The organism is Psychrobacter sp. TAE2020 (assembly GCF_018919485.1).
Taxonomy (GTDB): Bacteria; Pseudomonadota; Gammaproteobacteria; order Pseudomonadales; family Moraxellaceae; genus Psychrobacter.
The window spans coordinates 1,900,591-1,958,261 of sequence record NZ_JAHLMU010000001.1 but is presented as its reverse complement, the minus strand read 5'-3'; the positions used below and the strand labels follow the sequence as shown (position 1 = coordinate 1,958,261).

48 protein-coding genes and 1 riboswitch (1 of these 49 running past the window's edge) are annotated in these 57,671 nt (G+C 41.7%); of the genes, 39 read left to right on the top strand and 9 right to left on the bottom strand.

Going from position 1 to position 57,671, the window contains the following annotated elements; translation table 11 throughout:
• Nucleotides 1–213: 213 nt before the first annotated feature.
• A riboswitch (TPP riboswitch) is annotated at nucleotides 214–336 on the bottom strand.
• A gap of 408 nt (nucleotides 337–744) precedes the next feature.
• The 5 genes from pstS to phoU all read left to right on the top strand — a co-directional run bounded on the left by pstS (nucleotide 745) and on the right by phoU (nucleotide 5,936).
• On the top strand, nucleotides 745–1,893 hold the full coding sequence (gene pstS, locus KPY62_RS07950) for a phosphate ABC transporter substrate-binding protein PstS (protein ID WP_216581523.1): 1,149 nt from the start codon (nucleotides 745–747) through the stop codon (nucleotides 1,891–1,893).
• A gap of 183 nt (nucleotides 1,894–2,076) precedes the next feature.
• On the top strand, nucleotides 2,077–3,033 hold the full coding sequence (gene pstC, locus KPY62_RS07945) for a phosphate ABC transporter permease subunit PstC (RefSeq protein ID WP_216581522.1): 957 nt from the start codon (nucleotides 2,077–2,079) through the stop codon (nucleotides 3,031–3,033).
• Between the two features lie 75 nt (nucleotides 3,034–3,108).
• The gene (pstA, locus tag KPY62_RS07940) at nucleotides 3,109–4,002 is read left to right on the top strand and encodes a phosphate ABC transporter permease PstA (RefSeq protein ID WP_216581521.1); all 894 of its coding nucleotides are present in this window, start codon (nucleotides 3,109–3,111) and stop codon (nucleotides 4,000–4,002) included.
• Between the two features lie 275 nt (nucleotides 4,003–4,277).
• Entirely contained in the window at nucleotides 4,278–5,057 is a 780-nt protein-coding gene (gene pstB, locus KPY62_RS07935) for a phosphate ABC transporter ATP-binding protein PstB (RefSeq protein ID WP_228730756.1), read from the top strand.
• 138 nt (nucleotides 5,058–5,195) lie between these two features.
• A complete protein-coding gene (gene phoU / locus KPY62_RS07930) occupies nucleotides 5,196–5,936 on the top strand; it encodes a phosphate signaling complex protein PhoU (RefSeq protein ID WP_228730624.1) in 741 nt (246 codons plus the stop codon).
• A 121-nt stretch (nucleotides 5,937–6,057) separates the two neighbouring features.
• Here the strand turns inward: phoU and KPY62_RS07925 are convergent, their stop codons facing one another.
• Together KPY62_RS07925 and argH are read right to left on the bottom strand one after the other, a co-directional pair.
• A complete protein-coding gene (locus KPY62_RS07925; RefSeq protein ID WP_201621571.1) occupies nucleotides 6,058–6,351 on the bottom strand; it encodes an oxidative damage protection protein in 294 nt (97 codons plus the stop codon).
• A 304-nt stretch (nucleotides 6,352–6,655) separates the two neighbouring features.
• Nucleotides 6,656–8,029, bottom strand: coding sequence for an argininosuccinate lyase (gene argH / locus KPY62_RS07920; RefSeq protein WP_216583250.1), 1,374 nt, complete (start codon nucleotides 8,027–8,029; stop codon nucleotides 6,656–6,658).
• A 227-nt stretch (nucleotides 8,030–8,256) separates the two neighbouring features.
• On the opposite strand from argH, the gene KPY62_RS07915 reads away from it, so the two are divergent.
• The 6 genes from KPY62_RS07915 (at nucleotide 8,257) to KPY62_RS07890 (ending at nucleotide 14,475) form a co-directional block, all read left to right on the top strand.
• Nucleotides 8,257–9,282 (top strand): histidine kinase, encoded by a 1,026-nt coding sequence (locus tag KPY62_RS07915; protein ID WP_228730623.1) that lies wholly within the window; start codon nucleotides 8,257–8,259, stop codon nucleotides 9,280–9,282.
• A 384-nt stretch (nucleotides 9,283–9,666) separates the two neighbouring features.
• Nucleotides 9,667–10,404: a LytR/AlgR family response regulator transcription factor gene (locus KPY62_RS07910; RefSeq protein WP_216581517.1), complete on the top strand. Its 738-nt coding sequence runs from the start codon at nucleotides 9,667–9,669 to the stop codon at nucleotides 10,402–10,404.
• Nucleotides 10,405–10,626: 222 nt separating this feature from the next.
• Nucleotides 10,627–11,640 (top strand): hydroxymethylbilane synthase, encoded by a 1,014-nt coding sequence (gene hemC, locus KPY62_RS07905; RefSeq protein WP_216581516.1) that lies wholly within the window; start codon nucleotides 10,627–10,629, stop codon nucleotides 11,638–11,640.
• Nucleotides 11,641–11,792: 152 nt separating this feature from the next.
• Nucleotides 11,793–12,863 carry a uroporphyrinogen-III synthase gene (locus KPY62_RS07900; RefSeq protein ID WP_216581515.1) on the top strand — a complete coding sequence of 357 codons (1,071 nt, stop codon included), beginning with the start codon at nucleotides 11,793–11,795 and terminating at the stop codon, nucleotides 12,861–12,863.
• Between the two features lie 46 nt (nucleotides 12,864–12,909).
• Entirely contained in the window at nucleotides 12,910–13,920 is a 1,011-nt protein-coding gene (locus KPY62_RS07895) for a hypothetical protein (protein WP_216581514.1), read from the top strand.
• 12 nt (nucleotides 13,921–13,932) lie between these two features.
• On the top strand, nucleotides 13,933–14,475 hold the full coding sequence (locus KPY62_RS07890) for an acyl-CoA thioesterase (protein ID WP_216581513.1): 543 nt from the start codon (nucleotides 13,933–13,935) through the stop codon (nucleotides 14,473–14,475).
• Between the two features lie 128 nt (nucleotides 14,476–14,603).
• Here the strand turns inward: KPY62_RS07890 and ribBA are convergent, their stop codons facing one another.
• Entirely contained in the window at nucleotides 14,604–15,716 is a 1,113-nt protein-coding gene (gene ribBA / locus KPY62_RS07885) for a bifunctional 3,4-dihydroxy-2-butanone-4-phosphate synthase/GTP cyclohydrolase II (protein ID WP_216581512.1), read from the bottom strand.
• A 336-nt stretch (nucleotides 15,717–16,052) separates the two neighbouring features.
• On the bottom strand, nucleotides 16,053–17,360 hold the full coding sequence (locus KPY62_RS07880) for a replication-associated recombination protein A (protein WP_216581511.1): 1,308 nt from the start codon (nucleotides 17,358–17,360) through the stop codon (nucleotides 16,053–16,055).
• A 302-nt stretch (nucleotides 17,361–17,662) separates the two neighbouring features.
• On the opposite strand from KPY62_RS07880, the gene KPY62_RS07875 reads away from it, so the two are divergent.
• Together KPY62_RS07875 and KPY62_RS07870 are read left to right on the top strand one after the other, a co-directional pair.
• Nucleotides 17,663–18,199, top strand: a complete 537-nt coding sequence (locus tag KPY62_RS07875) for a type IV secretion protein Rhs (RefSeq protein ID WP_228730622.1) — start codon at nucleotides 17,663–17,665, stop codon at nucleotides 18,197–18,199.
• A 195-nt stretch (nucleotides 18,200–18,394) separates the two neighbouring features.
• Nucleotides 18,395–19,282 (top strand): hypothetical protein, encoded by an 888-nt coding sequence (locus KPY62_RS07870; RefSeq protein WP_216581510.1) that lies wholly within the window; start codon nucleotides 18,395–18,397, stop codon nucleotides 19,280–19,282.
• A gap of 446 nt (nucleotides 19,283–19,728) precedes the next feature.
• Here KPY62_RS07870 and KPY62_RS07865 read toward each other — a convergent pair whose 3' ends face one another.
• The gene (locus KPY62_RS07865) at nucleotides 19,729–20,058 is read right to left on the bottom strand and encodes a hypothetical protein (RefSeq protein ID WP_216581509.1); all 330 of its coding nucleotides are present in this window, start codon (nucleotides 20,056–20,058) and stop codon (nucleotides 19,729–19,731) included.
• A gap of 461 nt (nucleotides 20,059–20,519) precedes the next feature.
• Nucleotides 20,520–21,815, bottom strand: a complete 1,296-nt coding sequence (gltA, locus tag KPY62_RS07860; protein ID WP_216581508.1) for a citrate synthase — start codon at nucleotides 21,813–21,815, stop codon at nucleotides 20,520–20,522.
• Nucleotides 21,816–22,833: 1,018 nt separating this feature from the next.
• On the opposite strand from gltA, the gene sdhC reads away from it, so the two are divergent.
• From sdhC to KPY62_RS07795, 13 genes are all read left to right on the top strand, one after another.
• Nucleotides 22,834–23,223, top strand: coding sequence for a succinate dehydrogenase, cytochrome b556 subunit (sdhC, locus tag KPY62_RS07855; RefSeq protein WP_201621585.1), 390 nt, complete (start codon nucleotides 22,834–22,836; stop codon nucleotides 23,221–23,223).
• A 20-nt stretch (nucleotides 23,224–23,243) separates the two neighbouring features.
• Entirely contained in the window at nucleotides 23,244–23,630 is a 387-nt protein-coding gene (sdhD, locus tag KPY62_RS07850; protein WP_324033937.1) for a succinate dehydrogenase, hydrophobic membrane anchor protein, read from the top strand.
• A 193-nt stretch (nucleotides 23,631–23,823) separates the two neighbouring features.
• Nucleotides 23,824–25,674, top strand: coding sequence for a succinate dehydrogenase flavoprotein subunit (sdhA, locus tag KPY62_RS07845; RefSeq protein ID WP_216581506.1), 1,851 nt, complete (start codon nucleotides 23,824–23,826; stop codon nucleotides 25,672–25,674).
• Nucleotides 25,675–25,855: 181 nt separating this feature from the next.
• Entirely contained in the window at nucleotides 25,856–26,566 is a 711-nt protein-coding gene (locus KPY62_RS07840; RefSeq protein WP_216581505.1) for a succinate dehydrogenase iron-sulfur subunit, read from the top strand.
• Between the two features lie 1,033 nt (nucleotides 26,567–27,599).
• Nucleotides 27,600–30,467, top strand: coding sequence for a 2-oxoglutarate dehydrogenase E1 component (locus tag KPY62_RS07835; RefSeq protein ID WP_216581504.1), 2,868 nt, complete (start codon nucleotides 27,600–27,602; stop codon nucleotides 30,465–30,467).
• Nucleotides 30,468–30,764: 297 nt separating this feature from the next.
• A complete protein-coding gene (odhB, locus tag KPY62_RS07830) occupies nucleotides 30,765–32,003 on the top strand; it encodes a 2-oxoglutarate dehydrogenase complex dihydrolipoyllysine-residue succinyltransferase (RefSeq protein WP_216581503.1) in 1,239 nt (412 codons plus the stop codon).
• A gap of 236 nt (nucleotides 32,004–32,239) precedes the next feature.
• Entirely contained in the window at nucleotides 32,240–33,688 is a 1,449-nt protein-coding gene (gene lpdA, locus KPY62_RS07825; RefSeq protein WP_201621591.1) for a dihydrolipoyl dehydrogenase, read from the top strand.
• A 159-nt stretch (nucleotides 33,689–33,847) separates the two neighbouring features.
• On the top strand, nucleotides 33,848–35,014 hold the full coding sequence (sucC, locus tag KPY62_RS07820) for an ADP-forming succinate--CoA ligase subunit beta (RefSeq protein WP_216581502.1): 1,167 nt from the start codon (nucleotides 33,848–33,850) through the stop codon (nucleotides 35,012–35,014).
• 136 nt (nucleotides 35,015–35,150) lie between these two features.
• A complete protein-coding gene (sucD, locus tag KPY62_RS07815; RefSeq protein ID WP_216581501.1) occupies nucleotides 35,151–36,026 on the top strand; it encodes a succinate--CoA ligase subunit alpha in 876 nt (291 codons plus the stop codon).
• Nucleotides 36,027–36,149: 123 nt separating this feature from the next.
• The gene (gene galE / locus KPY62_RS07810) at nucleotides 36,150–37,241 is read left to right on the top strand and encodes a UDP-glucose 4-epimerase GalE (protein WP_216581500.1); all 1,092 of its coding nucleotides are present in this window, start codon (nucleotides 36,150–36,152) and stop codon (nucleotides 37,239–37,241) included.
• 163 nt (nucleotides 37,242–37,404) lie between these two features.
• The gene (locus KPY62_RS07805) at nucleotides 37,405–38,277 is read left to right on the top strand and encodes a UTP--glucose-1-phosphate uridylyltransferase (RefSeq protein ID WP_216581499.1); all 873 of its coding nucleotides are present in this window, start codon (nucleotides 37,405–37,407) and stop codon (nucleotides 38,275–38,277) included.
• Nucleotides 38,278–38,292: 15 nt separating this feature from the next.
• Complete coding sequence (pgi, locus tag KPY62_RS07800) at nucleotides 38,293–39,987, top strand: glucose-6-phosphate isomerase (protein WP_216581498.1); 1,695 nt, start codon at nucleotides 38,293–38,295, stop codon at nucleotides 39,985–39,987.
• Between the two features lie 337 nt (nucleotides 39,988–40,324).
• The gene (locus KPY62_RS07795; protein ID WP_216581497.1) at nucleotides 40,325–41,683 is read left to right on the top strand and encodes a UDP binding domain-containing protein; all 1,359 of its coding nucleotides are present in this window, start codon (nucleotides 40,325–40,327) and stop codon (nucleotides 41,681–41,683) included.
• A gap of 128 nt (nucleotides 41,684–41,811) precedes the next feature.
• On the opposite strand, the gene KPY62_RS07790 is transcribed toward KPY62_RS07795, so the two are convergent.
• The gene (locus KPY62_RS07790; protein ID WP_216583246.1) at nucleotides 41,812–43,326 is read right to left on the bottom strand and encodes a phosphomannomutase CpsG; all 1,515 of its coding nucleotides are present in this window, start codon (nucleotides 43,324–43,326) and stop codon (nucleotides 41,812–41,814) included.
• A 247-nt stretch (nucleotides 43,327–43,573) separates the two neighbouring features.
• On the opposite strand from KPY62_RS07790, the gene mazG reads away from it, so the two are divergent.
• The 8 genes from mazG (at nucleotide 43,574) to yjgA (ending at nucleotide 51,477) form a co-directional block, all read left to right on the top strand.
• Nucleotides 43,574–44,461, top strand: a complete 888-nt coding sequence (gene mazG / locus KPY62_RS07785; protein ID WP_216581496.1) for a nucleoside triphosphate pyrophosphohydrolase — start codon at nucleotides 43,574–43,576, stop codon at nucleotides 44,459–44,461.
• The gene (locus tag KPY62_RS07780) at nucleotides 44,451–44,843 is read left to right on the top strand and encodes a ComEA family DNA-binding protein (RefSeq protein WP_216581495.1); all 393 of its coding nucleotides are present in this window, start codon (nucleotides 44,451–44,453) and stop codon (nucleotides 44,841–44,843) included. The genes mazG and KPY62_RS07780 overlap by 11 nt, the downstream gene beginning before the upstream one ends.
• A 161-nt stretch (nucleotides 44,844–45,004) precedes the next feature.
• The gene (pcnB, locus tag KPY62_RS07775) at nucleotides 45,005–47,320 is read left to right on the top strand and encodes a polynucleotide adenylyltransferase PcnB (RefSeq protein ID WP_216581494.1); all 2,316 of its coding nucleotides are present in this window, start codon (nucleotides 45,005–45,007) and stop codon (nucleotides 47,318–47,320) included.
• Between the two features lie 44 nt (nucleotides 47,321–47,364).
• Entirely contained in the window at nucleotides 47,365–47,904 is a 540-nt protein-coding gene (gene folK / locus KPY62_RS07770) for a 2-amino-4-hydroxy-6-hydroxymethyldihydropteridine diphosphokinase (RefSeq protein ID WP_216583244.1), read from the top strand.
• Nucleotides 47,905–47,937: 33 nt separating this feature from the next.
• Nucleotides 47,938–48,738 (top strand): 3-methyl-2-oxobutanoate hydroxymethyltransferase, encoded by an 801-nt coding sequence (gene panB, locus KPY62_RS07765; RefSeq protein WP_216581493.1) that lies wholly within the window; start codon nucleotides 47,938–47,940, stop codon nucleotides 48,736–48,738.
• Nucleotides 48,739–48,799: 61 nt separating this feature from the next.
• Nucleotides 48,800–49,675 carry a pantoate--beta-alanine ligase gene (gene panC, locus KPY62_RS07760; protein ID WP_216581492.1) on the top strand — a complete coding sequence of 292 codons (876 nt, stop codon included), beginning with the start codon at nucleotides 48,800–48,802 and terminating at the stop codon, nucleotides 49,673–49,675.
• A 142-nt stretch (nucleotides 49,676–49,817) separates the two neighbouring features.
• On the top strand, nucleotides 49,818–50,771 hold the full coding sequence (rapZ, locus tag KPY62_RS07755) for an RNase adapter RapZ (RefSeq protein WP_216581491.1): 954 nt from the start codon (nucleotides 49,818–49,820) through the stop codon (nucleotides 50,769–50,771).
• 196 nt (nucleotides 50,772–50,967) lie between these two features.
• On the top strand, nucleotides 50,968–51,477 hold the full coding sequence (gene yjgA / locus KPY62_RS07750; RefSeq protein ID WP_201621604.1) for a ribosome biogenesis factor YjgA: 510 nt from the start codon (nucleotides 50,968–50,970) through the stop codon (nucleotides 51,475–51,477).
• A gap of 157 nt (nucleotides 51,478–51,634) precedes the next feature.
• Here the strand turns inward: yjgA and KPY62_RS07745 are convergent, their stop codons facing one another.
• A complete protein-coding gene (locus KPY62_RS07745; protein WP_216581490.1) occupies nucleotides 51,635–52,255 on the bottom strand; it encodes a thiol:disulfide interchange protein DsbA/DsbL in 621 nt (206 codons plus the stop codon).
• A gap of 393 nt (nucleotides 52,256–52,648) precedes the next feature.
• On the opposite strand from KPY62_RS07745, the gene ubiG reads away from it, so the two are divergent.
• The 5 genes from ubiG to KPY62_RS07720 all read left to right on the top strand — a co-directional run bounded on the left by ubiG (nucleotide 52,649) and on the right by KPY62_RS07720 (nucleotide 56,621).
• Complete coding sequence (gene ubiG, locus KPY62_RS07740) at nucleotides 52,649–53,521, top strand: bifunctional 2-polyprenyl-6-hydroxyphenol methylase/3-demethylubiquinol 3-O-methyltransferase UbiG (protein ID WP_216581489.1); 873 nt, start codon at nucleotides 52,649–52,651, stop codon at nucleotides 53,519–53,521.
• 80 nt (nucleotides 53,522–53,601) lie between these two features.
• Nucleotides 53,602–54,312: an HAD family hydrolase gene (locus KPY62_RS07735; protein WP_216581488.1), complete on the top strand. Its 711-nt coding sequence runs from the start codon at nucleotides 53,602–53,604 to the stop codon at nucleotides 54,310–54,312.
• 136 nt (nucleotides 54,313–54,448) lie between these two features.
• Entirely contained in the window at nucleotides 54,449–55,273 is an 825-nt protein-coding gene (locus KPY62_RS07730; RefSeq protein WP_228730621.1) for a YciK family oxidoreductase, read from the top strand.
• A gap of 153 nt (nucleotides 55,274–55,426) precedes the next feature.
• Nucleotides 55,427–56,221: a substrate-binding domain-containing protein gene (locus KPY62_RS07725; RefSeq protein WP_216581487.1), complete on the top strand. Its 795-nt coding sequence runs from the start codon at nucleotides 55,427–55,429 to the stop codon at nucleotides 56,219–56,221.
• A 133-nt stretch (nucleotides 56,222–56,354) separates the two neighbouring features.
• A complete protein-coding gene (locus KPY62_RS07720) occupies nucleotides 56,355–56,621 on the top strand; it encodes a DksA/TraR family C4-type zinc finger protein (protein WP_216581486.1) in 267 nt (88 codons plus the stop codon).
• Between the two features lie 109 nt (nucleotides 56,622–56,730).
• Here KPY62_RS07720 and KPY62_RS07715 read toward each other — a convergent pair whose 3' ends face one another.
• A protein-coding gene (locus tag KPY62_RS07715; protein WP_216581485.1) for a CobW family GTP-binding protein crosses the window boundary here: on the bottom strand, nucleotides 56,731–57,671 show its 3' portion. The gene runs 211 nt beyond the window's last position; only the last 941 of its 1,152 coding nucleotides appear in the window; the start codon falls outside the window, past its right edge; its stop codon occupies nucleotides 56,731–56,733.

Here is a 57,671-nt window from a genome sequence, read left to right as displayed (position 1 = left end):
ACACCGCCAGTAGCTGCGGAGTAAGCATTGGTCATAGCAACAAATTCAATCACAATTTTGAAAATCACGCCCTCATCGCTATTAATAGCGGATAAGCTAAAAAGGATTGGTGGACACTACTGATTATTAACGACAGCTCTACAGCATCAGTATTCTATAACTGAGCAGTAGACTGATAATAAACAGGCATTTCTGCGTGCCCTTTGTATGTATAACATAAGCTTGAGACTTCCCTGCGTCGGTACTAACCGCATCAGGTTCGGCGGGTGATCTCTCAGCGAATGTAGCATGACGGTTTATTATCCAGTCAACTACACCGCACCCCGAGTCTGTCAGTGTTGTAAATCACCTCGATACTAGCAAACTTCTCCCTTAACGGCTAATGCTATTTGTTCATATCACTAATATTAATAAATTTTAGCTCCCTAGCAAAGATTTTGAGCTGCAATCCTTTAGGTATTGAGCACAGTCATTGATAGCACAGGGTGATTGCTATAAATTTTCTAACCCGTTTAGCAATCCTAGAGTCAAACCAAGTAGAGGCTGCCAACTATTAGCACTAACTACCCTGAAATGCTTTCAAACTACTTTCCTGTTTATATCTGCTTACATTGTCATTGAACTGTCATAAAACCGTCATCGAACTGTCATTAAAGCTTGGCAAACTAGCTCACATCAATAGTTCACATCATTCGACATCAACAGTCGTTATTTATTTTATTGGTCAAACTTTAGGAGCATCACATGCGTTATTCAGTATTAGCAATAGCAGTTAGTTGTACCTTGATGCTTACTGCCTGTAATAAATCAACTGATAACGTTGAATCAGCCAAAGACAGCGCAGCGGTTACTACTACTGAAAAGACTGGCAGCGAAACTAAGCCAGCAGCAGCGGTAAGCGATAACATATCCATGAGCATCACTGGCGCTGGCGCCTCATTTCCACAGCCTATCTATGCCAAGTGGTCAGCCGACTATAACAGTGCTACAGGCGGACAAGTCAATTATCAGTCTATCGGTTCATCAGGCGGTATCAAGCAAATTACTGCTGGCACTGTTGATTTTGGCGCATCAGATGCCCCGTTGACGCCAGAAGAATTGGACGCAGCAGGGTTGATTCAGTTTCCGATGGTCATTGGTGGTGTAGTACCAGTGGTCAATATTAAAGGTATTGAGCCGGGCGCACTCAAGCTAGATGGCAAAGTATTGGCTGATATTTATTTAGGCAACATTAATAAATGGAATGACCCTGCCATCGTGCAATCAAATCCAGATTTAAAATTACCCGATAGCCCAATCACTACCGTATTTCGTTCAGATGGATCAGGTACGACTTTTAACTTTACTGATTATTTAGCCAAAGTATCGCCAGAGTGGCAGAGTAGTGTTGGCGTCGATAAGACTGTCAAGTGGCCAACCTCTGATCGCGGCGCTGCCGGCAAAGGTAATGAAGGCGTTGCCAGTTATGTGAGTCGTATGGCTAACTCTATTGGCTATGTTGAATATGCCTACGCTAAGCAAAATAACATGGCTCATGTAGCGCTTAAAAATGCAGCCGGTAATGTAGTGCAGCCTTCATCTGCAAGCTTTGCAGCAGCAGGGAATATCGATTGGTCACAGCAAGCAGGTTTTTATAAAGTGATAACCAACTCTGAAACTGCTGAAGCTTGGCCAATAGCGGCTGCTACTTTTATTTTGGTACATAAGCAGCCAAAGGATGCTAAGCAAGTGGCCGGTGTGCTGAACTTCTTTAACTGGGCGTATGACCAAGGTGATACTGCAGCAACTGAGCTTGACTATGTACCATTCTCTGACAAAGCTGTGGCCTTGTTTAAAGATAGCTGGAAACAAGTAGTCGGTACCGATGGTAAGCCTGTCTACACTGCACCCTAAGCTTGGATACTAGTCTTATCTGATAGTTATAGCTGATCAAATGGTTTTGCTCAGTTATAACTCAATTATAAGTAGCGATGTTTGTTGCTAATCGGCGCTTAAGGCGACATTGATAATAATAAATATAATAATTAAAACACAACAAACACCACATCATCTATCACAGCGATTATTGGGGCAGTTATGGCAGGGTCTAACTTGCAGACGCAATTGAATAAGCAAAAGCGTTTAGATGCGATATTTGTTAATACTACTAAAGCGGCGGCACTGTTTGTACTAGTAAGCTTAGGAGCGATCTTATTATCGTTAATTATTGGCGCTTGGCCGAGTATGCAAGCGTTTGGACTAGACTTTTATACTAGTAATAACTGGGATCCAGTGGCTAATGAGTACGGGGCACTAGCTCCTATCTATGGCACGATAGTTACCTCAGTCATGGCGTTAGTCATCGCTGTGCCAGTGAGTTTTGGTATCGCTATATTCTTAACCGAACTTTGTCCTCCTATACTTAAAAAGCCATTAGGTATCGCCATTGAGTTGCTAGCTGGTATTCCCTCTATCATTTATGGTATGTGGGGTTTGTTCGTATTCGCTCCCTTCTTCGGCAATAATATCCAGCCTTGGTTTACCGAAAATTTAGGGAGTCTGCCAATCATAGGTCAGCTATTCGTTGGTGCTCCAATGGGCATTGGCTTGTTTACCGCCTCTTTAGTACTAGCCATCATGATCATTCCTTTTATTGCGGCTACTATGCGTGACGTATTTTCTGTAGTGCCAGCACTGCTGAAAGAATCAGCTTATGGCATGGGCGCCACTACTTGGGAAGTGATGTTTAAGATTATCCTCCCTTATACCAAGACTGGGGTAGTCGGTGGCGTGATCTTAGGGTTAGGACGAGCATTAGGCGAGACTATGGCAGTAACTTTCCTGATCGGTAATACCTTCAATATCAACTCTAGTATGTTTGCGTCAGGAGTATCTATTACTTCAGCCTTGGCCAACGAGTTTGCAGAGGCGTCCGATCCATTGCATCTATCATCTTTGTTACATTTAGGATTAATCTTATTCATGATTACTTTTGTAGTGCTATCGATTTCGCGCTTGATGTTACGTGGTATGGATAAACGTGCTGGACAATAAGCATTAATAATAGACTTTTATAACCATTTAATAGACTGGTTTTAAACTTGCTTCAATTAATAAGGAACTTGCAACATGCCAGCGTTATCGACTATTAATCCTACCAAAAATGCTGCTGCTGTCACTACTGATCGAGGCTTGTATCGTCGCCGACGCTTGTTGAACAAAGTAGGCTTAGGGTTTGCCGCTTCCGCCATGATATTTGGGCTGTTTTGGCTGACGTGGATTTTGATAACTTTAGGCGTTGAAGGGGTGCATGGCTTGCTTGAGATGCCAGTATTCACAGCTGATACACCGCCGCCGATGACTGATGGTGGCTTGCGTAATGCCATAGTTGGGTCAGTGATGATTGCTGGTTCTGGTCTGTTTATTGGGGCACCAATTGGGTTGCTGGCAGGAGTTTATTTAGCTGAATTCTCGCACGGTAATCGCTTGGGACAAGTCATACGTTTTTTGAATGATATTTTACTCTCTGCGCCATCAATTGTGATTGGTCTATTTATCTACGCATTATTAGTCAAAAACTATAGCTTTTCAGGCTGGGCTGGCGCTTTTGCCTTGGCGCTTATTGTTATACCAGTAGTAGTAAGAACTACCGAAAGCATGCTGCTATTAGTGCCTAACCAACTGCGTGAAGCTGCTTATGCGCTGGGCACACCGAAGTGGAAGTTAGTATTAGGCGTAACTATGAAAGCGGCGCGGGCAGGTCTAACTACTGGGGTATTGCTGGCTTTTGCCCGTATCACTGGTGAGACTGCGCCGCTATTATTTACCGCTTTAAACAACCAATATTTCAGTCTGGATATGGGTAAGGCGATGGGTAATATGCCCAATACTATTTATCAATTCGCTATGAGTCCTTATGATAATTGGCATGCTCTTGCTTGGGCCGCAGCGTTGCTTATTACCTTTACTGTGCTGACCTTGAACGTGGCAGCTCGCTATATAGGTGGCAAAGAATACAGCTAATTTGGCTGGTGCAACCAATGAGCTGTGGTAATCAATATCTTTAGCACGAGCTAGCAGCGAACTACTACTAGTAGTTACTATAATATTCATTGAAAATGACCCTTAATTAATAACTAATAATCGATATCCAGAATCAGTAATTAGCAATCAGGAGCTAGACCATGACTGACACTATTAAACGCTCTACTAAAAAGACTTCGCCAACTATCGTAGTGCCACGCCCTTTCGTTACTGCGCATAACACTGCTCCAGCAATCAGTAGCAATGCTAGCATCATGGCAGCCGTAGTAGAACCGCAAGCTCCTGCCAAAATTCAAATACGTGATCTTAACTTTTACTACGGTAGCTTTCGTGCGCTAAAAGACATCTCTATTGATATTCCAGAAAAGCAAGTTACCGCGTTTATTGGTCCTTCTGGCTGTGGTAAATCAACGCTACTGCGTACTTTTAACCGCATGTATGATTTGTACCCTAATATGCGCGCCGAAGGGGGAATCTATCTCGATGGTCACGATGTATTAGCAAAATCAATGGATGTTAATTTGCTACGTGCCAAGGTTGGCATGGTATTCCAAAAACCAACCCCCTTCCCAATGTCTATCTTTGACAATGTGGCCTTTGGGGTAAGACTGTACGAAAAAATGTCAAAAGCTGAGCTAGTAGATCGGGTTGAGTGGGCGCTTAGAAAAGCGGCATTATGGAACGAAGTAAAAGACAAGTTACAAGCTTCAGGCCTGTCACTATCTGGTGGTCAGCAGCAACGACTCTGTATAGCACGTGGGGTGGCGACTAAGCCTGAAGTCTTGTTACTCGATGAGCCAACCTCTGCGCTAGACCCTATATCGACAGGGGCTATTGAAGATTTGATAGAAGATCTAAAACAGGATTATACCATCGCTATCGTCACCCATAATATGCAGCAAGCGGCAAGAATTTCTGATCACACGGCTTATATGTACTTAGGAGATATGGTCGAAATGGGCAAAACCGATCAGATATTTACTAATCCTACTCAGCAAGCGACAGAAGATTATATTACTGGCCGTTATGGCTAACCGCTGACAACCATTGCTGTTAATAAAAGCTTTTATCGACACCGCTTTTATTAACGTAGCTATTTATTAAAACCGCTCTCCATAAATACTATTCTTTATTAAAAAGACCACTTACTGAGAATAATTATGCCTAATCAGATGTCCCATACCTCCAAAAGTTTTGACCAAGACTTGAGCGCAAGCACCGATTTGTTTTTAGAGATGGGGATGCTGGCTAGCAATCAAGTAGCGCAAGCGATGCAAGCTTTGTTAGAGAGTGATATGTTGTTAGCGCGGCAAGTAGTTGAGAAGGACAGTGCCATTAATCAGTTAGAAGTGCAGATTGATGAGCATATATTATTACTAGTTGCTAAGAGGCAGCCAGCCGCGCGCGATTTACGTTATGTGATGGCAGTGAGTAAAGGGGTTGTTGACATAGAGCGTATTGGCGATGAAGCGGTAAAAATTGCCCATATGGCGCAGCAAATTGCCAAGGTTAATAGTCATACTTATTGCTACCATGAAGTCCAGCATTTGAGTAACCAAGTAAGAGTCATGCTCAGTAATGCACTGAGGTCATTTGAATACTTACAGGCAGATAGCGCTTTTGAGGTCATGCGTAGTGACAATGAAGTGGACTTTGAATATCAGTCTGCTATTCGCGCCTTGATGACTTATGTCATGGCAGATGCTAGCCAAATTAGTCAAGTAATCAATTTGATGTGGGTATTGCGTGCGCTGGAACGTATTGGGGATCATGCACGCAATATTGCTGAATTAGTGATTTACATTAGTAGTGGCACTGATGTGCGCCATAGCGACTTTGCCACTGTGCAACAAGCGGTTGCTGATGCTGGTAAAGCGGACAACGATAAAGACAGTGCTGCTAATAATTGCTAATATAGGCTGGCTACTAGCAGTAAATAATATTAGCAGCACAAAGCACTAGCGGTTTGGTTGCCTATAAAATACCAATAAGTAGAGGCTTTGCTAGCTCGCTGTTAAATCTTCATAAGTCTGTTTATTTGGTTTCCGGCGTCCAACCTTGTGGGCGTTCATAATCTTGATTGTCCAAATATTTATCACGCTGCTCAGTCAAGAATTTCTTAGCTTCAGGATCCATCATACTTAAGTGGTTTTCGTTGATCAACATAGTTTGATGCTCAAGCCACTCTTTCCAAGCTTTGTCTGAAACAGTCTGTTGTAGCTCTTGACCCTTTTTATTAGGAAAGGGTGGGTGAGGCATTTTTGGCAAATCTTGCTGATATTTACGGCAAAATACAGTATTAGCTTGTGGGTTAAAGGTCTCGGTCATAAAGGACTCCTAGTTATTCAAAGGGATGTTTAAATAAGTGCTTGCATCAACGTTACTGAACTATGATAAAGGGCTTAGGGCGCTTAGCAAAGCCTATTCGAGTTATAAAATTTATCTGAGCTACACTGTACTGAATTTAGAGCTAGTAGTTGAGCACACAAATAAAAACACCTGCAATCGTAGCAGGTGTAATTAGTAATAGAGGGATACTTTTAATCAAGCCACTAGGCAAATGCCTAAGCGACTAGTTAAATAACTGAGCCACTAGGCAAATAACCAAGCCATTAAGCAAATAACTGAGCCATTAAGCAAAAACTTCTAGGCGTGTACGTCCGCGAGCAATGGCTTGCTTGACTTGATTAGGAGCCGTACCCCCTAAATGATCACGTGCCGCCAATGAACCTTCCAAAGTCAAGTATTCAAACACATCAGCACCGATAGCGGCACTAAACTGCTGTAACTGCCCTAAAGATAGATCACTCAAATCAACCCCTTCCTTAATACCCAAAGCTACGGCATTGCCAACTACTTCATGGGCATCACGGAATGCGACACCGTTGCGTACCAAATAATCCGCTAGATCAGTGGCAGTTGCATAACCTTTCATAGTAGCCGCGCGCATATTTTCTTTATTGGGGGTGATATTGGGCAGCATATCTCCAAAAGCTAGTAGCGAGCCGGTTAAGGTATCTACGCAATCAAATAGCGGCTCTTTATCTTCTTGGTTATCTTTGTTATAAGCTAACGGCTGACTCTTCATCAGGCTTAATAAAGTCATCAGCTGACCAAAGACGCGTGCTGCTTTACCACGTACTAATTCAGGCACATCAGGGTTCTTCTTTTGTGGCATGATAGATGAGCCAGTACAAAAGCGATCAGGAATCTGCACAAAATCAAATTGTGCTGACATCCACAAGATAATCTCTTCACTCATGCGTGACAAATGCATCATTAGAATAGAAGCTGCTGACGTGAATTCGATGGCGAAGTCACGATCGGATACCGCATCTAATGAATTCTGGCAGATGCCTTCAAAGCCGAGCAATTCTGCGGTAATAGTGCGATCAATCGGGAAGGTAGTACCAGCAAGGGCAGCGCTACCAAGGGGTAGTTGGTTGATACGACGACGGGCATCAACTAGGCGCTCGGTATCACGATAGAGCATTTCAAACCAGGCCATTACATGATGACCAAAGCTAACCGGCTGTGCGGTCTGTAAATGAGTAAAGCCTGGCATAATAGTGTCAGTATGCTGTTCAGCCAAATTAAGAAGACCAGTTTGTAAACGCACTAATAGCCCGATGATGTTATCAGTCTCTTCACGTAACCAAAGACGAATGTCAGTGGCAACTTGATCATTGCGACTGCGGCCAGTATGTAGTTTTTTACCAACTGCACCAATAATGTCGGTCAAGCGCGACTCAACATTCATATGCACGTCTTCAAGCTCAATAGACCAGTTAAACTCGCCCAGCTCAATCTCAGCCAATACTTGTTCTAGGCCATCAATAATAGTTGCTACTTCACTTTTAGTGAGAATGTCACACTCACCAAGCATAGTCGCATGCGCAATAGAGCCCTCGATATCATGGCGCGCAAAGCGTTGGTCAAAGCCTACGGAGGCGGTAAAGGCCGCAACGAAACTGTCTGTAGCTTCGCTAAAGCGCCCGCCCCACATTTGCTGACTGGGTGAGGGGCTATTTTTCTCAGGATGGTTAAGGTTAGAAACATCTGTGCTAGAATCAGATGAATGTTCATTTTGCTTAGGATGACTAAGGTTTGAAGAGTTGGCGTTCATATAGGTACAAGACAAATCAGAAGAATAAGGGCTCAAGTATAGCAAATGATGAGGTCGCCTTACTAGCTGAGCGTCTAGAGTTTTTTATTCCAAAGCTGATGGATATAATGGCACTTTGGCAATGGCTGCTGTGCATTGTTTTTTGGTCGTTATTTGTCACCATAATCAACCGTTATGAGCTGGTAGCTTGGTCAGATTTTTTAATTTCTTTTTCCAGTCGTATTTTGCAAAATATAATAGCTATTTTGCCTGCTCTATATCTTATCGATTATCTACGCCCAGTCATCAAGTATAGCAACCCTATAAAAGTCAGCTTTTATATTCTACTGTTGTTTTTTATGACGAATGGTATCGCAACATCTTTAGTCATGCTGATGATGATCTCTGTCGGCTGGCTTGAATATTTGCCGCAAGATTTTATCATTAACATTTTATTCAATATGTTGATTGGTGGCGGGTTTACTCTGGTGTTTTTACTATATTTTTTGCGCCGTCATTGTGAGCTTATGGCTTTAAAACAATCTTTTGAGTACAAGCTTAGCGTCCAAAACGATCTTATTAAGGCTCGTATTGCCCCCCATTTTTTCTTCAACACTATTAATTCTTTGATGACTCTCGTTGAGTCTGATCCACCACGTGCAGCGGATTTATTACAGCACATATCGGCCTTGTTTCGTGCCAGCTTTAATGGCGCACGTGAGATTAGCTTTGAAGAAGAGGTGGCGCTATGTGAGCATTATTTAGCTATTGAATCGAGTCGTCTTGCCGACAAACTAGTGGTTAGGTGGGACTTACCGGACGATGATACAATGTACGATATGATAATCACTGCCTTAACGCTACAAAACATAATTGAAAAAATGCTCCTGCATTTAGTAGAGATGACCACTGAGACCATTTTTATTGATATAAAAGTAATTTGGCAACAACACCGTGTAACCTTGACTGTCACTGCACAATTACCTAGTAAAACCTTGATGATAAGTTATCACTTGCGTCACCATGTTGATTTTCATGTTCAAGCTGAACGCTTAAAAACATATTTTGGTAAAAGTGCGTTTATAAAAAGTGAAGTAACTAGTAAACAGATCATCACCACCATCGATTATCCCTTACAAGACGTTGCGCTTTAATTTATATGCAGTCCATTTGCGAATGAGTTAACAAATTGGCATACATATTGCAGTATAATTACTGATACAAGTCATAACTATCATTGAAGCCTTTAGATTGAAAAACATAGTCTTACTTTATCGACTACCCCTATAGAAGAGGGTCTATATAATTATATATTTTTAATCTATATTAAACTAATGTTCATAATGTTTTCACTTATTTTATTAGAGGTTCAAGAGAGTAAGATGCGATTGTGTATTTAAATAACTGTTTTATAAAATGGTTCTATAAGTCTACATGCTAATGGGTAGAGTTAGATATACTTAGCGTACAAAATGAGCAAGCGCTATCTTATCAATACGAACTAAAACTGATTCAATAGGTAGTAATAAGGAGTTTGCATGAGGATTGTAGTTTGTGACGATGAGCCTTTAGCTCGTGAGCGTTTAGTCAGAATCGTACAAGAGTCAGGACATCAAGTAGTGGCTCAAGCTACGACTGGCAAAGAAGCTATTAACGCTGTAAAAGAACAGCAGCCCGATGTGATTCTTTTAGATATTCGTATGCCTGAAATGGATGGAGTAACTTGTGCCCAGGGGCTAAATAAACTGCAACATCCGCCAGCCATCATATTCGTTACCGCTTACGATCACTATGCCATCATTGCATTCAAAGCTAACGCTATCGGTTACTTGCTAAAACCTGCCAATAAAGATGAACTTTTAGAGGCGCTCAGTAAAGCTAAAAATTTGAATGCAGCGCAACTCAATGAAATTCGCAAACTTGAAGATCCTACGGCTCGACCTATTCGCGAACATATTGCGGCGCGTACCCATCGAGGTGTTGAGCTGATTAAGTTGCAAGACATATATTATTTTACTGCCGATCAAAAATACGTCAAAGTTCGTCATAAAGAGGGTGTTGTACTGATAGATGATACTCTAAAAGAGCTAGAACAAGAGTTTGGTGAACGTCTGTTTCGGGTCCATCGTAATGCTATTATTAATCTAAGCTTTCTAGATTATTTAGAGACCGTTGATTCTGGACAGTATCAAGTGCGTTTTAAGGGTATCGATGAAAACCTAGCGGTTAGTCGTCGCCACTTGCCAGCATTAAGAGAAAAAATTCAAAGCATGTAAACGTCGTTTTTTACCAACTTTAATCTACTAAAAAGTAAAAAACTTGATATTAATAGCGGTTGTTCCGCTATAAAGGCATTAAACAATCCTGTCGTATCATCAAACCCTTATTTATGTTTAAATAGGGGTATTTTTCTGTGCTACTGTATATTTTCCTATATATATTTTACATAACTCCCTGTTTTTTAACACTATATAGCACTTACTCTATTGAGGCCTATAATGAGTATTGTCCAGCCATTACCTTTAACTACTCTAAATATTGCTACTCGTCAAAGCCCGTTGGCTTTATGGCAAGCTGAGCATATACGTGATCGCTTATTGGCCTTATATCCTGAGATGACCATCAATTTACTAAAAATTGTCACGAAAGGTGACAAAATTTTGGATACGCCACTAGCGAAAATTGGTGGTAAAGGGTTGTTTGTCAAAGAGCTGGAACAAGCGTTATATGAAAACCAAGCAGATATCGCCGTACATTCTTTAAAAGATGTGCCTATGCAATTGCCAGAAGGGCTGATCTTGGGGGCTTACTGTAAACGTGCTTCACCAACAGATGCTTTTGTATCCAATACTTATCAAAATATAGATGAATTACCTCAAGGGGCGGTGGTTGGTACGGCAAGTTTGCGTCGTCAATGCCAGATTAAGGCGTACCGTCCAGATATACAAATCAAAAGCTTGCGTGGTAATGTAGGAACACGCCTAAGTAAGCTGGATGCTGGCGATTATGATGCTATTATATTGGCAACTAGTGGCCTACAGCGCATTGAGCTAGATGCCCGTATACGCAGTGAGCTAGATATTGATACTTGTCTGCCCGCTGTTGGGCAAGGCGCTTTAGCAATAGAATGCCGTGAGGAAGACGCTGCAGTATTGGCGTTACTAGCGCCACTAAATGATGACCAAGCACGCATTCGTCTGATCGCTGAGCGTGCTTTGAATAGACATTTAGAAGGGGGGTGTCAGGTACCTATAGCAGCTTTCGCTGTACTGCATGATCAGCATGCGACTGATCTGAATAATGATGATGAAGGGGATACTTTATGGTTGCGAGGACGAGTTGGACAACCGGATGGCAGCCAGTTGTTAAAATCTGAAAAGCGCACTACTTTAAGTGGCAGTCAAAGCGAAAAAGAAGCGCAGGCGAATCAGTTAGGTATTGAGGTGGCAAAGATGTTATTAGCCGAAGGTGCTGGCGTTATATTATCAGAGATTTATCATCCAGAGGCTTAATCACCCACGGGTCGCCATTGTGCAATCGTAACTATATATTTAGTATAAAACAGCTAGCTAGTGGGCACAGAATAGTCACTCACTATCAGCGTAAAATGGGTTATTGGTCATGGCATCTTAATAGTATGGTGCCTTAATAGTGTGGTGTCTTAATGGATAATCTATTAGCGCAAAAAATAGCGAAGCCGATGGTCATCAATACTCGACCAGTAGAGCGCGCCGCACCTTTGACTCAGTGTTTGCAAGCGGCAGGGTTTGAGGTTATTGATATGCCAATGCTAGCATTGCAAGTCAGAGCTATTAGTGCAACTGATGTGGGTATTATGCGTGCTTGGCTGGCAGGAGAGTATCAAGCTTTAGTGATTGTCAGCCCTACGGCGGCGGCGGCGGGCTTAGCTCTATGGCAATCACTTGTTGCCCAGCCAAAGCATAAAAAAGCCAATGAAAACCTAGCGCTTGATAGTAGTGGCAACTCACAAGATAGTGATTTGGTCAGCAGTACTGACCCTAGTTTGAGTACTAGGGTTATTTTGAATACTGGGATTAGTTTAGATAATGAAATTAATTTAAATCCTAACAATAGTCAGCTTAGTCAATTGACCGCACCCAGTGAGCTGATTGCGGTAGGAACGGCTACTGCTGAAGTACTACAACAAGCCCATCTTGCTATCAACAGTTATCAAGTACGCCAGCCTACTATTGCCAATAATGAAGGCATGTTGGCAATGCCAGAAATTGATAGTTTGCGCGCAGGTGACAAGCTGCTGGTGTGGCGTGGCTTAGGTGGTCGGCGGCTATTAGTACATACTTTACAAGCACGTGGAGTAACTATCGATAGTATCGCTTGGTACCAACGTGCTATACCCAATGAGGCGGCAGCGAACTATTTGCATTGGTGCCAGCAGTACTCATTATCGCAGCCAGCAAAACCGCTACTACCAGCCTCAGTAGAATACTCATCAAGAACTATAGTCATTATCAGCAGCGGTAGTGCATTTGAGCATTGGCAACAAGTGGTTAACCAAGCGCAGTTTTCTAGCCCAGATCTTGCTATCAATAGTGCTAAGCAATTAAATAGTGACATGCCCAGATTGACAGATTTTATTTATGTGGTTCTAGGTGTCCGCTTAGCTGCAATGGTGGCTGAGCAGCAGCTTGATTACTTACAAGTAGAGGATCTGTTACCGGCTACTATTGTTGCTGCCATTCAAAATGCTGATTGAAAGCTTACTCTAAGTAGTTATAAACTTATCATTTACGGTGCTACCCATGTCAACCGAATCTAAGCCATCATCCAAAATGCCAACTGCTGGACAGCAGCGGCAGCAGGCAAATATCTTATTGCTGCGTCTACAGTGGTTGATTATTCTATTATTAATCATCGCTTTAGCATGGTTATATGTCAGTCAGCAACGCTTCCAAAATCAAGTCAATGAGCGTTTTAAAAGTAAAGAGCTGGTGACTACTCGCTTAAATGAAATGGATGATCGCTTATTCGCCATCAGTCAGCAGGCGCTACCAACCCCTAGCACTCCCATCGGTAATCAGGCCCAAAATCAGCTGAGCTTATTGCGTATTCAACTGCAAGCTACTGATAGCTTGCTAGTTAATAATGACTATAAAGCAGCGATTGATTTACTGCGAGGCTTACAGTGGCAATTGTCACAGAATGCTAATGAGATTGCCCCGGCATTGACCGTAGTAATTAAACAAAGTCTTAGTGAAGATATTGAGCATTTGCAAGCGCAAAGTGCCCAGCCTAGCTCTTGGCAACTACAGAATCTAGCGATTCAAAATATCCAAGAATTTTTACACAGTTATGAGGGTGGTACTAGGCAAAATGCTAGCAATAGTACCAAGTCAGTAAATAATAATAAGGCAGTTCAAACACCGAGTAACTTATTAACGCGGCAACAGTTAACTATTCATGAAGTTATCATGACCCTCAATTTGGCCATTCAAGCCAGTAATATGCGCGAACAAGATCAGCTGGCAAATTATCTCTTGCAATCACGTACCCAACTGCAGACTCTAACCGGCAAGGTAGCTACTAGCCAACAATCAACAAAACTATCTTTACCCGCCATAGCGAAAACTAAATCAGCAGAAGATAACCCAGTAGACCTCTCAGAAACAGATGGTTTAGATAGTATGGTAACCCCGACTAATATCGCAGAAGTTATCGTCTGGCTTGATAAGCTACTGGCCAATGCGCCGACCCCGACCCCGCTAGTAACGGCGCAGATATTACAACAACCTAAAGGTCGAAATGATAAATAAAGTAGGTATTTTATGAGTAATAGCTCCATTGCCAATCCCAGTAATATTAGCCCTAATACCAATGATAGCAAGAGCACTGATTCAGCAACTTCGCTGCCAATTACTACTATTCACGCTAGCCCTGACAGCTTAGAAAATTATGCGGTAATCCATCAGCAGGCCGTACAGTGGGGCGAGATGGATGCCTTTAATCACCTCAATAATGTAGTCTATTATCGTTATGCAGAGTCGGCACGGATTGCCTACTTACAAACGCTAGGTATGTTTGATGGCAGTATGATTACCATGCTGGCGCAATCGAGTTGCCAGTATTTGCGGCCTGTAACTTATCCTGATACCTTATTACTAGGGGTGCGCTGCCAACGTTTGGGTAATACTAGTATCGTTATAGAATATGCTTACTATAGCTGTGAGCAACAAGTAATCGTTGCTAATGCGGAAGCGGTTATCGTTCGTCTAGACAGTTCAGGCAGCAAAAAACTGCCCTGGACAGCGGCTGAACGCCAAAGATTATTAGCACTAGAGCGAGAATTTGGTCATACGCCACAAGTATAAAACGTTGAAGGGTTTGCTAGATTAATTAGCCTGTCACAAGCTTGATAACAGCCGTTAATAAAAAAGGCACGCTAACTTTAGTTAACGTGCCTTTTTTGATATTTGTTAGACTTTAAAATTTTTAATGGCTAGTCGTGAGAAGGGGAATTAACAAAATCGACCACGTTTAATTCAAACCCTGATAAGGCATAGAATTTCATAGGCGAGGACAGTAAACGCATATCACGAACGCCTAAGTGACGTAAAATTTGAGCGCCAACTCCGATACTACGATAGGGCTGCTGAGTAATAGTTGATAACGACTTATTATCATCTGCTTTATCTAACGCTTCTCCTAAATCTATAGGCTGATGGCTACCAATCCAGACCAAAACGCCACGTTCAGAGGCACTGATCTCTTGTAGAGCTGATTGCACGCTCCAACCACTACGACCTGTTGTGTCATTCTTGGCTGCGAACAAATCGCGTAAGGGGTGAAAACCATGTACTCGTACTGTACTTACCCCAGCGCTCACATCGCCTTTGACTAGTGCTAGATGAGTCTCATCAGCCCCAAACTCGCGAAAACGGTGCAAAGTAAAAGTACCGTATTCAGTCTCAAAAGCACGAGTCTCTATCTCTTCTATGGTCTGCTCATTAGCAATACGATAGTTGATTAAGTCAGCGATAGTACCTATTTTTATATCATGCTCTTTGGCAAACACTTCCAGATCATCACGGCGTGCCATAGTACCATCAGGATTGATGATTTCGACGATAACGGCTGCTGGCTCAAGACCTGCTAAGCGTGCAAGATCACAGCCTGCTTCGGTATGGCCAGCGCGATGCAATACTCCACCGTTCTGCGCCATGATTGGAAAAATATGCCCAGGCTGAACAATATCCTCAGGTTTAGCTGATGAAGCGACGGCCGCTTGAATAGTACGCGCGCGATCTGCGGCAGAAATTCCAGTAGTTACCCCTTCAGCGGCCTCAATAGATACCGTAAAGTTGGTGCTGAATTTTGCCTCATTGCGATCTGACATTAAGGGTAGAGCGAGCTGCTGACAGCGCGCTTGCGACAAGGTCAGGCATACTAAGCCACGAGCGTGGGTAATCATAAAGTTGATGTCTTCTGGGCGCACGTGAGTAGCGGCCATAATAAGATCGCCTTCGTTTTCACGATCTTCATCATCCATTAATATAACCATCTTGCCAGCACGGATGTCTTCAATAATTTCAGGAACAGTATTTAAACTCATAAAAGTCTCTATATTTCGTTATTTATCAGTATTTAAAAAGTATAATTTAGTGGCTATGCAACTATTGTAACAGCTGCCTATATCAGCTGCTGTAAGCATTAATAAATAGTAGTCATTAGTCTTTTTTATTATTGGAGTGACGAGTTGTTATTGGCCTTGTTATAGGGAGAAGACTAAAGCTTAAAGATTTATTGACGGGGATAAAGTTATCTTAATAAATATTATTAGCATATTCTAGCTTTTTTCAGTAGCTGCTGCTGATCCATCGTTAGACCCTTAGGTTTACTATTTTAATCTTTTTCAGATATTACGCTTTGTAAGCGCTTAAGACTTAGTTCAGTCATTACTAGCAGCTTGGCTTTTTAGCCACTGTACGAACTGCTTGCTATGCTGCTCACGTTGGTTATCAGCGTACTCATAAAACTGGGTGTTTATTAGAGAATCAGGTAGATAAGATTGCGCATAGTAGTGATTGGGATAGTTATGTGGATAAGCATAGCCAACCCCATAGCCTTGATCACGCATCAGTTTAGTCACCCCATTACGCAGATGTAGCGGCACAGGCGAGGCATCAGTTTCAGCAAATTTCATTGCCTCATTGATAGCCTGATAAGTACTGTTACTTTTGGCACTAGTTGCTAGATATACCACCACTTGGCCTAAGATAATACGGGACTCAGGCATGCCAATAGACTGTACACTACGCAAGGCTGCATCGGCAAGGAGTAAGGCATTTGGATTCGCATTACCGATATCTTCGCTGGCTAAAATAACCAAACGCCGAGCGATAAAGTCAGCTGGTTCGCCAGCTACTAACATTCTTGCCATCCAATATAGCGCAGCGTCAGGGTCTGAGCCACGCACTGATTTAATCATCGCAGATATGATGTCATAGTGCTGCTCACCATTTTTATCGTAGCGTACTAGCGCCGTTTGCGCTACACGACCAACCAGTTGGTTGTCAATGATAATAGGGGCTTGTGACTCTTGAGTGCTAGCCGTATTATCAGCAGTTTGCACCGCTAGCTCCAACAGATTTAGTGCCTTACGAGCGTCGCCATGAGATAGCTGATTAATAAATTCTGACGCTTGCAAATCAATATTTAGCGACTTTAATATCTTGTCTGTATTGATAGCCCGCTGTAATACAACGGCAATTTGCACAGCGTTTAGTGGCTCTAAGCGATAAACTTGGCAGCGTGATAACAGTGCGTTGTTGACACTAAAAGAGGGGTTTTCTGTAGTTGCGCCGATTAAAGTAATATCGCCTGATTCTACGGCACCTAACAAGGCATCTTGCTGGGCTTTATTGAAGCGGTGAATCTCATCAATAAAAACTACTGGCGACTCAAAGCTTAATGAGTCCTTGGTATCTAATACTTCACGCAGCTGTTTGACCCCAGTAGTTAACGCTGATAAAGCGTGAAAGGGGCGGCCTACTGCATCGGCCAATAGCATCGCAATAGTAGTTTTTCCGATACCCGCTTCACCATGTAATATAATCGATGGCAGATGATTACGCTCAACCAAACGTCGCAAAGGTGCGCCGACTGCTAGTAGATGTTCTTGACCAACAATAGCTTCTAGCGTAGTCGGACGCATGCGCTGGGCAAGCGGTGTATCAGAATGAAAAGATGCAGACATAAGATTCTCATAGCTTATGGATAAAATAAAAAATTTGCCATTATTGGGGCCGTATAGACTTCTTTATCAACGGTAAGCCTAGCGGTTGTGTTGCCCACAGGCAAAGTAGCGCTTTGCTTACTAAGTCTTTAGGGCTAATGCTGAAATCGCTGGTAAAGGTTTGTAGCTATTAGATTGTCACTATAGCAACCATCAGCAATGAGGATTTATAAATTTTATACAATTCTTTAACCGATATTAGGGCATATTGAGTATTCACAAGTCAGCTGCTTTTGGGCTGCTAAATTAAAAAGGGGTTATCGATGGTTTCTCGTCATGCGTTTACCTTAGCGCTGAAGCAACAATGGCAAGCGTTTGAGGCTAAGCCACAATCGCGTTATTTAACCCCAAGCGAGATAGCTTTGGCTTATTCAATATTTGCCAACAGTTTAGATGTGTCTGAGATACAGCTTAAAACAGCATGGTGGGTATTCAAAAACTATGCCGTCAGTCCGAATGGCAATATCTATTTCCATCCGGCGGATTGGTGCCCTGACTTTAGTACAGTGTCTATTGGTAAGCAGAGCTGGCTAATTCATGAGCTAACACATGTCTGGCAATTGCAGCGTGGTTTAAAGGTAGTACGCGGTGCCGTTATCAACCGTCGTTATAATTATATATTACAAACCGGAAAGTCGTTTTTTAACTATGGTATCGAACAGCAAGCGCGCATAGTACAAGACTATTTTGTACGACGTCAGCTGGGACAGGACTGTAAAGAATTAGAGGACTGCATTCCATTTTTGCAAGTTAAAACCGATAATTCTAGTCAAGCTACCGACGACTCACTTACGGTTTAAATGCTCTCTTTAAGCTATGTTTTCGACTAGTATTTTTGATAAGCTTAGTTGAACGAATAACTTTAATTAGTTAAGGTAGTCAACAATTATACTTATTAAACAGATTTTTTTTGCTAAAAATGATTTCTTATTAAAATATAGTTTAGCTATTTATAGTCATTTAAAATTTTTAAACCGTCCATTAGGAGCGCCATTGTGATCTTTAAGTTATCAACACTGTTAACAGCTATGCTAACGGGGACACTATTATTGACCAGTTGTCAGCAGCAATCTGCATCAGTGATCGATGATAAAGATAGCCAAAATAGTGAGCAATTGGATGCTGAGGATAATAAAAAAGCGGTGCAAAGTGACTCTACTAAAGCACGTATCGAGCAATTCCAACCTTTATATGTTGCTGAGGTACTAAGTCTACAGCGTCGCTTGCAAGCAGAGTATGATGCCTTTGAAGCCGCTGATACCTCAGTTGATGAGACTAGCTTATTAAATACTGATATTGCTATTACTGATCCGCTTGCTACTGATGACCAAACCCCTACTGCTAGCAAAAATGAGCCAGTAATTCCATTAGCTCTCGACAGTAAAGCTGGTAATGATCCTAAAACTATAAAAACTGATACCAGCGCTAATACTGAAATAAATACTAGCACTGAGATAGGTGAACGTGATCTCGAAGTGCTAAAACTTATCAGCTTGGAGCCGCAACAGCCTAAAATACTGACAGAAGCTCAGATTATTAAACGCTATCAACAAGCTATGAAAGCATTGTATCAACCAGTAACGACTGAGCTCAACGCCCAAGAAATAGATACTTTGATCAATATAAGTACTCTGCTAGCGCAGTTGTTTGAGCATGAAGAGATTGCCCAACGAGTGAATGTAAAAAGCCCAGCACTGGCACGTTTGATTGTACAGTATCAAGTAGGTAAGCAAATAGAAGCCCAACAGGTTCTGGACATGCAGCAGATGAAAGTAACCCAACAACAAGAGTTTGAAGGGTTAATGTTAAAGTTTAATGAAACTATCAAAGGCTACGATGAGCAGATCGCTAAATATGAGCAGACTTTAAAAGATTTCAAGTAGTTAGTTTTAATATTGATTATTGAGTGCGCTAGTGGTTCAGGAAATATAGAAGTCCAAAACGATATTGCATCTATATAGCAGGATAAGACATTAAGCAAAATTATGCCGAAGTCATTAAAGGGTATGCATATCTGCTAACTAAGGTTAAATACTGTAGCAAATAAAGACCATAGCAAATAAAGATTAGCTAAAAATATGCATTGGGTATAACTATTTGGCAAAAGAAAGGTGTCACAAAAGGAAGGGATAGCAAGACTTGTGAAAATAGTGGAGAAATGAGCAGTGATGACTAATGAAGACTTCATAACTAACGATATAAAAACCCAATTTACAAACATAATACTGCTATAGAACAGGTATAAAAACAATAAAGCCCTAGAAAATAACTTATGGACTATAGTTCGGTTATTAATATACTATTTAATATCAAAATACTATCTATACTTTTATTCATTTTTTAAAAAATTAACAGAGTCATCATAATAAGTCATGTCAATTAATTGATTAGCATTTTTAGGTAATGTATTTGAAGATTGATCAGTAATATCTCTATCGCCAAAATTATAACTCATACCGAGAAGCTGCTTTTCACATTTGATACACTGATATTTATTACCCTTTATACCAATAGGAATTGCTATAGATTTACAAGGACAATTAACATTGTGCTCTTTTAAAAGCTTTACGTTTATAAGCATTGGGTCACTAATATCACTCTTATAATTTCCTTTGGGTTTATAACTGAATGCCGATCGAAGCCTTTTAGTGAAATCCATGAGAACCTTATTGAAACTGTTGTTTTACTTAAGTTTACTGTATGCTCTACAGACCCTGTAAATTAGACTACATCCTATACCTAATATGAGCTTAATGATAACAATTATTATGCCAATATCATTGTGAAGCTGCAGAATAATGATAATAATGAAACCCTAAAATCGCTTAGAAACACCACTTACTAACTCAGCATCAACAGTATTTATTACAATTAGTTACTCAATATACGGCTGTAAGTATTGCTAGCAAAGCTATATGCATTTTGCAGATTACAGGCAAGAGTATATTATTGAGGGTCAAATAAGTGCAGCTTTAAGCAGATAATGGTTATAGTCTTAGTCAAATAGATACTTAAATAAAAGTAATTAACAATATCATTGGTGCACATTACAGACCCAAAAAATCCCGCACATGGCGGGATTTTCTGACTGAACAATAGATTTAATAGAAAGTAATAGCCTTACTTACGATCTTTAACTTCTACGAAGTCACGATGAGTCTCACCAGTGTACAACTGACGCGGACGACCGATTTTGAACGGTGCGCTATGCATCTCAAGCCAATGACTGATCCAACCTGAAGTACGAGCTAATGAGAAAATAACTGTAAACATTGAAGTTGGAATACCAATGGCTTTTAGAATAATGCCAGAGTAAAAATCAACGTTTGGATACAAGTTACGCTCGATGAAGAACGGGTCTTCTAAAGCGATTTTTTCTAGAGCCATAGCCAATTCAAGCTTAGGATCGTTAATACCTAGTGCAGTAAGTACTTCATCACAAGTCTCTTTCAATACTTGTGCACGTGGATCAAAGTTCTTGTAGACACGATGACCAAAGCCCATTAGTTTCACTTCACGGCTTTTTACTTTTTCCATAAAGGCTGGGACGTTTTCTACTGTACCGATCTCATCCAGCATCTCTAGTACTGCTTCGTTAGCACCACCATGTGATGGGCCCCAAAGTGCAGCAATACCAGCAGCAATACAAGCATAAGGATTTGCGCCCGTTGAGCCGGCCAAACGTACGGTAGAAGTTGAAGCGTTTTGCTCATGATCAGCATGCAAAGTAAAGATTTTGTCCATGGCTTTGGCGATGATTGGATTAACCTTGAAATCAACGTCAGCAGGGGTAGCAAACATCATGTAAACGAAGTTTTCAGCATAATTCAAATCATTACGCGGATACATAAAAGGTTCGCCTTTTGAGTATTTATAACTCATAGCAGCAAGGGTTGGCATCTTTGCAATCAAACGAATAGCAGTAATTTCGCGATGATGCTCATTATCGACATCTAAGCCTTCATGATAGAACGCTGATAAAGCACCGACGACACCAACCATGATAGCCATAGGATGTGCGTCACGACGAAAACCTTCGAAGAATTTACGTAATTGATCATGTACCGCTGAATGCTTACGAACTTTTTCGTAGAAATCTGCTTTTTGCTCAGCATTGGGCAGTTCGCCATGAACAAGCGCATAGGCTACTTCTAAGTATTCAGCGTTGTTAGCCAATTGATCGATAGGGTAGCCGCGATATAGTAATTCGCCTTTACCACCGTCAATAAAAGTTATTTTTGATTCAACAGGAGCAGTGACCTTAAAACCAGGATCATAAGACCAGTAGCCGGCTTCTTGTAAAGCAGCAATATCTAGAACCGGGCGCCCTAAAGACCCCTTGATAACAGGAAATTCATATTCCTTACCGTCTACATTTAGTGTGGCGTTATTATTAGCTTTGATGTTATCAGCCATAAGTTCCTCTCTATTGGTTTTACATTATTAGCATAAAATACTGGCGATATATGATTATTGCATCATGGCCAGATAAACGAACAAACGAACAAACTTAACTATGCTTAGATTGAAGCTATATTAGCAGTAAAGAGTAATGGTTTGAAAAGACTTTTACTAGTAAATCCTCTGATTCACGTAGTTTAATGGGCTTTGCAGCTACTAATTTTTGTATCAAAATATGTCTACTTAGTAATTTTAACTGTTTTCTAATGTTAACCAATAGCCAAAAAATCCTCTTTAGCTAAATAGCCATGCCATATAATTAGTAACATTTTATCAGTTATTATAACTATTATTAAAGCTAACATAGACAGGACATGCTCAACAGCGAAACACTGAAGCAATAATTTACCGTGAAGGACGTATAATAGTAGCGGTTAAATTTTCTAAATCTAGACTATTTATTATTCTCTAAAGTATATTCGGTATTTAGGGGATAAATTTGTATTTCAGGCATAAGCATTTTATAATTAGCATAATTTGGCTGATACTAAAGCTGCGCAAATAAAAAGTATCTAATTGAGATCTAATACTTTATTTTAGCTTGTTAGTAATCGCTGTAAAAACTCATACTTTGTTACGATTAATTGACTAATTTATAGCTTTAACAACGGTTTACGTCTTGAATGTTGAGTCCGATTATCCTATTTTAATAGTGCTGGCTATTTAGTCCTACTTAACAAAAGATGACAAATATAAGTTATCTTTTTTGCGTTAAAGAGCATAGACAAAATTTAATTAACACTATCATAGAATGGTCACTTAATAATAAGGACTGTCATGAATATTAGATTAGTTCTGCTGATTATTCATGATGAGTTAAAGTACTGCTTATAGATAAATTAGACAAAGTTAATTTGCGTAAAGTTAGTAAAGTCAGCTAGCTCTTCCTTATTTTATTCGTCCTGTGTAGTGTTAAGTGTGTTGGTAGACGATTATCAAACCATAAGCAGCTACCGGATATAACCACAAAAGGATGCCCGCTGTGAAAAGCAACCGCCCCATAGATCTGCCTTTGAGCCAAGTGATTAGCGTCAATGCAAAATCGCCTATTGCCGTAGCTTCAATTCTACATCGCGTCTCTGGTATTGTTTTATTTTTACTTATTCCTGTCATGCTTTGGCTATTACAGACTTCGTTAGCCTCGCCTGAAAGCTTTGAGACCGTTTTTGATAACGTTCTTGTGCGTTTTGTGGCTTGGATATTCGTCGCCGCTATTGCTTATCATTTTGTGATGGGTATGAAGCATTTATTAGCTGACATGGGTATGAATGAGAGTTTAAAATCTGGCCGTACAGCTGCTGTTGTTGGTTTTGTTATCGCCGCGATCCTGATTGCCGCGTCATTTGTATGGGTGATGTTCTAATGATCAAAAATGATTCAGGAATTAAAAGCGCCACTGGTTTAACTGGCTCAGGATCACGCGATTGGATAGTGCAACGTTTCGGTGCTGTAGTATTAGCGCTCTATAGTGTCGTGCTGCTAGGGTTCTTTTTGACTCACAGTGATGTCAACTTTGTTGAATGGTCAGCTTTTATGACTAGCTTGCCAATGCGTTTATTTAGTTTAGTAGCTATCATTGCACTTGCTGGCCATGCATGGGTAGGGATGTGGACGGTATTTACTGACTATATTACTACCAATAAAATAGGATCAAAAGCTACTGGTTTGCGTCTGATCTTACAAGCTTTGATGATAGCCGCTATTTTAGTTTATGTATTCTGGGGCATCATGATCTTTTGGGGTAATGGCTTCGGGGTCATTGCGGTTTAACTTTACTGGTTAGAAATATTTTTAATGTATAAATAGTTATGGACTGCCAAGTCAAATTTATTGAGGATGTAGATGTTTAAAAGCAACTACGCAATACCATATAAGTAAATCAGCATAAGCAACTTGGTAAATATATTATTTGGTAGCCCGTGTATTGACTCCGCAAGCATTAACAAGCATTAGGAAAACCGTAATGGCAACTAGACAAGATAATACTATCAGCAATATAAAAACCCTAAATTACGATGCGATTATCGTTGGTGGTGGCGGGTCAGGTATGCGTGCCTCATTACACCTAGCTGAAGCAGGTATGAATGTTGCGGTACTTACCAAAGTATTTCCAACACGCTCACACACTGTCGCCGCTCAAGGTGGTATTGGTGCTAGTCTTGGCAACATGAGTAATGATAACTGGCATTTTCACTTTTATGACACCGTCAAAGGTTCAGATTGGTTAGGCGATCAAGACGCTATCGAGTACATGTGCCGCGAAGCACCAAAAGTGGTTTATGAGCTTGAGCATATGGGTATGCCGTTCGATAGAAACGAAGATGGTACGATTTATCAGCGTCCGTTTGGTGGTCATACTTCGAACTATGGTGAAAAAGCCGTACAACGCGCTTGTGCAGCAGCTGACCGTACTGGTCATGCAATGCTACATACGCTATATCAAAAAAACCTTGAACAAGGTACACAGTTTTTTATCGAGTGGATTGCGCTAGATTTGATTAAAGATGAAGCCGGTAACATTAATGGCGTTATTGCTCTTGAACAAGAAACCGGCACAGTTGCAGTATTTCAAGCCCCTATTACGGTGTTAGCAACTGGGGGTGCTGGTCGTATCTTCGCCGCCTCTACTAATGCTTATATTAATACTGGTGACGGTATTGGCATGGCGGTTCGTGCTGGTGTGCCCCTGCAAGACATGGAATTCTGGCAGTTTCACCCAACGGGTGTTGCCGGTGCCGGCGTACTGTTAACTGAAGGTTGTCGCGGTGAAGGCGCTATCTTACGTAATAAAGATGGTGAAGCTTTCATGGAGCGTTATGCTCCAACCGTAAAAGACTTAGCGCCTCGTGATTTAGTTTCGCGCTCTATGGATCAAGAGATTAAAGAAGGTCGTGGTTGTGGCCCTAATGGCGACTATATCGTGATGGACATGACGCACTTAGGTGTGGAAACCATTATGAAACGCTTGCCATCAGTGTTCGAGATTGGTAAAAACTTCGCTAACGTTGACATCACTAAAGAGCCTATTCCAGTTATCCCAACCATTCATTATATGATGGGAGGTATTCCTACTACTATCCATGGCCAAGTGATCACTCCTGATCTAGAAGCAGGTACTGATGAAGAGGGTATGTATACTAAAGGCACTGTAGTTAAAGGTCTTTATGCTATCGGTGAATGTGCCTGTGTAAGTGTGCATGGTGCCAACCGTTTAGGGACTAACTCACTGCTTGATTTATTGGTCTTTGGTCGCGCTGCGGGCAAACATATCGTTGACGAATATCATCATGCCGATCATACCTACAAACCACTTGATCCGCACGTGCTTGATTTTACCGTTAACCGTTTAGACAAGCTACAACAATCTACTGAAGGCTACAATGCACAAGATGTGGCTGATGAGATCCGCGAAATCATGCAGAAGCATGCTAGCGTATTCCGTACGCAAGCTATGATGGATGAAGGGGTTGAAAGAATCTTAGCGCTAGGGGATAAGATCGACCAAATCCACCTTACCGATAAGTCACAAGTGTTTAATACTGCGCGTATTGAGGCCTTTGAGGTAGCTAACTTATACGAAGTGGCTAAAGCTACTATGGTATCAGCAGCTCATCGTCATGAAAGCCGTGGCGCACACAGTGTAGCGGATTATGATCGCCCAGAAGATGATGATTATGCACCAAACGGTCGTAACGACCATGATTGGATGAAGCATACCTTATGGTATTCTAAAGATAATCGAGTGGTTTATAAGCCGGTTCGCACTGTACCCTTGACCGTAGATTATATTGAGCCAAAAGTTCGCGTCTATTAATATCAAGCGTCAACTGATTAGCAGATAAGTAATTATTCATTATTCATTTATTAAAAGATGACCGCCAGCTACAAGTTTATGCCAGCGCCGTGCTTTTATTGATAAGCCTATTGATAAAAGCAGGCGCAAAGATAAAGCAATTCTTGTACGCTCGCCCTCACTTAGTGTGGAGTTTAGTATTATGAGCAGAGGTACTCGCACCATCGAAATTTATCGCTACGATCCTGACAAGGACGCAGCACCACGTATGCAGAGTTATACGATTGAGCTATTAGATTCTGATCGTATGTTACTTGACTTGTTATTACGCCTAAAAAAGCAAGATGAAACTATTACCTTCCGTCGCTCTTGTCGTGAAGGTATCTGTGGCTCTGATGGTATGAACATCAACGGTAAGAACGGTTTGGCTTGTTTGCTGAATATGAATACTTTACCTGAGAAAATTACTATCCGTCCACTTCCAGGTTTACCAGTAGTGCGTGATCTAGTCGTCGATATGAACCAGTTCTATGAGCAGTATGAAAAGGTTCATCCTTACTTAATCAACGATCAGCCAGCCCCACCAACTGAGCGTCTACAGTCGCCTGAACAGCGTGATAAACTTAACGGTCTTTACGAGTGTATCTTATGCGCTTGCTGTTCTACTAGCTGCCCATCATTCTGGTGGAACCCTGATAAATTCTTAGGTCCGTCAGCCCTGTTGCACGCTTATCGATTTGTAGCAGATAGTCGTGATAATGATACTCAAGCCCGTTTGGCACGTTTAGATGATCCGTTCAGCTTATTCCGCTGCCGTGGTATTATGAACTGTGTATCAGTATGTCCTAAGGGTTTAAACCCCACGCAAGCGATTGGCCATTTGCGTAATATGCTAATCGACCAAGCAGGGTAGTGTATAGCCAATAGTTGTTAGCAACAGGCAATAAAAGCTAGCTAACAAAAGACATATAATAAAACACCGTCAGTAAGCTGGCGGTGTTTTATTATATGACCTTAAGTAAAGTATTTTAAAAGGTGAAAATCTGGCCTAGTTAGTTATTGGCAGCTAGCCATCGGAGTTGACTGGTTCTCTAAGAGTCAGCTAGAGTACAAGTGACGAGCTTAGTTATCTACACTAGTAGCTACTATGACTACTATCTATCTGCTTGTAATTTTATAATAGCGTCACGTTGATAGCCTGTAAAAATCTATTTTCCCTAATTAATCAACAATGGCTAGTAAAATGCTGATTTTCTACACAATATTTATGATTATGACAAATAGCTAAAATAATATAGCTAATTAAAGACACTATTTTTATAATAGCTGTAAAAACATGCAAATAAAAATGTTATCATAGTCACCGTGCTCAATATGAAGGCTATAATGGATATTTATTACATAAATACCTAGTATTGAACAAACAAACTACCTCAGGTAATTTTTGCATGTTACCCTAAGCAGCAATGTATGTTTAGCACAAAAACAGCGTATATTGATCAAGGAAGGACTTTTGCAGCAGGAAATAGCTGATCTATCGGCTAGCTGAATACCTTAACTATCTACCAATTATTTATCAAAGTTATATTGAAGTTACGATGCTAGCTCATCAAGGTTTTAATAGTGAGCTATGATAATAGGGTTAGATATTAATCTATTAGTTATGGCTGCTTTTAGTATATAGCAATCAATTTTGTGAAACGAGGCTGAAAACAAGACCGGACGTTCACAATTAATGATAACTATAAACTTAGTAGTAACTGGTTTGATGTGTTTATTAGTAAAATAATCATCAAAGTAAGTAACCACATAGCCACGATAAGCAACTACATTCCGAGCAACTACTTTCTGATGGTATACGCCAACTGTCCAAGTGCCTAGCATATGACGGATCACACAACAATAAGCACAATTCCATTCATTTATCTATCAAATAGACGATTATTATGAATAGCATAACTAAACAAGTAACTGATTCAGGACACACTGAACTCGCTGCTGACAACGCCCTTTATATTGAATCCCTCTACGAGCAATTCCTAACCGACCCTACTAGTGTCGATAAGGATTGGCAAGACTACTTTAAACAGTATCAATCGCCAAATGACGCTCATCATAACGCTATCAAAGATCAGTTTTTATTATTAGCTCGCAACCAAACAGCTAATAAAGGATCTGTTGCGTCTACTGATGGTGCAGCTGCTAGTACTGCACACCGTGCTGACCCTAAGCAAATGGGCGTTCAACAGCTTATTTCTGCTTATCGTCGTCGTGGTCATCGTTATGCTCAGCTTGATCCTTTAGGGTTACATCCACGTCCGGAAGTTGAAGACTTAACGCTGGCTTATCATAATCTAGCAGAGTCTGATTTGGATACGATATATCCTACTAATGATTTAAATATTGGTAAGAGTGAAGCGTCGTTACGTGAAATTATTGAAATCATGGAACGCGTCTACTGCCGTTATATCGGCGTAGAGTACATGCATGTCACTAGTAGTACTGAAAAACGCTGGATGGAAAAGTATCTTGAATCTAATTTGGGCCATATCGAATTCGATAAAGAAAAACGTTTAGCTATACTTGAGAGTTTGACAGCAGCTGAAGGCCTAGAAAAATATCTAGCGCGTAAATATACTGGGGTGAAACGTTTTGGTCTAGAAGGCGGCGAGAGCTTCATACCAGCAGTCAATGAAATCATCCAACGTGCTGGTAGCTACGGTACTAAAGAGATGGTCATCGGTATGGCGCATCGCGGACGTCTTAACCTGTTGGTTAACGTTTTGGGTAAAAACCCAGCTGACCTGTTCGATGAATTCGACGGTAAAGTGCAGCCAGAAAAAGGCTCCGGTGACGTTAAGTATCACAATGGTTACTCGTCAAACGTGATGACTCCAGGTGGAGAGGCGCATCTAGCTTTAGCGTTTAACCCATCACATCTTGAGATTGTTGCTCCAGTACTAGAAGGCTCAGTACGTGCCCGTCAAGTACGTCGTAACGATACTGATGGTAACTTAGTATTGCCTATCGTAGTTCATGGTGATGCGGCGTTTGCTGGTCAAGGCGTAGTGCAAGAGACCTTCCAGATGTCACAGACTCGTGCTTATACTACGGGTGGCACGCTACATATCGTTATTAATAACCAAGTCGGCTTTACTACTAGCCGTCAAGAAGATGCACGTTCGACAGAATACTGTACTGACGTTGCAAAAATGGTTCATGCGCCTATATTACACGTGAATGGCGATGACCCTGAATCAGTAGTATTTGCCTCACAATTAGCGTTAGATTATCGCCATGAGTTTGGTAAAGATATTATTATTGATTTGTTCTGCTATCGTCGTAATGGTCATAACGAGGCCGATGAGCCGTCAGCAACTCAGCCTTTGATGTATGCCGTTATCAAAAAACTAGCGACTACTCGTACTATCTATGTACAAAAATTAGTTGCAGCGGGCGTGATAAGCGATGCTGAAGCTACCAAATACGAAGACGAATATCGTGAATCGTTAGATCGTGGTGAATACGTAGTAAACGCTTTAGTCCTTGAGCCAAGCGAAGAGTTATTCGTTGACTGGACCCCTTATCTAGGCCATGAGCTACAAGATGATTGGGATACTAGTGTCGATATAGAGAAGCTTAAAGCTTATGGCCGCAAAATGGCTGAGATGCCTGAAGGCTATACTTTACAACGCCAAGTTCAAAAAGTTGTTGAGCAGCGTTTAGCGATGCAAACTGGTACAGAGCCATTGAACTGGGGAGCGGCTGAGACTTTAGCTTATGCTTCTTTAGTTGATAACGATGATATTATGGTGCGTATCACTGGTGAAGATGTGGGTCGCGGTACTTTCTCTCATCGTCATAGCGAACTGTATAACATCACTGATGGCAGTATGTATGTGCCACTAGCTCACATGAGTGAGAAACAAGCACGCTTTGCTACTTATAACTCTTTACTATCAGAAGAGGCGGTATTAGCTTTTGAGTATGGTTATGCGACTACGGTTCCTAATGCTGTAGTTATTTGGGAAGCGCAGTTTGGTGACTTCGTCAATGGCGCGCAAGTGGTTATCGATCAGTTCATCGCTAGCGGTGAGACTAAATGGCAGCGCGTTTGTGGTCTGACTATGTTATTGCCACACGGCTTTGAAGGCCAAGGCCCTGAGCATTCTTCAGCACGTCTTGAGCGTTTCTTACAGTTATGTGCCGAAGACAACATGCAAGTAATCACCCCAACTACGCCAGCGCAAATATATCATGCGTTACGTCGCCAAGGTGTCCGTCCTATCCGTAAGCCACTGATTGTAATGTCGCCAAAAAGCTTGCTACGTCATAAGCTGGCCACTTCAGAACTAGAAGAGCTGGCTAATGGTAAGTTTGAGACAGTATTGCCAGAGATAGACAATCAAGATGCTAGCAAAGTAACGCGTTTGGTACTTTGTGGTGGTAAGGTTTATTATGACCTACTAGAGCAGCGTCGTGCTTTAGGTCTTGAACATGTGGCTATCGTCCGTATCGAGCAATTGTATCCGCTACCAGAAGCACGCATGGTTGCTGAGATCGAAAAATATAGTAATCTTGAAGAAGTAGTTTGGACGCAAGAAGAGCCATTGAACCAAGGCGCTTGGAATTACTTAGCACCAAATATGTTCCGTATCGTAGTACCGCATCCAACTAAAGCGGAACTTATGAGACCGGTAGCACGTCCTGCTAGTGCAGCTCCTGCAACGGGGTCTGCAAAACTGCATATCCAGCAGCAGCAAGCTCTAATTGCTGGCGGTCTTGGCATAACAGTCGATCAACTGGCTAAATAGTTAAAAAACTTTGAATGACAGTGGTCAGCGTTCTATATAAAACGTTGGCCACTGTTGCTCAAATTATTAGCATTTATAGTATTGGTAAAAATAACACTAGTATCTAAAGTATTAATATCGAGTATTTAAAGCATTAGTATTATTTAAAGCATTAGTACTATTTAAAGCATTAGAATATAGCAGCATCCGTATCAGGCGATAACAGTCAGCCGCTAACTATTTATACTAGTTATTCGCGCTAACTGCCTATCACGACTTTATAATAAATAGTAATATCTAAATCTAAGGAGTATATCGATGGCTGAAATTAAAGCCCCCGTGTTTCCAGAATCGGTTGCCGATGGCACAATCGTTGAATGGCACGTCACCGAAGGTCAACAAGTTAATCGTGACGACCTATTAGCTGAAATCGAAACTGACAAAGTAGTACTAGAAGTAGTTGCGCCAGATAATGGTGTAGTCACTAAAATCGTCAAGCAAGTTGATGATACTGTATTGTCTGACGAAATTATTGGTGAATTTGAAGCTGGTGCTACTGCCAGTGCAGCACCAGCTGTAGATCCAAATCTACCAGCTGCTCCTGTACAAGAAAAGCAAGCAACTGATGGCGGCGAGCCAGTACAAGCTACTGCTAACACCAGTGGCCCTGAAGCTGATCATAAAGATCAAAGCCCAGCAGTACGCAAAGCAGCAAAAGAGTCTGGCGTTGATCCAAAAGACGTTGAAGGCAGTGGTCGTGGTGGTCGAGTTACCAAAAGTGACATGAGTAGCCCAACCCTGAAAGCTGATAGTAGTATCAAAACTGACAGCGGCCAACCAGTTGCTGAAGCCGGCGCACGTAGTGAAAAACGTGTTCCTATGACCCGTCTACGTAAGACAGTTGCGAATCGTCTGCTAGCGGCTTCTCAAGAAACGGCTATGTTAACTACGTTTAACGAAGTCAACATGAAGCCATTGATGGAACTTCGTGCTCAATACAAAGATCGTTTTGAGAAGCGTCATGGTGTACGTTTAGGCTTTATGTCATTATTTGTCCGTGCGGCTACTGAAGCGTTAAAACGTTTCCCAGCAGTCAATGCTTCATTAGATGGCGATGATATCGTTTATCATGGTTACTATGATATCGGTGTTGCTGTATCATCAGATCGTGGTCTAGTAGTACCAGTACTACGTGATACTGATCAGATGAGCATGGCTGATGTCGAAAGCCGTATCCGTGAGCTTGGTGGCCTAGCGCAAAAAGGCAAACTAGGTCTAGAAGATATGATGGGTGGTACTTTCACTATCTCTAACGGTGGCGTATTCGGTTCATTGATGTCTACTCCTATCTTGAACCCACCACAAACTGCTATCTTAGGTATGCATGCTATCAATGACCGCCCAATGGCAGTTAATGGTGAAGTTAAAATCTTACCTATGATGTATTTAGCATTGTCTTATGACCATCGTATGATTGATGGCAAAGAAGCAGTACAGTTCTTAGTAACCATTAAAGAATTGGTCGAAGATCCATCACTGCTACTACTAGATTTGTAAGCTTATAAGCTTGTATTGGCTAACGCTGATACAAGCTTTTTAGTTATGATCTATGCTACAACCAGTCTACTTTAGGCTATAAAATCATCTTAGTTATTCTGCAATACTCATTATGATAAATCAGTGTTACCGCCAATCTTTGGCGTATAAGTCATAGATTTGTCGCGACGGCGCTAGAGTCAATAACTCAGATAATTACTATCATTTAAGCTATAAATAAAATATGGAAATCCATTATGAAAGACAATTATGATCTAGTCGTTATCGGCGGCGGTCCTGGTGGTTACGTAGCTGCTATTCGTGCAGCTCAACTAGGTATGAGCGTAGCTTGTATTGAAAAACGTATTTATAAAGGCGCGCCAGCACTTGGCGGTACTTGTTTAAACGTTGGTTGTATCCCTTCAAAAGCTTTGTTAGATACTTCACATCGTTATGAAGCTACTAAGCATGACCTTGACGAGCATGGTATCAGTACTGGTGACGTTGCTATTGATATCGAAACGATGATCGGTCGTAAAGAAGCTATCGTTAAGCAGTTGACTGGTGGTATTGCCGCTTTATTCAAAGGTAATGGCATTGACTGGCTACAAGGTTGGGGTACTTTACTCGACGGTAAGGGTAGCGATAAAAAAGTTAAGTTCACAGCTGAAGATGCTGCTGAGTCTACTATTACTGCTAAAAACGTTATTCTTGCTTCAGGTTCTATCCCTATCGATATTTCAGTGGCCAAAACTGATCATGATCGTATCGTTGACTCAACCGGCGCCTTAGATTTCACCGAAACGCCTAAGCGTTTAGGCGTAATCGGTGCTGGTGTTATCGGTCTTGAGCTAGGTTCTGTATGGCGTCGTCTTGGTAGTGAAGTAGTAGTGTATGAAGCACTACCTAGCTTCCTAGCAGCTGCTGATAAAGACATGGCTAAAGAAGCGGCCAAAATGTTCAAAAAGCAAGGCCTTGATATCCGTGTTGATACCAAAGTTATTAAAGCTGAAGTTCAAGGTGATGAAGTTGTGGTCACTAGTGAAAACAAAGGCGAGTCATCAGAGCAGCGTTTTGATAAGCTAATCGTTTGTGTTGGTCGTCGTGCTTATTCTGAAAAATTGCTAGGTGATGACAGCGGTATTAAACTGACTGAACGTGGCCTTATCGATGTCGATGATCAGTGTAAGACTAATCTTGATGGCGTTTATGCTATCGGTGACTTAGTACGTGGTCCAATGCTTGCGCATAAAGCTTCAGAAGAAGGCGTAATGGCTGTTGAACGCATCCATGGCGAAAAAGCACAAGTTAACTATGACACTATTATTAATGTCATTTATACTCATCCAGAAATCGCTTGGGTAGGTATGACTGAGCAAGAAGCTACTGAAGCAGGTTTCGAAGTGAAAACCGGTTCATTTAGCTTAGCGGCTAATGGTCGTGCCTTGGCTCAAAGTGAAGCTGAAGGTTCTATCAAAGTAGTAGCTGATGCTAAAACTGATCGCTTGCTAGGTATGCATGCTATCGCTGCTGGTGCGGGTGATATCGTCCATCAGGGTATGATTGCGATGGAGTTTGTTTCTAGTATCGAAGACTTGCAGTTGATGACGTTTGCTCATCCAACTATATCAGAAGCAGTGCATGAAGCCGCTCTATCAGCGGATGGCCGTGCTATTCATACTATCCAACGTAAAAAACGTAAGTAGAGCATAATCTGCTTATATGAAGTACCGATTATCCCAGACAGTGCTGAAGCGCTCACTATTATCGTAGTGCTTCAGTAGCAGTAGTAAGTGCACTAGATGGATACTAACGTGCAGTTATTTTCACTTTTTATTAATTGTAAAAAATAAAGGATACAATCAATGAATTTACATGAGTATCAAGCAAAAGAGCTATTAAAAAGCTACGGTTTGCCGATCCAAGAAGGCATTATTGCCTACAGTGGCGACGAAGCAGCAGCAGCTTTTGACAAAACCCCAACGGATATCGCGGTTATCAAAGCGCAAGTACATGCTGGTGGCCGTGGTAAAGCGGGTGGCGTTAAATTAGTTAAAACTCGTGAAGAAGCTAAGCAAGTTACTGATGAGCTTATCGGTACTAACTTAGTTACTTTCCAAACTGACGCTGATGGTCAGCCAGTCAACTTCGTATTGGTTGCAGAAGATATGTACCCAGTACAGACTGAGCTATATCTTGGCGCCGTTGTTGACCGTTCTACTCGTCGTGTTACCTTTATGGCATCAACCGAAGGTGGTGTTGATATCGAAGAAGTAGCTAACGAGACTCCAGAAAAAATCTTTAAAGTTAGCGTTGATCCTTTAGTAGGTCTAATGCCTTATCAAGCGCGTGAAATTGCGTTTAAATTGGGTCTAGAAGGCAAACAGATCAATCAGTTTGTAAAAATCATGACTGGCGCTTATCACGCCTTTGTTGATAACGACTTTGCTTTGCTTGAAGTTAACCCGTTAGCTGTTCGTGAAAATGGCGAGATTGTCTGTGTTGACGGTAAAATCGGTATCGATTCAAACGCACTTTATCGTTTACCAAAAATCGCTGCTCTACAAGATAAAACTCAAGAAAATGAGCGCGAGCTAAAAGCAGCTGAGTTTGACCTAAACTATGTGGCTTTAGAAGGTAACATCGGTTGTATGGTTAACGGTGCTGGTCTAGCAATGGCTACCATGGACATCATCAAATTGTATGGCGGCAAGCCTGCTAACTTCTTGGACGTTGGCGGCGGGGCAACTAAAGATCGTGTTGTTGAAGCTTTCAAGATTATTTTGGAAGACAGCAGCGTTGAAGGTGTTCTAATCAACATCTTCGGTGGTATCGTACGTTGTGACATGATCGCAGAAGCTATTATCGCTGCTATCAAAGAAGTTGACGTAAAAGTACCTGTTGTTGTACGCCTAGAAGGTAACAATGCTGAAAAGGGTTCAAAAATTCTAGAAGAATCTGGTCTGAAACTTATTTCAGCTCAAGGTCTTGCAGACGCTGCCCAAAAAATTGTCGATGCTGTTAAAGCCTAAGCTCCTAAACGCTTAAGCAAACGAGCATAGTAGTCAAAGCGTAATAGCGGCCGTTCAATAGGGTAGTTATCAATATTTAGTAACGCTCTATATGAAGGGCAGCTATTACAAGACAACCGCATACAAGGAATAAATAATGAGTGTATTAATCGATAAAGACACCAAAGTATTGGTGCAAGGTTTTACCGGTAAAAACGGTACGTTCCATTCTGAACAAGCTATCGAATACGGTACTAAAGTTGTTGGTGGCGTAACGCCAGGTAAAGGCGGTCAAACGCATTTAGGCTTACCAGTATTTAACACTATGGCTGAAGCTATGGAAGCGACTCAAGCAGACGCTTCTGTAATCTATGTACCAGCTCCATTCGTACTAGATTCAATCATTGAAGCTATCGATGCTGGCGTTAAGCTAATCGTAGTAATCACTGAAGGCGTACCGACTATCGATATGCTAAAAGCCAAGCGTTATCTTGAAGAAGCTGGTGATGTACGTTTAGTTGGTCCTAATTGTCCAGGTGTTATCACTCCAGGTCAGTGCAAAATTGGTATCATGCCAGGCCATATCCATTTACCAGGTAAAGTGGGCATCATCTCACGCTCTGGTACTTTGACTTACGAAGCGGTAGCTCAAACTACTAAGCTTGGTTTTGGTCAGTCAACTTGTATCGGTATCGGTGGTGATCCTATCCCTGGTATGAACCAGATTGATGCGTTAAAACTATTCCAAGATGATCCACAAACTGAAGCTATCATCCTGATCGGTGAGATCGGTGGTACTGCTGAAGAAGAAGCAGCTGCTTACATCAAAGACCATGTTACTAAGCCAGTTGTTGGTTACATCGCTGGTGTTACTGCTCCTGAAGGCAAGCGTATGGGTCATGCTGGCGCTATCATTTCAGGCGGTCAAGGTACAGCTGAAGAGAAATTTAAAGCTTTTGAAGATGCAGGTATCGCTTATACGCGTGATCCTTCTAAACTTGGCGAAAAGCTTAAAGAAGTTACTGGTTGGTAATATAGACTTTAGTCTATACCGCTAATCTATGTAGCTAACTACTAGAACTCTGTTGAAAAGCATCTAAGACATCCCTACAATGGGGTGTCTTTTTTTTATTCAAAAATTGCTCTAGGTGATAATATGCAGCAGAAAATATTAGTAACAGGCGGTGCAGGCTATATCGGCTCACATACTTGTATAGCGCTGCATGAAGCAGGCTATGGCATTGTTGTTTATGATAATCTAACCAATAGTAGTCGCGAAGCTATTAATCGTGTTGCGCAGCTTATTGATGCTCCTATCGAGTTTATCGAAGGCGATGTGCGTAATGCTGAGCAGCTTCGAGAAGTGTTCGCCGCGCATCAGTTCTTCGGGGTGATTCACTTTGCAGGACTCAAAGCCGTTGGTGAGTCAGTTGCCAAGCCGTTGATGTATTACAATAATAATGTCAGTGGCACTATTACTTTGCTGGAAGTGATGGCAGATTATAAGGTTAAAAACTTAGTGTTCTCATCCTCTGCTACAGTATATGGTGATCCTGAAACCTTACCTATCGATGAAAGCTCGCCACGTTCTTGTACTAACCCTTACGGTCAAAGCAAGTTAATGGTTGAACATATCTTAGAAGATTTGGCAGTATCTGATGATGATTGGAACTTAGTAACGCTTAGGTACTTCAATCCAGTAGGCGCGCATATATCCGGTCAAATTGGTGAAGATCCTAATGACACCCCTAATAATCTGATGCCGTATATCTCGCAAGTGGCTGTAGGTAAGCTTGAAAAGTTAAGTATCTTTGGTAATGATTACCCTACTGTCGATGGTACAGGGGTTCGCGATTACATTCATGTGGTTGATTTGGCAGCAGGTCATGTGGCAGCTTTGCAGTATCTAGAGCAGCAAGCCGACTTAGCAACTAACGATTTAGCAACTAACGATTCGGTAACCAACAGTTCGGCGATCAACACTTCAGTAGGCTTTTTACCTATTAACTTAGGTAGTGGCAAAGGCAGCTCAGTATTAGAGCTAGTCACTGCTTTTAGTGAAGTAACGGCTCAAAGCGTTCCTTATCAGTTTGCGCCCCGTCGCGCTGGTGATATTGCTAGTTGTTATGCCAGTGCAGACAAAGCCAAAGCGCTATTGAATTGGCAAGCCCAGCTCTCGATTACTGATATGTGTGTCGATACTTGGCGTTGGCAGAGTATGAACCCTAATGGCTATTGCCCGACTTAACTTTTATTAGCTGATCTTTATTAGATAGCTTTTATTGAAAAGCTTTTACCAGATAACTTTTTCAGAGAGTTTTATCCAATAAGCTTGCACCACCAGTTATAAATAGTAATTGACTATCAGTTATCATTCTAATTGATCTTATTTTTAATGTAGCCTAATACTTATGAAAAAAATTACTCACGCTGTTATTCCGGTCGCCGGCTTCGGTACCCGTATGTTGCCTTTGTCTAAAGCGGTTCCTAAAGAGCTATTGCCACTAGGCAATCGTCCTGCTATTCATTACGTAGTCGAAGAAGCTATCGCTGCTGGTATCAAGCATATTGTGTTAGTGGGTCATGCGCAAAAAAGTGCGATTGAAAACTATTTTGATATCAATGCCGAGCTTGATAATCAGTTGCGTCATAAAGGTAAGGATGAGCTAGCCGATAGCTTAAACTGGCTACCAAAAGATGTGACCATATCAATGATACGTCAAGGCCAAGCTTTAGGCTTAGGCCATGCAGTATTAGCCGCACGACCGATCATTGGTGAGCATGATTTTGCGGTATTGCTACCTGACGTGGTATTAGATCCGTTTACTACTGATCTACAGAGCGATAATTTAGCTTTTATGCTCAATGAATTTACTCAGAACGGCTATTCACAGATACTAGTCGATAAAGTAGCTGATGAAGAAGTGTCTAAATATGGGATAGCTAAACTCAGCGCTGATACCAATTTTGAGGACATTACTACTGATATTACTACCGTTAACGCTAGCTTTAAAGTAGCGGGCTTTGTAGAAAAACCTAGCCTAGCGGATGCTCCTTCGCGTTTAGCGGTTGTTGGCCGTTATGTGTTTAGCAATCGAATTTTTGACTATTTAGCCAATACTAAGGCCTCCGTCGGTGGAGAAATTCAGTTAACAGATGCTATCGATGCGCTAATTAGTCAGCAAGGTGTTGAAGTGACTACTATGTTGGGCAATAGCTATGATGCTGGCGATATGCAGTCTTATATGCAAGCCTTTATCTATTTTGCTCAACAACAACTATAAGACGATAAATAGCCGATGAATAATTCACTATCTGATAGTAACGACTTAGCTAGCAGTGAGATTAACAATATCCATCCTAATGCCCGTGGCTCTAAGCACTGGGTAGCTCTGCAACAGCTTGCTGAGCAGCCTTTATCATTGGCGGCGTTGTTCGCTCAAGACCAGACTCGTACTCAACGTTTTAGTACCCAAGCGGGTGCGCTTTATATGGATTATAGCAAGCAGGGTATCACTGATGAGGTGCTCGCAGGCTTGCTCAACTTAGCCAACAGCTGTGATTTAAACGCTCGTATAAAAACCCTTATGCAAGGGGCGATGGTTAACACTAGTGAAGAGCGTGCGGCATTACACACAGCGTTGCGCTTGCCAGAAGAGGCCAAACTGCAAGTAGGCAACCAAGATGTGGTGAGTGACGTCCATAATAGTCTAGCGCAAGTAGCCCGCTTATCACAGCGTATTCGTAGCGGTAACTGGCGTGGATTCTCTGGTAAAGCCATTACTGATGTAGTCAACATCGGGGTCGGTGGTTCTGATTTAGGGCCATTGATGGCGGCTACGGCCCTTGATGAGTGGGCCGATACTGAGATCAATGTGCACTTTGTGTCGAACATGGATGGCAGTCAACTTGATAATTTGCTTAAACGCTTAAACGCCGAAACTACCTTGTTTATTATTTCTTCTAAGTCTTTTGGTACGGTTGATACGCTGTCTAATGCTAAGACTGCTCTATCTTGGTTGTTAGCTACGGCAACCCTACGTGCTGGTACTCAAGATAGTGTATTGCGTCGGCATTTTATTGGTATATCGGCTAACAGCGCTAAGATGAGTGCTTGGGGTATCCACCTTGAGAATCAGTTGCAGTTATGGGATTGGGTCGGTGGTCGCTTCTCTTTATGGTCAGCAATTGGCCTAGCTATTGCTGTTCGTATTGGCATGCCTCAATTTCGTGAGCTATTAGCCGGTGCGCACAGCATGGATATGCATTTTGCTACTGCTGACTTTTCCGATAATCTCCCAGTGTTGTTAGGCTTACTTGCGGTTTGGAATAGTACTTTTTTACATATTCATGCGCATACGGTATTGCCTTATGACGGGCGGTTGGGTTATTTACCTAGTTACTTAACTCAGCTAGAGATGGAAAGTAATGGCAAGTCGGTCACTCATGGCGGTGAGCATGTGGACTATGATACCTGTCCTATCTTATGGGGTGAAGTTGGCTCTAACGCCCAGCATGCTTTTTATCAGCTGTTGCATCAAGGTACGCAGCATGTTTCCTGTGATTTTATAGCCTGCGTGCGTCACTATAGTGATGAAGCACAGAACGCATCGTTACAACATCAACATGAGTTATCATTAGCTAATTGCTTGGCACAAAGTCGAGTGCTAGCATTTGGTAACGCTGCGGTGGCTAATGTCACCGATAGTTGTGAAGCGGATAAATACAAGCACTATCGTGGTAATCAGCCGTCGACTACTTTGTTGATAGATGAGCTTACGCCGCACAGCTTAGGCTCTTTAGTAGCGCTTTATGAACACAAAGTTTACGTGATGGCCAGTATTTGGGATATTAATCCCTTTGATCAGTGGGGCGTTGAGATGGGTAAGCAGATGGCCGAGTCGGTGTATCATGCGCTACAAGATAATAGTATCAGCAGCCCTTTTGATAGCTCTACTAATCAGTTACTGGCACATATTAGACAGCTTTCTTAGAGTGTGTGTTCACTACAGAAAATTATTATTTAACCCCATTAAAATGGCTATATTTTGGCCACGGTTTGCAAGTTTATAGCCAATAAGGTGCGGTTATTGCCTACAAAACTTTCTTTGAGCCGCAGGAATATAGCTTGTTTTTATCCTTATAACTCAGTTGAAGATATCCTTTATTACTAGCAGTAATACTTTTATTAGTATTTTTAATACTGCTTTTAGTACTATTCTGATTAAATATAGCTAAGGTTTATGCCAAATTATATCAGTTGTTAAAGCTGTATAAGTTATCTGCATAATAGTAGCTATTCATGTAATAAAAATACAAAAAGGTAGCATTATGCCCTCTGATTCCACCCAAAACTCTACAGCTTATGATGCTGAAAACTCAAAAGTATGCGTTATTATTGGTCATGATATTGAGGCCATTACTAGCGCCGTAGTGCTGGCAAGTTTAGGTCGAAGTGTGCATTTATATGCGGACAGAAAAATATTAAATCAGCAATTACAACAGTATGGCTTTGAGCATCATCTGCAGGCATTGTGGCAGCTGTATACTCAGCAGCAGCAAATTATTAGCCAAGACTTACCTGAGAGTGCGGATCAGCTAATTAAACGCTATGAGCAAGTGGCTACTACTGATAACACTCATACCCCAGTAGCACTGTACTGGTTATTTTTAGATAGTATCAAGCCTGTCTGGTCGGATGATCACTGGTTAATGGCTTTTAATCATAGCCAACAGCAAAACTTACCAATTATTATCAGTGCTATCGAGCCATTAGGCTATATCCCTGCGCTGGCTGAGCGCCTACAACGGGCGTGGGTGTACTATATACCTTTTGTATTTTTACAAGATGGCGAGGCTTATAGCTCCATGTTGACCCCTTCGCTTTGGTTGCTCGGTGAAAAAACCGCAGATAGTAGCCAGCATCTATTAGCACTACAGCCATTAATTCAACATGCTCAAGTTCATCATCATGCTGATATTGCCACTATAGAGTTTGCGCGTAGTAGTATTATGGCGATGCTAGCGACGCGCGTCAGTTTTATGAATGAGATGTCGCGTTTGGCAGATAGTCACCGAATCGATATCCAAAAAGTCAGTAGTATTATGGGGCTTGATGCGCGAGTCGGTAGTAGTTATCTGCAGGCTGGCTGGGGGTTTGGTGGTAACACTCTACCTAAAGAGCTTGATAAGCTACAGTGCTCCGCTCGAAATAATAGTGTCAGTATGCCCTTACTACAGTCGGTTATGCATATTAACGAAGACCAAAAAGAGCTCATATTCCGCAAATTTTGGCAGTATTTCGATGGCTTTATCGATGACAGGACCGTGATGATTTGGGGAGCTAGTTATAAACCCGGCTCAGGACGCACAGCAGGCTCAGCGATACATCCTTTATTAGAGTTGCTATGGTCTTATAATATACGCACTATCATTTATAGCGATAAGGCCAAGAGCGAGCTTGCTGAGCGTTATCGTGAGCAGCCTCTATTAGAGCTGGTAGACAGCCCTTATGAACAACTTAATGCTGCGCAAGCCGTGTTCATCATTACCTTATCGCCACAGCATAGACTCGATGTGGCGCAGCTTAATCACCAAGCTATCCCTATATTTGATGCTCAAAATGCGCTTTCACGCGCTCAGATTGATGCTTTAGTAGGCGGTTATGTGGGTATCGGCCGTACTAAGTAAGCGCGGAAAATGGTTATGATATAAAATTTTGATTAATAAACTATAGCAATCCATAGCAAAAAAAACGCCTATCAATCTAGAGTTGACAGGCGTTTTGTTACTATAAACCATAGCTTATAGAGAATAGCTTAAGCCGGGACCGCCCCTTGTAAAGCTAACCATTGCTGAATATCTTGAGTTTTGCTTGCTAATAATTTCTCGTCGCCACGAGTTTCAATGTTCAACCGAATCAAGGGTTCGGTGTTAGAAGCGCGCAAATTGAAACGCCAGTCCTTAAAGTCAAGACTTAAGCCATCAAGAGTCGACTTGGTACGCATTTGGCTACTGAATTTTTCTTCTATATCATTGATGATAGTTGTCGCATCATGTGTAGTGAGATGAAAATTCAATTCGCCTGAGCTTGGGTAAGCTGCAATGTAGCCAGTGACTAACTGTGAAAGGGTTTTGCCAGTAACTGATAACAGCTCAATGGTCAATAACCACGGAATCATGCCGCTATCACAATAAAAGAAATCACGGAAATAGTGATGTGCTGACATCTCACCACCATAAACAGCGCCGGACTCGCGCATCACTTGCTTAATAAACGAATGTCCCGATTTACTAATAACCTTTTGTCCATTATGAGCGTTAATCACCGCTTCGGTATTATAAAGTACCCGTGGATCATAAACGATAGACTCACCCGGATACTTATTTAAAAAAGCTTGCGCCAGCATACCGACTATATAGCTACCATCAATAAACTCACCGTTTTCATCGAATAAAAAGCAGCGGTCAAAATCACCATCAAAAGCTATACCTAAATCTGCTTTATGCTCGACAACGACCTGTTGAGTGGATTGTCTATTGTCCAAAATCATAGGGTTAGGAATACCATTAGGGAAGCTACCATCAGGCTGATGATGCAACTTAATGACTTTGATCGGCGCGCCAGCTTGCATCAGTTTGTCGACCAACAAATCTACTACAGGTCCTGCACTGCCATTACCTGAGTTAATAACTAAGGTCAAAGGCTGCAATTTGCTGGTATCAACAAAGCTCATTACATGATCTATATAAGCGCTTTTATCGGTTAATAACTGCCGCTTTCCTAGCTGATAGTTTGCGCCTTGTTCATTGCCAGTAGTAAATCGACCAGACTCAGCCAATGCTTGGATCTCAGCTAGACCATCGTCGGCACTAATAGGCTTTGAGTGTTCTTTTACCAATTTTAACCCATTATAATTGATAGGGTTATGACTAGCAGTCACTTCGATGCCCCCTAGCGCTTGATAATGGCTAGTAGCAAAATACACTTCTTCGGTCCCAGTCATACCTAAATCTATTACATCAATACCAGCGTCTAGGATACCAGCGATAGCTGCCTGCTTAAGGTGCTCACTAGAGTCACGAATATCACTGCCGATAACAATAGCCGGTTTGAGTTGTTTTAATTCATTATTATTAGTCCCGTCATCAGTAGCATCAACGCGCTCAGATAGAATCTGCGCAAAGGCACGGCCAATACGATAAGCAATATCTTCATCCAAGTTGACCCCAAGCTCACCACGAATATCATAAGCCTTAAAGGAATCAATAGTAATAGCTGTAAATTCAGTATGGGGAGAAGTATAGCTTACAGAAGTAGCACTATCAGACATAGACATGGCTAGAAGATTCCTTGAGTTAGAGCAGTAAAGTGGCTATAAAAATAACAGTTATGAGTATAAGGTAGTAAATATTAAATGATACACTAACTGATGAATCAATAGGGTAAAAGCCTGTCTCTAGCTTAGCTTATTTAGCGTAAGTTTACTGTATTTGCTAGCTATAATAATGAGTTTCACAGCCTTTGTTTACCTTGCTGTCTTTTATAAAAAATTAACTAAAAACATATGAGTAGCTTTTATGACTGAGCAAAATATCATTAGCGTACCGATGCCAGTACAAGGAACTCCTGAGGCTAGTGGCGAATTAACTGACTTGTTAAGCTTGATGGCACGGCTGCGTGCGGATTGTCCATGGGATCAAAAGCAGAGCAATCATAGCCTAATACCTTATGCTATCGAAGAAGCTTATGAGCTGGGCGAAGCGGTACAAGCTGATGATGATGAAGATATCAAAAGTGAGCTTGGTGATGTTCTGCTACAAGTTGTTTTTCATTGTCAGCTCTATGCTGAGCAAGGTCGTTTCGATATCAGTGATGTCATAAGCACTTTACAACAGAAGCTGATTCGTCGCCATCCACACGTGTTTGAAGCCGAAAATCTGGCGGATGAAGCGGCAGTTAAAGTTCGTTGGGATGAGATTAAAGCTGAGGAGCATCAGGCTGCTGCTGCTCGCGGCAAACCGCATCGTCGGTTGGATGCCATAAAAGCTGGTAGTGCCTTGATGCAAGCACAAGAGGTACAAAAACAAGCAGCAAAGTTAGGCTTTGATTGGCCAGGCATTGAAGGGGCGTTCGATAAGCTTGATGAAGAGATTAACGAATTAAAAGCGGAGGTTAGGGACAAGTCAAAATCGGCGGCTAAATACAATATAAGCGAAGCCAATATAAGCAAAGCCAACATTAGAGACATCGAAAAAGAGCTTGGCGACTGTTTTTTTGGCTTAGTCAACGTGGCACGTAAATTAAACTTAGACGCTGAAGCCGCAGCACTTACTTGCGTGCACAAATTTAAATCACGCTTTGCTTATATCGAAACCCAATTAGAGCAAGTAGGTAAAAGTGTAGAAGATAGTGATTTAACTGAGATGGATAGGCTATGGGAGGCCGCCAAACAGTATGAATGCTGAGAAGAGGTCGTTTTATAAGTTTAGTTTAACTAAGTCAGCTGCGCCGGCTTGGTGCTTAGCTTTTGCCTTAGTTTTTAGTTTAAGTACAGTTGTTAATAAGGGACAAGCAGCACCTTGTTTCGATAATGCGCAGAATGCCTATAATTATTTGTTAACCCAAGAAGATTTAGAAAACCAAGCACTAAGCCAAAATAGCGTTAACATCAATCGTGCTAGTGAAGGTGAACTGACATCGCTAAAAGGTATTGGTAGCAGTAAGGCGCAAGCTATCGTCTTATACCGTGAAATGTTTGGCGACTTTAAAAGTATTGACGAATTGGCAAAAGTAAGGGGTATTGGAGCTAAAACCATAGAGAAAAATCGGTCCCGTTTACAACTATAGAATTAAATATCTTTTAACTGACGATAATTTTGACAAAATTGCATGTAAGTAAATATCTAAATACACCCACCGTGCATAAAATTTGTTAAACTAGCAGGTACATCCGCCTGACAAACGCTGTGTTGGTCAGGGTGGTTAAGAATATGGCAAGGAGTAGATGCATGGCCGAGCGTGCCGCCAAGCAGTTAGAACTGAATAAATCTGAATTACCTAATTCCATTACTGAAGTAATTGCCACTCTATCCCGAGCTGGGTTTGATGCCTATATTGTCGGCGGAGGAGTGCGTGATACCTTATTAGGACTGCGTCCAAAAGACTTCGACGCGGTTACTGATGCCAAGCCACATGAAATCAAAGATGTGTTTGGTAAGCGTTGCCGCATTATCGGTCGCCGCTTTCAGTTGGCGCATGTGTATTCTGGACGTGAACTGATAGAAGTTGCTACTTTTCGTGGTCCACCCAATAATGATTCCAATACCAATCAAGACGGTATGATCATACGTGATAACGTTTGGGGCGATATCAAACAAGATTTCTCTCGTCGTGATTTCTCTATCAATGCGCTGTATTATCAGCCGCTCAAAGGCGTAGTCCATGATTTTTGTGGCGCTCTTGATGATATCGATAACAAAATAATTCGGTTGTTGGGCAATGCGCCAGTACGTATTGAAGAAGATCCGGTACGTTTACTACGGGCCTTACGTTTCAAAGCGAAATTAGGTTTTGAATTCGATAAAGAGTTAGCCGAGCAGTTTCATGATGGCAATTGGGCATTGTTGGAGCAAATATCACCGCATCGTCTTTATGATGAAACTCAGAAGATGTTTACTGGTGGTTATCTAGTACCGTTGTTACCTTTATTGTTTGAATCAGGTGCCATTGATAGCCTTATCATCTATCCACCTGCTGACCCGAGTCCATTAGTGCAGCAAGTAGCTATTAATACAGACAAGCGTATTGGTGCCGGCAAAAGTATCAATCCAGCCTTCTTTTATGCCGCCTTGCTGTGGGAAAATTATTTACACCAGTTAGAAAAAGCTAAAAAACGCAATATGCCATTCGCTGAAGCACAAATGCAAGCGGCTGGTAAAGTTATTGATCGTCAACGTATCAAAACCGCTATTCCTAAATTTGCTGAGCAGTTCATTCGTGATATTTGGTTATTGCAGCCAAAACTTGCCGCGCCGCGTAGTAAGCAAATAGAGCAGTTGGCTGAGCATCCGCGTTTTCGTGCTGGCTTTGACTTCCTATTATTACGTGAGCAATGTGGTGATGCTGAGCATCCGCTGTCAGAGTCAACCAATGATATGGGGGACTGGTGGCAGACTTATCAGACTTTGTCTGAGTCGCAAAAACAACAAGCAATCGAAGATTTTGATGAAAATATTCGTCGTGGAGCTTATAAGCAAGCGAAGAATGGGCCCCGTGGTCGCGGACGTAATCGTCAAAATCAACAAGATAGTAGCGATAACGAGCAAGCACAGCCAAGCGATATTAACAGTCAAAACAACAGTAGTAAAAAAGAGCAATCGATGACTAATGCGCAGCCTCCAGCTATTAATGACGCTTCAAACGTACCTTCACGTCGTCGCCGTCGTACTGATAATGTCTCTGAGGTTTTGGTAACAGCGCCGCAAGCTAATGCTAGTTTACAGTCGCCGTCGCCACAATCTGAACCGTCAAAATCCCGTCATAGCAACAGGTCTGCTAATAAGCTGACACCGCGACAGAAGCATGATAGTAATGAGCTGGCACAATTACAGCAGCTATCATTGGCTTATAATAGTGCTGAGTCTAATACAGACCAAGCCTCTAGCCCTGCGCCCCTGTTTGTGATCGAGCATGATAACGTCGTTCCACCATTGAAAAAGCAACTGGCAGAGCAAACGCAGAAGCCTAATGCTAATATCAATAGCCGTACTGATACTAGTGCTAATGACAGTAATAGTGTTAAACAAAAAGCGGCAGTATCTAAAGTTAAGCCTAAGCTACAACCTAAGCCAGAGCAAAAACCGAATCAAAAGTCAGCTAAACCTGTAGCTACTGAAGAAAAAGCTAAGCGCCCCTTGGCTTCTGTAACAGAAACCCAAGTAGCGCAAACGCCAAAATTGGTTAGTACTAATAATGAACCGATACCGTATCAGCGTCGTCGTCGTCAGCCAAGTACAGTAGAGGCAATGCCTACGGTTAATGGGTCAGCTACTGGTTATGAGAAAAAATTACCTAAAGTAGTAGCGCCAGTCGATACTGAATCCAAAGCTAATTCTAAGCCTAAGTCTAAGGAAACAACTGCCAAGCTAGCTGAAGGCAGTAAAATCGGTGACCAAACTAAGCCCTCTAAAGTAGCTTCTGAAAAACAGGCTAAGGTTAGCGATAAAACAGCTAGCAATAGTAATGTTAAAGGCGCTGTACCTTCAAAGCGTCGCCGCCGTCAGCCTAGTACTGATATTACGGTGACGGAGCAAGAAGGTAAGTAATGCTCATAAAAGCTAAGGCAAATACGGACGGCATTGCTAGCAGTATGAACGCCGAGGCTAGCAGTTGGATTAAATGCTATTTAGGCTTGGGTAGTAACTTGGCCAATGACTTAGGCTCACCAACTGAACATTTGCAGCAAGCGTTGAGTGCTCTACGTCAGTATAAACAGATTCGCGGGGTAGAAGTTTCTTCGTTTTATAGCTCGGCGCCGATGGGACCGCAAGATCAAGCTGATTTTGTTAATGCTGTGGCGGGACTTGAGACTACGCTGGCGCCACTTGAGCTGCTTGATGTTTGTCAGCAGCTAGAGCAAGGAGCTAAGCGCGCGCGTCTGAGACACTGGGGTGAACGTAGCCTAGATGTAGATATTCTACTTTATGGTCAACAGCAAGTGAGCGAGCCGAGCTTGATAGTGCCACATGTTGGGCTAAGCGAACGCAATTTTGTCTTAGTTCCATTGCGAGAACTGGCGCCGGAACTGATGATTTTACAGCAGTCTATTAGCGATTACCCTTTAAGTGTAGACTGGACAGCGCTACAGCGTCTAGATGATCCTAAGCTGCGTTTAGATGATTCTGAGTAATACCCACATTAATAAAGCCTTATCGAGGGTCATATGACGACTTTATCGACTTTAAATAAGTTTAAAAAAGACGGTATCAAATTTACTTGCCTAACTTGTTACGATGCTATGTTCGCACGAATGATGGACAAGGCACAGATAGATACTATCTTGATTGGTGATAGCTTAGGCATGGTGGTACAAGGCCATAACTCGACTTTACCAGTTACGGTAAGCGATATGGCTTATCACACTGCTAATGTCGCTCGTAGCAACAAGCAGGCATTGATTTTAGCTGACTTACCCTTTATGAGTTATGTTACCTTAGCCGATGCCATCGCTAATAGCCGTCAGCTGATGCAAGCTGGTGCTCATGTGATCAAGGTTGAGGGCGGTAGTGAGCTGTGTGATTTAGTAACTACGTTAGCCAATGCCGGTACACCAACTTGTGTGCATTTAGGGTTAACCCCGCAATCAGTCAATGTCTTTGGAGGTTACAAGATCCAAGGACGTACTGATGATACTGCGGATAAATTACTAGCTGATGCGCAAGCGGTAGTAGCTGCTGGGGCGGCGCTGTTAGTACTAGAGTGTGTTCCTGCTAAGCTTGCCAAATTAGTAACAGCGACCGTTTCGGTGCCAGTCATTGGCATAGGTGCTGGCGCAGATACTGATGGTCAAGTACTGGTCATGCATGACATGCTAGGAATGGTGCACGGACGAGTACCGCGATTTGTCCATGATTTTTTGACCGATGTGCGCAATAGTGATCATAGTATTGAAGGGGCATTTGCCTTATATCAGCAAGCAGTACGTGAAGGCAGTTTTCCTACTGAGCAGCATCAATTTAGTTAATGGCTGATTGCTGCTATTATCTGGATTAACTTTTTATAGCACCGTATAACAAGAGTTTATAATGCCTATTATTCATCACCATATTGACTCTTTGCGCGCAGCTTTGCAGCCGTATCGCAGCGAGCAGCGCATTGCTTTAGTGCCAACGATGGGCAACCTGCATCAAGGGCATTTGCAGCTAGTAAAGCTGGCCAAACAGCATGCAGATATTGTAGTGGTCAGTATTTTTGTCAATCCTACTCAGTTTGGTGTAGGAGAGGACTTTGATAGCTATCCACGTACCCTTGATGCGGACGTGGCCATGCTAGCTAGTGTTGGTGCTGATTATGTCTTCGCACCTAGTAGTGATGAGATATATCCAGTGCTACCATCAGCGACTGCGATTACTGCTGGTGCTATTACTAGTCAGTTATGTGGCCAGTCACGACCAACCCATTTCGATGGTGTGGGCATTGTGGTGGCTAAGCTGTTCAATATTGTTCAACCTGATGTATCGATATTCGGACAAAAAGACTATCAGCAACTAGCTATTATTAAACAATTAGTTCGTGATTTGAGTTATCCAATTGCGATTATTGGAGCGCCTATAGTTCGTGCCACTGATGGTTTGGCTTTATCCTCGCGCAATCAATATCTCAATAGCGATGAGCGCCAGATAGCGCCTATTTTGCATAGTGAGTTAAAACGCCTAGCGCAGCAACTGAGTGAGGCGTCAAACTATAAGTCCGTACTGCAATCACTGTTAATAGATAGTACTAAACGTATTACTGACGCAGGTTTAGTCATTGATTATCTAGAAGTAAAAACTACCGATCTTGCAGCTATAGACACCCAAGATTCACAGCTTACTAATGGCCAAGATTTAATTATTTTAGTCGCTGCTTGGTTAGGTCGTGCTCGTTTATTAGACAACCAGTTACTGACAGTCAAACCTTAATAATTAACTGTTTTAATAGCTATGCTCTATTATCAATCTACAATTTAGCTTTCTATAAATTTAATAGTTATAAGCAAATAAGTAAGAAATAGATAGGGTATAACAGTGATTCAATGGACTTAATAAGACAGGGTAATGAGTCATGGAAGCAGCAGATAAAGCTCAACAGCAGAGTACAGTAGTAGCCTCGGATTCAGAAGATGCTATCAACGTATTGGTCATTTCTGGTCGTTCAGGATCAGGCAAAACTTCAGTATTAAATATACTAGAGGATTTGGGCTATTATTCTATTGATAATTTGCCGTTATCCTTAGTCCCTGAAGCAGCACATAAGCTGATTAGCGAGAGCGGTATCAAACGTATTGCTCTAGGTGTTGATATTCGCTCACCGCGTGCAGACTTATCGAATTTCTCTGCCATACACGATACTCTAAAACAGACTTATGATGAAAAAAACGTGCAAGTGATCTATGTCACTGCACAAGAAGGCACCCTAGTTGCACGCTTCAATGCTACTCGTCGTGTACATCCGTTAATGGCACAAGATGGTGAAGATTCGGAGCATACTAGCTATAACTTGCCGGCTGCTATCAAAAAAGAGGTTGAGTTATTACAGCCTATTGCTAGTCACGCCGATATTATTATTGATACTACTAAGCTGAATATCCATCAATTAAAAGAGCGTCTACGTGAACAAATAGGTGCTGAAAATAAAATTGTCATTAATCTATTATCTTTCGGCTTTAAGTATGGCAGTCCTATTGATGCCGACTTTGTATTTGATGTTAGGATTTTACCCAATCCGCATTGGAATCCTGCGCTGCGTAGCGCTACTGGACTCGATGGTGAAGTGGCAGAGTTCTTTGCTGATTATCCTGAAGTTGCAGAAATGACGGATGATATCGATAAGTTTCTAAATCGTTGGCTACCAGACTTCTTGCATAATAATCGTCATACAGTGACTATAGGTATAGGCTGTACTGGTGGCAAGCATCGTTCAGTATTTATCACTGAACAGCTACGAAACAGGCTGGCTGCTAGTTTACCAACAGAGTTAAAGGTCATTGCCAAGCATCGTGAAAAGAGTCGTTGGTAAGGGACAGTTGCTAACCGTTGCTGATACTTAAGAATAGCTTTGACTAAGCGGTAAATTATTTTTAGTTGAGCTGGCAAGTATTAGCATTAAGCAGCTTCATTAAATATTTTCATGAAACGCTATTACTAGATATTATGATTAATATTGAAATCATTTTTTAACTACTATTTTTTAACTACTATTTTAGAGAGCTTATATGATTGACTGGTCAGAACAGGACATGCGAGTTTCGCGCACTGAACTAAAAAAAGCTCATGAGCGCTTACAAACATTATCTATACCGCTATCAAACTTGTCAAAAAAGCAGCTAAAAAAAATTCCTGCCAGTGAGTACTTTATGGCAGAGTTGATGGCCTTAGCGGATATCACTAGTGCCACTGCTCGCATTCGTCAAACTAAACGTGTTGGTAAGCTTATCAGTGAAGAGAACCGTCATGAGCTAGTAAAAGCGCTGTTTGAGGCTCATTTTGCTAGTGAGCAAGTGGCTAAAATTGAGAGCTGGCATAGCCGATTAAATATCAACGACGAAGGCACCCTTAAGCAGTTTGTGAAGCAATATAAAATCTCTGAGCGCAATAGTCTTTATCAGCTATTATTATGGATTGAGTATGCCAAACATAATCAAGATGATGAGTTGATGGCGGAGTCTAAAGAAGACCTAGTAAGCTACATCCGTGAAGTCGCTATTTTATCTGATCTTAAGTAGTCCTGACTTTATAGTATAATTAGTTAGCCATACAAGTAAACATAAAAAAGCCAATCATAATAAAATGATTGGCTTTTTTACTGAGTTAACCGTTAACTCGTTAGACTCTCGACTGATTATATAGCGTCTTATTATTTAACTAGCCTACTGAGGACAATTATTTCTTTTCAGCACGAACTTTATTGACTAGATAATCGACTACTTTAGGGACTTGAGCACTTTCACCCGTGACTACATATTTACCTTGTATGACTACGGCAGGTACGCCACTCAACTGATAGCGCTTGGCTCCAGCTTGCGAACGACCTATTTTGGTGCCCACAGCGAAAGAGTTATATAGACTATTGAATTTCTTTTGGTCAACGCCTTGAGAAGCATACCATTTGCTCAATGACGCTTGGTCAAATGGCTGTTTATTATCTTTATGAATAGCATTGAATAGGGCATCATGAGTTTTGTCTTCATAGCCTAATAATTGTGCAGCATAGAAACCGCGAGCACTAGCTTCCCAAACAGGATTTAGAGCTGCTGGAGTCTTAAAGAAGGCCACATCTTTAGCTTTGGTTGCTGCCCACTTTTCCATAAATGGGTTTAAGGTAAAGCAGTGTGGACAGCCATACCAAAAGAACTCACGTACAATGATAGCATTACCGCTAATTTTTTCTGGATTATCAAGTACACGGTAATCCTTACCAGCCACGTAGTCTGCTGCTTGTACGCTCATAGTAGTAAGCCCAATAGCAAAAGCCAAACCAGTCAATGCGATAACACGTTTCATAATTATTCCTTCAGATACTTAAGGTGTGAGTGCTTAATATTAGCTTTAAGTTATAAAAAGCTTATTTGGAGAGTAGTAGTAAGAAATGGCTAACAGCTAGGTGTAATCTGCCTATAATAACGTAAAACGAGGTCAGTTGTTAACCGTATTCTTAACCAAAAGTTGCAAAGGTGTAGCCACTATTTAGAGCTGCTTATGGTGATGGGCTAAAGTTAGTAAGTTAATGACAGTTCTAGTCGAAAAAAACTGAGTGGTAATGCATCAATAATAACCTACACAAACCGTCACTATGTGTTCACAACAAAGCGGTCATGGTCATGCTAACATTGAATGACTATGCAACATATATAATTTTAATGACCCTATTTATTAATGAAACTGAAGGAAAATGCTATGAGTTCAGTTGTACCTCCTAACGCTACTGTAAACGATGCCAATGTAAAGCATACCAATACCGATGTAAGCAGTCATGATAATGCGAATTTTTATGGATCAGCCACTACTAATGTAGATCCTAGTGAGGTTGATAAATTTAATAAACTGGCTACTGAATGGTGGGATAAAACCGGCGCATTTGCAACCTTGCATGAGATCAATCCACTGCGCCTTAATTGGATAGAGGACAATATAAAAAGTGGTTATCAGACCGATACGTCCAACTTAGCCGCAGATCAGACTACAGCACAGTCAGGCTTGTCAGGCAAAAGAGTAGTTGATGTAGGTTGTGGCGGTGGTATTTTATCTGAGTCTATGGCGCGTCGTGGAGCACAAGTAATAGGCATTGATTTGGGTACTGAAAACCTAAAAGCTGCTAGCTTACATGCTGAGCAAAGTGACCTGACTGAGACTCTAAGTTATAAACATATTGCGGTTGAGCGCTTTGCGGCTGAACATACTGGCCAGTTTGATGTAGTGACTTGTATGGAAATGCTGGAGCATGTGCCAGACCCTAGCGCTATTGTACAAGCTTGCTTTGATATGTTGGCACCTGGTGGTGTTTGCGTGCTCTCTACTATTAATCGCAACCCTAAGTCTTACCTGTTCGCCATTATTGGTGCTGAGTATGTCTTACGCTTGCTAGATCGTGGTACTCATGATTACGCTAAATTCATCACTCCAGCTGAGCTTGATAAGATGGCTGCCACTGCAGGATTTACTCGTCAAGATATCATCGGCCTACATTATAATCCAATCACTAAGCGCTATTGGTTGGCGCAGAATGTCGATGTAAATTATATGATGGCAGTACAAAAGCCTTTGTCTTAGGCCTAATATCGTTCTGCTATAGTATGAAAACATAGTAAATATTCTGAAACGTCACTTTTAATAAAATAAGATCTATTCTCATGACCAATTTTGTAAAAGCAGTACTATTTGACCTCGATGGAACTTTAATTGACACTGCTGCTGATTTTGTACGCATTATTGGCAAAATGAGTGATGAAAATAATTGGCTAGCACCTGCTGAAAGTGATATTCGTGAGCAAGTATCTGCCGGTGCTTCTGCTATGGTACAGCTGATGCTGCGCTATAATCAGCAGTCAGAAGTGACTGAGGAGACTTTGCTCGCTTTTCGTCAGCAGTTTTTAGACGATTATGAAGCGGATATTTGTGTCGATAGCTGCTTGTTTGATAATCTTCAAGAAGTATTGGCTTTTCTGGAGAGCAATCAAGTGCCTTGGGGCATTGTTACTAATAAACCGCGCTATCTAGCGGAACAGTTATTAGAGAAGATGCAGTTAACTGAGCGCTGTACGGTGCTAGTGTGTCCAGATGATGTGTCACGGCCTAAGCCTGATCCAGAACCTATGTACTTGGCATTGGAGAAATTGGGTATACCGCGAGGTGGTGCCGCTAGTGTGTTGTACGTAGGCGATCATATTCGGGACATCGAGGCTGGTAAGGCGGCTGGCATGCCAACTATTTTGGCGGCTTATGGTTATATCCCGCCCCAAGATCAAAAAACACTTAAGAAGTGGGGTGCTACTTATATTGTCGAGACTCCTATGCAGTTGAATCAACTGCTACTCAGTTCCGGCAAGTTTGATTATTTATAAACTTGTAAGCTATAAGTCATAATTTATAGGATACTAAGTTATAACCTCACCAGCTTATAACTTAGTACCTTTAAAAATTAGTATTATTTTACTATATAATTGACTTCTTTTATAAACCCAAGCAATGAGCCAGGCTATGACCAACTATTCTAATAAACAGGCTAATCAAGCTTCTAGTCAAACCATCAGCAAACCACTAACCTCTGAGGGGGTTCGTAACTTTGTCGCTACAGAAGGATGCCTAAAGGGCAAAACTATCCTGGTAACAGGGGCAGGGGCAGGCATTGGCAGAGTAGCTGCTCTAAGCTATGCTCGTTATGGGGCAACGGTGCTACTCTTAGGTCGTACTAGCAGTAAGCTGGAAGCAGTCTATGACGAGATCGAGAGCAGTGGCGGTCAGCAGCCAGCTATGCTACCGATGGATTTAGAAAAGGCAAGTTATGCAGAAATGCAGCAGTTAGAAGGCCTGATTAATAAAGAGTTTGGTCAGCTTGATGGAGTGTTACATAATGCCGGGATACTCGGTGAGCTAACCCCACTTGAGATGTATGATGTCGATATCTTTGCTAAAGTCATGCAAGTTAACTTCACCTCGACATTTATGCTAACTCAAGCCCTATTACCTCTGCTTAAAGGCGCCAAAAATGCTTCTATTATCTTCACTTCTAGTACAGTAGGTACTCATCCACGTGCATTTTGGGGTGCTTATGCACTCTCTAAACAAGCGCTTGAAGGTATGAGTGATATCTTTACTCAAGAGACTAAGAACACCACCAATTTGCGTTTTAATTGCATTAATCCAGGCGGTACACGTACTAATATGCGTGCTCATGCCTTCCCAGGTGAAAGCCCTCTGAGTCTACAGACTCCTGAAGACATCATGGCAGGCTATTTGTGTCTGATGAGCGATGCCAGCATCGGGATACGTGGGCAAGTAGTAGCATTACAGCCGAAGGACTAACAATTAAGCGCAATCAGTATTTGAATAACAAATCAACCTGATTTGGACAACCCTTACAGATGTAATAATAGTTTGCTGGTCATTACAGCTTAGCTGAATGTTATGTTGATTTTTAATCGAAACTATTAATAATCCTAATTAAGGGTAACCCCCATGAAAAAAATTATCTCCGTTGCTGTTCTGCTACTAGGGTGTACTTCAGCTTTTGCCCAAACAGCACTTTTTGATTCCTCCATAGAACACAAACCTAAGGATGGTGTCATTAAAATATATGGTGCAGGCGGACCCCATACTGCTTTGAGAAAAGTTGCCGACTTATGGGAAAAGCAAAGTGCAACGAAAGTTGAGCTAATTGCAGGTCCTGAGAGTCGTTGGTCTGCTGCTGCACAAGCTGATGCTGACGCTCTGTGGGGAACTTCCGAGCAAGCCATGACCGCTTTTCTTGAAACCTATAAAACTTTTGATCATGAGAAAGTTATTCCTATATATATTAGCCCAACGGTCATAGCCGTACAAAAGGGCAACCCCAAAAATATACGTGGATTTGATGACTTGTTAAAAAAAGACGTCACAATAATCGTCACTGACGGTAAAGGTATATACAATACCTCTGGAACGGGAACTTGGGAAGATGTTGCAGGTCGCAAAGGTAAGTTAAGCGACATCGCTGGTTTTCGAAAGAATATTGTAGGGTATACGCTAGGTTCTGGCGCCGGCTTTAAAGCATTTAAAGAAACCAAGGCAGATGCTTGGTTAACTTGGCCCAATTGGCCTATTAGCAATGCTAAAGATATGGATATGGTTTACATAGATAAAGATAGAGTGATCTGGCGTGATCTAAACATGGTAGTGTCGCCAAAAGCTGATCCTCAAACACAAGATTTCCTCGACTTTCTGATCACCGAAAAAGCCCAAAAAATCATGAAAACTGAAGGCTGGCAACGTTAAATAAACGAATATAATTATCAGTGTTAAGTTAAGATTCTGGCTATTGAATTAAAGTTATCTAACCCCATCTAGTTGTTATAAAACACATTAATTTTGATATATAGCTATAGAATAAATAACAAAGGATAAAATTATGGCAGGTGGATGGTCAAGAGACGGAGCTGAGCACGAGCAAATGGATGCTACAATTAATGATGCACTAGATCGAGTACGTAGCTCATTACCAAAAGGGGAGAGTGCTGAGTTCTGTGACGAATGCGGTAACCCTATTCCAGAAGCACGTCGAATAGCAGTAGCGGGCGTGCAGCATTGTATTGGTTGTCAGACGGAGCTTGAGAAAGAGGCTAGAGCTGCCGAGCTATTTAACCGACGCGGTAGTAAGGACAGCCAGCTGCGCTAATAGCTGCTTAATCCTTATAAAAAAGCCAATGCGGCTATCGATAATAGATAGCAACATTGGCTTTTTTACAATCTAGTTTTCCTCAATAACGGATGAGACTACTAATGGATTAGACTAATAGGGCCGTTAATTCACTATTCCAAGTATCCCAAGTTTCGTGCTGCTCAACTTTGTCCTGAGTTGAGTCAGTATCAACTGCTAAAATAATCTCTAAACGATTATCCAGCTGGGCATGGCTAGTTTCGATAGACAGGCTATCAGGAGTAAAGTTGAGTTGTAGCCAACCTTCAGTAGTATTTATAAGCCCTTTAATACGTTGCCAGTTAGGCAGTTGTAATAACCATAGCTTAAGCTTAGCAAAGTCGAATATCGAAGCTGCAGGCAAGCGCCAACCGCCTACAAGCATATCCTGCTGCTGATCATGATAGTGATAAGGTGGCTGATCAGCTACAACTTTGTGGTCATGGTTACTAGAGCTTTTAACTACGGCAGGGTTTAGGAGACTTGAGTTTATGCGAGTTGAGTTTTGATTGGCAGTGGCTGATTTATTAATAATAACGCTTAGCTGTGTTAATGGCATTATCAGCTCTGATAAGTAACGGTCAAAATCAACGTTAGTTTTAGAGTCAATACTATCAATACTATCAATTTTATCCTGAGGTGCCGGTTTAGCCCAAATTATTTGGCTATGAGCATTGAGGGTGCTAATCCATGCTTTAAGCGCTAATAGCTCAGCTTTATTTAATTGTTGGTAGCGATTAATCACTAATACATCAGCGGCCGCAACGTGCGCTTGATAGCCAGTATGACTACGATATTTAGGGTGTTGCCATTGGAGCGCATTGAATACCGTAACCACCGCTTGCATAGATAGCGCTGTTTGCCAGTGTGGAGCATTTAATTGGCGCAGTAACTGGCGAGGATGGGCAAGTCCAGTGGGCTCAATAATAAGGCGCTGGGGATGCTGCTCAGTTAATAGACGGCTCAAGGCAACCTGTAAAGGTAATTGACTAGTACAGCAAATACAACCACCGCTGACTTCACTAATAG

What these genes read in the sequence shown, in the direction of transcription:
- pstS (WP_216581523.1), top strand. Translation starts at nt 745, where the DNA reads ATGCGTTATTCAGTATTAGCAATAGCAGTTAGTTGTACCTTGATGCTT.
- pstC (WP_216581522.1), top strand. Translation starts at nt 2,077, where the DNA reads ATGGCAGGGTCTAACTTGCAGACGCAATTGAATAAGCAAAAGCGTTTA.
- pstA (WP_216581521.1), top strand. Translation starts at nt 3,109, where the DNA reads ATGCCAGCGTTATCGACTATTAATCCTACCAAAAATGCTGCTGCTGTC.
- pstB (WP_228730756.1), top strand. Translation starts at nt 4,278, where the DNA reads ATGGCAGCCGTAGTAGAACCGCAAGCTCCTGCCAAAATTCAAATACGT.
- phoU (WP_228730624.1), top strand. Translation starts at nt 5,196, where the DNA reads ATGTCCCATACCTCCAAAAGTTTTGACCAAGACTTGAGCGCAAGCACC.
- KPY62_RS07925 (WP_201621571.1), bottom strand. Translation starts at nt 6,351, where the DNA reads ATGACCGAGACCTTTAACCCACAAGCTAATACTGTATTTTGCCGTAAA.
- argH (WP_216583250.1), bottom strand. Translation starts at nt 8,029, where the DNA reads ATGTGGGGCGGGCGCTTTAGCGAAGCTACAGACAGTTTCGTTGCGGCC.
- KPY62_RS07915 (WP_228730623.1), top strand. Translation starts at nt 8,257, where the DNA reads ATGGCACTTTGGCAATGGCTGCTGTGCATTGTTTTTTGGTCGTTATTT.
- KPY62_RS07910 (WP_216581517.1), top strand. Translation starts at nt 9,667, where the DNA reads ATGAGGATTGTAGTTTGTGACGATGAGCCTTTAGCTCGTGAGCGTTTA.
- hemC (WP_216581516.1), top strand. Translation starts at nt 10,627, where the DNA reads ATGAGTATTGTCCAGCCATTACCTTTAACTACTCTAAATATTGCTACT.
- KPY62_RS07900 (WP_216581515.1), top strand. Translation starts at nt 11,793, where the DNA reads ATGGATAATCTATTAGCGCAAAAAATAGCGAAGCCGATGGTCATCAAT.
- KPY62_RS07895 (WP_216581514.1), top strand. Translation starts at nt 12,910, where the DNA reads ATGTCAACCGAATCTAAGCCATCATCCAAAATGCCAACTGCTGGACAG.
- KPY62_RS07890 (WP_216581513.1), top strand. Translation starts at nt 13,933, where the DNA reads ATGAGTAATAGCTCCATTGCCAATCCCAGTAATATTAGCCCTAATACC.
- ribBA (WP_216581512.1), bottom strand. Translation starts at nt 15,716, where the DNA reads ATGAGTTTAAATACTGTTCCTGAAATTATTGAAGACATCCGTGCTGGC.
- KPY62_RS07880 (WP_216581511.1), bottom strand. Translation starts at nt 17,360, where the DNA reads ATGTCTGCATCTTTTCATTCTGATACACCGCTTGCCCAGCGCATGCGT.
- KPY62_RS07875 (WP_228730622.1), top strand. Translation starts at nt 17,663, where the DNA reads ATGGTTTCTCGTCATGCGTTTACCTTAGCGCTGAAGCAACAATGGCAA.
- KPY62_RS07865 (WP_216581509.1), bottom strand. Translation starts at nt 20,058, where the DNA reads ATGGATTTCACTAAAAGGCTTCGATCGGCATTCAGTTATAAACCCAAA.
- gltA (WP_216581508.1), bottom strand. Translation starts at nt 21,815, where the DNA reads ATGGCTGATAACATCAAAGCTAATAATAACGCCACACTAAATGTAGAC.
- sdhC (WP_201621585.1), top strand. Translation starts at nt 22,834, where the DNA reads ATGCCCGCTGTGAAAAGCAACCGCCCCATAGATCTGCCTTTGAGCCAA.
- sdhA (WP_216581506.1), top strand. Translation starts at nt 23,824, where the DNA reads ATGGCAACTAGACAAGATAATACTATCAGCAATATAAAAACCCTAAAT.
- KPY62_RS07840 (WP_216581505.1), top strand. Translation starts at nt 25,856, where the DNA reads ATGAGCAGAGGTACTCGCACCATCGAAATTTATCGCTACGATCCTGAC.
- KPY62_RS07835 (WP_216581504.1), top strand. Translation starts at nt 27,600, where the DNA reads ATGAATAGCATAACTAAACAAGTAACTGATTCAGGACACACTGAACTC.
- odhB (WP_216581503.1), top strand. Translation starts at nt 30,765, where the DNA reads ATGGCTGAAATTAAAGCCCCCGTGTTTCCAGAATCGGTTGCCGATGGC.
- lpdA (WP_201621591.1), top strand. Translation starts at nt 32,240, where the DNA reads ATGAAAGACAATTATGATCTAGTCGTTATCGGCGGCGGTCCTGGTGGT.
- sucC (WP_216581502.1), top strand. Translation starts at nt 33,848, where the DNA reads ATGAATTTACATGAGTATCAAGCAAAAGAGCTATTAAAAAGCTACGGT.
- sucD (WP_216581501.1), top strand. Translation starts at nt 35,151, where the DNA reads ATGAGTGTATTAATCGATAAAGACACCAAAGTATTGGTGCAAGGTTTT.
- galE (WP_216581500.1), top strand. Translation starts at nt 36,150, where the DNA reads ATGCAGCAGAAAATATTAGTAACAGGCGGTGCAGGCTATATCGGCTCA.
- KPY62_RS07805 (WP_216581499.1), top strand. Translation starts at nt 37,405, where the DNA reads ATGAAAAAAATTACTCACGCTGTTATTCCGGTCGCCGGCTTCGGTACC.
- pgi (WP_216581498.1), top strand. Translation starts at nt 38,293, where the DNA reads ATGAATAATTCACTATCTGATAGTAACGACTTAGCTAGCAGTGAGATT.
- KPY62_RS07795 (WP_216581497.1), top strand. Translation starts at nt 40,325, where the DNA reads ATGCCCTCTGATTCCACCCAAAACTCTACAGCTTATGATGCTGAAAAC.
- KPY62_RS07790 (WP_216583246.1), bottom strand. Translation starts at nt 43,326, where the DNA reads ATGTCTGATAGTGCTACTTCTGTAAGCTATACTTCTCCCCATACTGAA.
- mazG (WP_216581496.1), top strand. Translation starts at nt 43,574, where the DNA reads ATGACTGAGCAAAATATCATTAGCGTACCGATGCCAGTACAAGGAACT.
- KPY62_RS07780 (WP_216581495.1), top strand. Translation starts at nt 44,451, where the DNA reads ATGAATGCTGAGAAGAGGTCGTTTTATAAGTTTAGTTTAACTAAGTCA.
- pcnB (WP_216581494.1), top strand. Translation starts at nt 45,005, where the DNA reads ATGGCCGAGCGTGCCGCCAAGCAGTTAGAACTGAATAAATCTGAATTA.
- folK (WP_216583244.1), top strand. Translation starts at nt 47,365, where the DNA reads ATGAACGCCGAGGCTAGCAGTTGGATTAAATGCTATTTAGGCTTGGGT.
- panB (WP_216581493.1), top strand. Translation starts at nt 47,938, where the DNA reads ATGACGACTTTATCGACTTTAAATAAGTTTAAAAAAGACGGTATCAAA.
- panC (WP_216581492.1), top strand. Translation starts at nt 48,800, where the DNA reads ATGCCTATTATTCATCACCATATTGACTCTTTGCGCGCAGCTTTGCAG.
- rapZ (WP_216581491.1), top strand. Translation starts at nt 49,818, where the DNA reads ATGGAAGCAGCAGATAAAGCTCAACAGCAGAGTACAGTAGTAGCCTCG.
- yjgA (WP_201621604.1), top strand. Translation starts at nt 50,968, where the DNA reads ATGATTGACTGGTCAGAACAGGACATGCGAGTTTCGCGCACTGAACTA.
- KPY62_RS07745 (WP_216581490.1), bottom strand. Translation starts at nt 52,255, where the DNA reads ATGAAACGTGTTATCGCATTGACTGGTTTGGCTTTTGCTATTGGGCTT.
- ubiG (WP_216581489.1), top strand. Translation starts at nt 52,649, where the DNA reads ATGAGTTCAGTTGTACCTCCTAACGCTACTGTAAACGATGCCAATGTA.
- KPY62_RS07735 (WP_216581488.1), top strand. Translation starts at nt 53,602, where the DNA reads ATGACCAATTTTGTAAAAGCAGTACTATTTGACCTCGATGGAACTTTA.
- KPY62_RS07730 (WP_228730621.1), top strand. Translation starts at nt 54,449, where the DNA reads ATGACCAACTATTCTAATAAACAGGCTAATCAAGCTTCTAGTCAAACC.
- KPY62_RS07725 (WP_216581487.1), top strand. Translation starts at nt 55,427, where the DNA reads ATGAAAAAAATTATCTCCGTTGCTGTTCTGCTACTAGGGTGTACTTCA.
- KPY62_RS07720 (WP_216581486.1), top strand. Translation starts at nt 56,355, where the DNA reads ATGGCAGGTGGATGGTCAAGAGACGGAGCTGAGCACGAGCAAATGGAT.